Origin of the sequence: Zhongshania aliphaticivorans, from assembly GCF_902705875.1 — a bacterium.
Lineage (GTDB): Bacteria > Pseudomonadota > Gammaproteobacteria > Pseudomonadales > Spongiibacteraceae > Spongiibacter > Spongiibacter aliphaticivorans_A.
The window spans coordinates 1960826-2018496 of the sequence record NZ_CACSIK010000001.1 but is presented as its reverse complement, the minus strand read 5'-3'; the positions used below and the strand labels follow the sequence as shown (position 1 = coordinate 2018496).

The following is a 57671-nucleotide window of genomic DNA, read 5'->3' as shown; positions in this document are numbered from 1 at the left end:
AGAGGTTGATCATTGGGATGACCTACCTGCGGAGTTGGCTACTCACTTGATGAGTGTGTCTCAGTTATTGGCAAAGGGTTTGAAAAAAGTATTTCCCTGTCGTCGAGTGAGCATGATGATTATTGGTTTAGAGGTTCCGCATACGCATATTCATTTGCTACCTATCAACGATATGGCTGATGCAAATATTGCGAATGCGAAACGCGCTGATGATAGTGTACTTGCTGAGACCGCTAGAAAAATACGTGAAGCCCTTGCATAAAGCAGGTGCTTCTTATTGCTCTATTGGCTGAGCCGGTTTTATATTGGGGTGTATTATTCGAACTGTTTGTACCTCGGCTATTTGGTGTTGGAATTCACCTCTTAGCCATGCACCACCGTCAGGATCTTTTAATATAGTCCCTAGGCCGCCAGGACATTTTACCGCCACAGTTTGTCGGTTGCTGGTTTTGAGGTCATCGCTGCTAGGGATGCTTAAACAATCAAGTGCGGTTTTACAACTGATGGCGTCAAAAGAAAATTCGTAGTTAATTTCGCTCGCCTCTCCACAGCGTGGAGAAAGCGCATGATCTATGGCTAATATCTGTTTAGTTGCTGTTATTAACTGGCGATTATTTGTGCGCTTGAGGTGGTTAAGCACGCCTTGTTCGAGATGGGAATAAAGTCGCTCAGGTTCTTGTAAAATGGTTGTGAATAAGGTCGCACGATGCTCGTAGACGGTCATTCTGTCTTGTAAATTGATATCTGGCATGTCGGCTTGATATTCAGCACAAACTATTCTCAGTAGTTCACGAAGCAGCGGTGCGGTCGTTATTTCACTGTGAAGAGCAAGAAATCGAATGGCCAAAGGTATGATGTGGCCGTGCGCAAATAGAATGTGGGCTGTAATTAAGAAATAGCCTTCGATACCCTCATTGCGATCGAAGGTGTGACAGGCGACTACATACTCACCCTTTGCCTTGCCGTAGCCTGCGACGGGAATGGTTTCAATCTGGTATTCATTGCGCTTTTCATAAAATTCAGTACCTGGTAATAGCGTATAGGCAAAAATATTGAGGTTTGGGAAAGTTTTTAGGAGTTCATCTAGGTTACTTTCGAAATCCGCTAGGTTGTCACCGGGAAGCCCCCAAATAAGTTCAGCGGCAATGGGTACGCCTTCAATGGCCATTTGTTGGGCGATAGGGATGTATTTGTTTGCCGCCATGTTTTTACGATTGCTGAGTTCAAGAGCAAGGGGCGTTAGTGTTTGTAGCGCGAGTTGATAATGCGGAAGTAAGCCATTTTTATGCAGAAGCAGCACAATTTCTTGAACTCTAGGGCTGTGCTTTTTTGACCAAGAGGTTGCAAAGCTACTTGGTAATCCGGTTTTTTGTTTTAGCTCACAAATGAGTTGTGCTTTTTCAAGGTCTTCTTTGAGCGCACCAAAATTAGAATCTGCAAGCCATATATCTTTTATGCCAGCATCGACAATACGGTGCCAATCGCTGCGAACCCTAGTCATAGAAAACTGGTACATTTTTGACCCAATTGCCCCAGTTCCCCATTCACAAAATGCGCATTTAAAGGGACAGCCGCGGCTGGTTTCGTAGGATATTGAATCATAGAGTGGTTTGCCGTGGGCGTCTGTTAATTCAATGGCATCCAGTGGCGAGGGGAGTTCATCTAGGCATTTTCTGCGCTGACGCTCCTCCGTTTTTTTGATTGTGCCATTATCAAGGAAAGCGATGCCTTTGATGTGGGACCAGTATTTTCGATCTGGCTGATCTAATATTTCGGTAAAGGTGGATTCACCTTCGCCAAGAATAATAATGTCGATGGGGTCTTCACCAAGATAGTCTTCAGCTTGTTGTACATGAGGGCCACCAGCAATACATAGAACATTCGGGCATTCAGTTTTTATTTGGTGAATGAGGGCAAGAAATTCAGCCGCATTCCATGTGTACATGCTAAAACCGACAATGGCTTGATGGTGTGATTGTGAGGCCTGTCGAATAGCAGGCAAGTGTTTTTCTTGCCACGATTTCTGCCAGTTAACAATGCCCTTGTCATCCTTAAAATGAATGAGCTCAATATTATAGTGTTCAGTGTGCTTGCCGTATTGTTGGTAATACGCTTTTAGACCACCTGTGGTAGTTGGTGCAGCCCAAAATTGATCTGAATCCATGCTAAATAGCAGTACGGGGGTGCCAGTGGAGCCCTTTGTCATGTTGTGACCGCTTACTGAAAGGTTATTTATAATATTGAGTTAATAGCTTGTTACTAAAAGAGGGTAACAGTGTTTCTGGGTGTCGCCAATTAGCGTTTGCCTACATTGCCAAATGTTTAGAAATGGCTAGGCCATTCGGGTGAGGGTAGGACGGAGTATTATCAGGCATGCTGTAAAAAATAAGAGAGGATGCTTGTTATGGTAGAGGTGCATTTAGCACGAGAATTCAATGTGCCAGCCGCAGAGGTATGGGCATTGTTAGCGGATTTTGGCGACATAAATTGGGCGCCGGGTATTGATAAGATTGAGGTGATTGGCGGTGGTATTGGCATGACTCGCCGCTTGCATATTAAAGGTATGGATCCTATTGACGAAGTGTTAACGGCACAAGATCACCAAGCCATGAGTTTTGCTTATGATATTCCTCGTGGTGTTCCTATGCCAGTGAGTAATTATTCGGCGAATGCACAGGTTACTGCGCTGGATGGAAAGCGCTGTCGGGTAGATTGGTATGGCAGAGCTGAGCCAGAAAAGGTGACGGATAGCGATGCCGCGGCAATGATTCAGGGAGCTTATGAAATGTTGTTACAGTGGGTTGATGATTGGCTTACAGCAAGGGCATAACTGTAAGCCAGTGGCTGTCATTAACTACGGCGCCGTGTCATAAGTTCAGGTAGTCCTGGAATACCTAGGGTGTAACGCCTTAATAGGTCTAAGCCTAGCGCGGTTACTAAGGTTTGGAATAGATGGCGTTCGAGGGGGAGGAAAAACTTTTCGACACGAAGGTTTTCCTTGTTGCCCCATGCCATCCACACCGTCCCTACAGGCTTTTCTTCACTACCACCCTCAGGGCCTGCAATGCCGGTCACTGCAATAGCTAAGTTTGCACCTGTCGCTTTTAGAGCCCCTTCAGCCATTTGTCTTGCTACCGTAGCGCTAACCGCGCCGTCGGTAGCCAAGCTTGCCTCGCTAACCGCGAGTAAATTTTGTTTCAATTCATTTGAGTAACTCACTATGCCGCCAGGGAAAACATGAGAAGACCCTGCAACGCTGGTAATTTGCGCTGCGATATTTCCACCTGTACAGGACTCTGCTGTACAAACTGTTTGACCATTTTTATTAAGAGCCGCGATAAGTGCTTGCGCTAAATTAAGCGGCATGTCCCCGAGTAGGTGGTCGCCAATTAATTCGATAATGTGCTGGCGCCAAACGTGTAACTTTTCGCTAGCATCTTTGCCTCTGGTGGTTAACTTGACTTCGAGAACGGGCATGGATGCACGAAAGCCAAGCTCAACATCATTAGGCCAATTGGGGAGCTTTTTATTGACGAGTTCTTGTATCGACGACTCCCCTAGGCCAAATACGGCTAAGCGTTGAGTTTGAATATAGTCTGATGGAAACTGAGACGAAAGTAGTGGGATGATTTCTTCGTTCATCATTGCCCGTAATTCACTTGGCACTCCTGGAGTGGCAAGAATTAGGCAATTGCCGAGTAGCATTTTTATGCCCACCGCACTCCCGCGGGAGTTGGCAATGATTTGGCTGCCTGCAGGGAGCATCGTCTGCTTTAAATTTGATGCGTTTAATTTGAACCCACGGTGGTTGCACCATTGGGTTAAGTGGGCGAGGGCGTCGGGGTGTTCGCAGAGGGTGTTACCGCTGATACCGGCTAGAGCAAGTGAGGTCATATCATCGACAGTAGGGCCCAGGCCACCATTAATAATAAGGACTTCACAGTCATTAGCTAGATGTTGGATTTGCTGTTCAAGTAGTTTGAGGTCGTCACCGACTGTCACCTTCTTATCTATACGCCAGCCATACTCGGTGATTAGCTGCGCAATCATAGATGAATTAGAGTCGATGGTGTCGCCGGCCATAAGTTCGTTGCCGGTAAGAAGTAACTGCAGTTTCATAGTGTGATGAAAATCCTAGAGGCTAAAAGCTTGTGTTTTTTTCGCTGTATATAGTTCGTTTGAGATAAATTGATCTCTGCCATAGCATAGTAAAGATTTTGGGCCTTAAGCCCTAGTTTTTTGTTTGATGACTTTTTGAGGATGAAAAATGAAATCATCAGTAGGCATGTTACTTGCTGTCATCGTGGTGGTCGCCTTATTTGTTTTTGAATATTGGCAGTATAAAGATGAGAAGGCGTATAGAAGGGCGTTGAATACACAATTATTACATTTAACAGAGCGTATCAATGTCATTGATGAGCGTATCCAGGTTGCTAAAAATGAAATGGATACCCTTCAAGAGAAATCTATAGGTGGATTAATTGATAGCGCCAATGACGCCTTAATTCAGGGTTGGTCAGCAATGATTAGCTCTGTAGAGAAGGAATTAGAGCGCGCTAAAGAAGGGCTTAGTGCGCAAAACAAAGCACCATTGCCGAGCGATCCAGCGGCTTCGGCAAATTCTGCGCCCAGAGATGGTGCTTCCCAACATTGAGATGAGATACCCTTAATGCCTGAAATAAAACGTCCAGTTCAAGTGATAGAAGTGAATTATGTCTGTGATAAATGCGGACACGGGATGATGGTCGCTGCTGGTGATATGAACCCAGCAACTGGCGAAGTCCTGCATAAGTGTATGATTTGTAGTCATGAGCAGGTATTTAAATGGGTTTCTTATCCCAAAATTAGCTACATAGGCCTAGACGAGAGTGTAGGCTAGCTAGAAATGTTAGTAGCGCATTCGCGCGTCTAGCTCATCAACTAACTCTGCCCACTCGGCATCTATGTCTATTGACTCCTTCAGGAAGCTGGCTTGAGCTGGCTTCCAAAAGCTAGCTTCATGAATCTGAAGCCCTCTAGGAAGTGGCCGGTGTCTAACAATGAAGCGCTCTATCTCCTTGTCGTCGCTTGGCAAACCAAGTTGTTCAAAGAGTAAGTTCATTGTGTGTATCTCGGTGTCCATGGGTCCTCCGTGTGAGTGATTTTTCGTATAACCTAATATAGAAGAGCTTGAGAGCGCTTTCCAGTGTTTGTTTATACACTCTATATCCTAAGAGCTTGGTAGCATATTAAGCCGCAGCCCCGCTTGCCATCCACCGTCCACAAGAAACTCTGCGCCAGTTGAATAGCTACTTTCATCAGAGGCAAGAAATAAGCTCATGTTTGCAACCTCTAAGGGTAAACCTACTCGTGGAAGAGCGTGATTTTGATAGAACGCATTATCTTGCTCAGACGGCTCAGCATTAGTTTCTGCGCCGTGCATGGCGGTAAAAATGCCGCCAGGATGCACGGTATTTACGCGGATATTGTAGGGGCCGAGTTCAATCGCTGCTGACTTTGTCAGACCCCGTACTGCCCATTTGCTTGATACGTAGGCTGATAAGCCATTTTTGGCTTGGAGGCCGTCAATTGAAGAAATATTTATAATTGACCCGCCGCCAGCCTGCTTCATGGGGGCTATTGCTGCGCGAATGCCAAGGTAGCTGCCGAGTTGGTTAACCTTGATGACGCGCATATAGTCATCTGCATTGGAATCCGCAATGGATGCAGCGTGTAAAATGGCCGCATTGTTGACGAGTGTGGTAAGTGCGCCTAGCTGTGTTGATGCATTAATGAGTTTTGTCCAATCTGCTTCGCATGAGACATCGGCGTGAATGTAATGTGCTTTATGACCAAGTTCATTTGCGAGTTCTTCACCTGCATCGTCAAGTATGTCTGCGATGATGACTGTGGCGCCATGCTCAATAAATAATTTAGCGGTAACGGCACCCATGCCTCTTGCTGCGCCAGTGATTATGGCAACTTTTCCGGCGAGTCTGTTCATATTTGTCCCTTAGATATAGTCAGTTTTTATTCAGTTAATGTATACGCCACTTTTCATCTTCGCTATTGTCCAATTGGACGAGGTGGGTCGTGTCGTTTTGAGAGGGTGAAGCTAAGCATGTTGAAAATTCATTGGCTTATTATTTTTATAGCTTGGGTGTTGGTCTCGTGTGCGGATAAGGTTGACGAAGCTAGCAATAGTGAGAACAAGGTTGAAATAATAAGTACGACTGAAGATACATCTTCAGCTACCGTTGCGTCTGAATCTGTGCAGCCTCCAGCTGAGGCGGCTATACCTGTAAAGACAGCTGAACCAGTCGTTTTAGACCTGAGCTTACCAAAGGATATTCATACCAATGTTGAGGATTGGCAGGAGGATGAAGCGGGCCGTTATGGGGTAGGGGAGTGGTTTGATAAAAGTGACAAAAAGGAGGAGGGGCGCTTAAAAGTAAAGCCTAAACTACGTCTGAAAGAAGGCGCGGAATTTAGCAAAGATAGTAATATCAGTAGCTACGGTGAATCAGTTGATGGGGCTGAAATGGGTTTTGAATATAAAACGCGGTGATAGGTGTGGGTTTGTAGGTGCGATTAGTTTCTTGGAAGGTTAAAAAAGGCCGCTGATTTAGCGGCCTTTGGTTTTTTAACGCTTATCTAATGGTACGAAATCGCGAGTCGCAGGGCCTGTATACAGCTGGCGAGGACGACCGATGCGGTAGCTTCCGCTAATCATTTCGTTCCAGTGGGCGATCCAGCCAGGAGTACGTCCTAGGGCAAAAATTACAGTGAACATGCTAGTTGGAATGCCAATCGCTTTTAAAATGATTCCTGAGTAAAAATCGACGTTTGGATAGAGTTTGCGGTCAATAAAGTATTCATCTTCAAGGGCAATTTGCTCTAAACGTTTTGCGATTTTTAGTAGTGGGTCATCTTCCAAGCCAAGCTCTGCAAGTACTTCATCTGCAGCTTGCTTCATCACTTTGGCGCGCGGGTCGAAGTTCTTATAAACGCGATGTCCAAAGCCCATTAGACGGAATGGGTCATCTTTGTCTTTTGCTTTAGCAACGTATTCATCAATGCGTGATGCGTCGCCAATTTCGTTCAGCATATCGAGTACAGCTTCGTTGGCGCCGCCGTGTGATGGCCCCCAAAGTGCCGCGATACCGGCGGAGATGCAGGCAAACGGGTTTGCTCCGGTAGAGCCAGCTAAACGCACGGTTGACGTTGATGCGTTCTGCTCATGGTCTGCGTGTAATAAAAAGATTTTATCCATAGCCTTGGCTAACACTGGATTTACATTGCTTGGCTCGCAAGGGTTGCCAAACATCATGTGCAGGAAATTCTCTGAGTAACTCAGGTGGTTCTGCGGGTACATGAAAGGCTGGCCAATTGTGTACTTGTAAGTCATGGCTGCCAGTGTTGGCATTTTAGCGATAAGGCGAATAGCCGAAATTTCGCGGTGCTTCTCGTCTGTAATATCAAGTGAGTCGTGATAAAACGCTGATAAGGCGCCTACTACACCGCACATAATTGCCATTGGGTGAGCGTCGCGACGAAAACCTTTGAAAAAAGTACTCATCTGGTCGTTGACCATGGTGTGCATGCGAACTTTGTTAACAAATTTTTCTTTTTCGGCCGCGTTTGGCAATGCACCGTAAAGCAGTAAATAGCATGTTTCTAGATAATCTGAATGTTCTGCAAGTTGTTCGATGGGGTAGCCACCGTGAAGTAATATGCCTTTGTCACCATCAATGTAGGTGATTTTGGATTCGCAGGCTGCGGTGGATACAAATCCTGGGTCATAAGTGAAGTATCCGTTACCCGTCAGGGCGCTAACTTCGATTACGTCCGGTCCGATAGTTCCAGAGTGGACTTTAAGGTCCAGGGTTTTTCCATCGATACTCAGACTTGCTTTCTTGTCGCTCATTGGGACGGGCTCCTGTTACTTTCTTTAGCTAGCTTGTGGCGTTGGCTCCTTGTGTCTAGCATCTGGCAAGGTGTTGCCGTGATGTAACACGAGGAGTTCCGCTTGCGCGGGACTGACAAATATAGAGAGCTGAAATGTTTTGTCAACGGTGAGTGCATTTTAACTTGGTATTGATGAGGATGGAATTCTAAATATTCGGTTCTAAGCAGTTTTTATCATTTACGGGTAATTGAAGGGGCATGTTTCATGATTTTTTAAGCAGTTTGGGGAATTTATATGGCGCCATAATGGTGCGAAATAATACCTTAAGCTATTGATATTGGTGTTCTTTGGCGGGATGAACCGTCAATTGTGGGGGTTTGTAATTGCCTGGGCTTGGCCCTATAATGCGCGGCGTTTCTTAGGGACTTTGCGTGATTTTGACGCTCCCAAAGAAGCGATGCCGAATTGGAGAGTTCGGTATTTGATTGATCCACTCCCTTTAAACCGCTCGTAGTAAATGGGCCAGAAATTAAAAGTGTGGCAAAAACCGTGAACGATAAACGACCTGTAAATCTGGATATCGGGACAATCGCACTGCCGATTACCGCATATACCTCTATTTTACACCGCGTAAGTGGTGTGTTTCTTGTGGCGGGCGTAGCCCTGCTGTTTTGGTTGCTAGGCACAAGCCTAGATGGCCCTGAAGGCTTTGAGCAGGCGAAAGCATGTTTGGCATCTTTTTGGGGGAAGCTGAGTATTTGGGCGGTATTAATCGGTTTGAGCTACCACTCTGCTGCTGGTGTTAAGCATTTGTTTATGGATGCAGGCGTTGGTGAGTCGATGGAAGGTGGCGAAACTGCAGCCAAATTAGTATTAGCTGTTACAGCGGTGTTGGTCCTGCTGACGGGGTTGTGGATATGGTAAATTCAGTAACGAATCTTGGGCGCAACGGATTATCTGACTGGCTGGTGCAGCGAGTTTCCGGTGTGGTACTGCTGGCATATATGTTGGTGGTTGGTTTTTATCTGGTGTGTGGTGGTTCAGAGTTAACCTATGCACAGTGGAGTGGTTATTTTGATAGCACTTTTATGCGTGTCTTTAGCACCGCTGCGGTGTTGTCCATTGTTGCACATGCGTGGATCGGTTTGTGGTCGGTATCTACTGACTATTTAACTGAGCGAATGATGGGTGGCCGAGGCACAGTGTTGCGCTTGGCGTTCCAGGCAGCTTCGGCTGTTGTTTTGTTCACCTACCTCGTTTGGGGCATCCAGATTCTTTGGAGTTAAACAATGGCTAATATTCGTACTATCTCTTTTGACGGTGTAATTGTAGGTGGCGGTGGCGCAGGTATGCGTGCAGCGTTGCAATTGGCGCAGTCTGGTTACAAAACAGCAGTAATTTCAAAAGTATTTCCTACTCGTTCGCATACCGTATCTGCACAGGGCGGTATTACTTGTGCGATCGCGAGCTCTGATCCACAAGATCAGTGGCAGTGGCATATGTATGACACCGTAAAAGGTTCCGATTACATCGGTGATCAAGAAGCGATTGAGTATATGTGTCAGGTCGGCCCAGAAGCAGTTTACGAACTGGATCATATGGGTATGCCTTTTTCACGTACTGAAGAAGGGCGTATTTATCAGCGTCCATTCGGTGGTCAGTCGAAAAATTTTGGTGAAGGTGGTCAGGCTGCGCGGACTTGTGCGGCAGCAGACCGTACTGGTCACGCGCTGTTACACACCTTGTATCAAGGTAATTTGAAGAACAATACTGTGTTCTTCAACGAGTGGTATGCCACTGATTTGGTGAAAAACGAAGACGGCGAAGTCGTTGGTGTTATCGCTATTTGCATCGAAACTGGCGAAGTGGTTTACGTTAAATCTAAAGCCACGGTATTCGCAACAGGCGGTGCTGGTCGTATTTATGCCTCTACTACCAATGCGCATATCAATACTGGTGACGGTGTGGGTATGGCTTTGCGTGCGGGCTTCCCGGTACAAGATATCGAAATGTGGCAGTTTCACCCTACCGGTATCGCTGGTGCAGGTGTTCTTGTAACTGAGGGCTGTCGCGGTGAAGGTGGTTACCTAGTCAATAAAGACGGTGAGCGCTTCATGGAGCGTTATGCACCCAACGCCAAAGACTTGGCGGGTCGTGACGTTGTAGCTCGGTCAATGACCTTAGAGATTCTTGAGGGGCGTGGTTGTGGGCCAAATGGCGATCATGTTTACTTGAAGCTGGATCATCTTGGTGAAGAGGTATTAGAAAGCCGCTTGCCAGGTATTTGTGAGCTTTCACGTACTTTTGCTCACGCTGATCCTGTGAAAGAGCCGGTCCCAGTTGTACCTACTTGTCATTATATGATGGGCGGTATTCCTACCAATGTTAACGGTCAAGCTCTAACGGTTGATGCTGAGGGTAATGACACCGTTATCCCAGGCTTATATGCCTGTGGTGAGGTTGCTTGCGTATCTGTGCATGGTGCTAACCGTTTGGGTGGCAACTCGCTGTTAGATTTGGTGGTGTTTGGTCGTTCTTCTGGCTTGTTCATCGAGAAGAGTTTGCGTGAAGGCATTGAAATGAAAGATGCCACGGAAGCGAATATTGATGCGGCAATGTCACGTTTGAATAAGATCAATAGCACCACTGGTGGTGAAAGTGTTTCAGCTCTGCGTACTGAACTGCAAACTATCATGCAGAATCACTTTGGCGTCTTCCGTCGTGGTGACTTTATGCAAGAGGGTATTAAAAAGCTTGCCGAGCTACGAGTGCGCATAGAAAACGCGCATTTGGAAGACAAGAGCAATGCATACAATACCGCACGTATTGAAGCGCTTGAATTGCACAACTTGTTTGAAGTAGCGGAAGCTACGGCTATTGCCGCCGAGGCTCGCACTGAGAGTCGTGGCGCACATGCTCGTGAAGACTTCACCGAGCGTGATGATGAAAACTGGTTGTGTCACTCCGTTTACTTCCCAAGTGACAAACGTGTGGCTAAGCGGGGCGTTAACTTTACGCCTAAAACGCGTGAAGCTTTTGCACCCAAAATTCGTACGTACTGATTCAGGAGAAAACGGATATGTTGAAAGTTAGTCTCTATCGTTATAATCCTGAAACTGATCAGGAACCGTACATGCAGGAAGTAGAGCTAGATACTGCGGGCAAAGACCTGATGGTATTGGATGTTCTAGAACTGCTAAAAGGCACTGATCCGTCGTTGGCATACCGACGTTCTTGCCGTGAGGGAGTATGTGGCTCTGATGGTATGAATATCAATGGCAAAAACGGTTTAGCGTGTGTTACGCCAATTTCTGAAGCGCTAAAAAACGGCAAAGGCGGGAATAAGTTAGTTTTGCGCCCCTTGCCTGGCTTGCCGGTTATTCGTGACCTCGTTATTGATATGAGTCTTTTTTACAAGCAGTATGAAAAGATTAAGCCGTTCTTATTAAATGACACACCAGCGCCAGCTATCGAACGTCTTCAGTCACCTGAAGAGCGTGAAAAGCTGGATGGTTTGTACGAATGCATTCTCTGTGCATGTTGTTCAACAGCTTGTCCGTCATTTTGGTGGAACCCTGATCGTTTCATTGGTCCAAGTGGTTTGTTACAGGCCTACCGCTTTTTGGCAGATAGTCGCGATACCGCAACCGAAGAGCGCCTAGGTGATCTTGACGATCCTTTTAGTGTTTTCCGTTGTCACGGTATTCAAAACTGCGTCAATGTTTGCCCGAAAGGCTTGAACCCAACCAAGGCAATTGGTCATATTCGGAATATGTTGCTAAGCAGAGCAACCTAAGTATTCCCTCGGCATATGCCGAGCTATAAATTCTGCGAAGAAGTAAGTCCTGTGGCGTTGTTTACGAGCAGCGCCAAAAAATACAACTCGGTGCTTACCGGCACTTTATGAGCGTTAAACGTATACAAGGGAAGGGACGTTCCCTGTGGTACGAGTCGGCTCTGCAGCGTACACTGAATGTTGCAGGGCTACACAGGGTGAGAAGTGCCTTATCGGGCAATTATCATTCAGACTGCCACTTCCCTTATTTTTAGGTGGACAGGAATGCAGAAAAATTCGATGGAGCTTCTATGGAAAAGCTCACATATATCTGGCGGTAATGCGACTTACGTAGAAGAGTTGTATGAAGCCTTCCTCACAGATCCAAACGCCGTATCTGACGAATGGCGTAATTATTTCCAACAATTACCCCGCGTTAGTGAAAGTGCTATTCATGAGATTCCTCATTCGCCAGTGCGTGATCACTTTGCGCAATTGGCGAAAACCCCCATTCGCTATAATGGCCCAGTCAGCAGCGATGTCAGTGTTCACGAGCGCAAGCAAGTTAGAGTTATCCAGCTTGTTAGTGCGTATCGACAGCGTGGTCATCAAGAGGCTGAACTTGACCCTCTAGGGCTATGGCAGCGGTCAAGAGTGCCTGACCTTGAGTTGCAATATCACCAGTTAAGTGAAGCGGACTTCGATACCACCTTCCAAACTGGCAGCCTCTATATTGGTAAAGATCAGGCGACCTTGAGAGATATTTACGATGCGTTGCGCGCTACGTATTGTCGCTCTGTTGGTGCAGAGTTTATGCACATTGTTGATACCCGTGAGAGAACGTGGATTCAACAGCGAATGGAAAGTGTTCGTTCTCAACCACAGTACGGTCTTGAAGCTCGTACACATCTGCTTGAGCGTTTAAGTGCCGCAGAAGGCTTGGAAAAATCATTAGGCTCAAAATACCCCGGAACTAAGCGGTTTGGTCTTGAAGGCGGTGAAAGCTTAATTCCAATGATGGACGCTATTATCCAGCGCGCCGGTTCCTACGGTGCCAAGGAAATGGTTATTGGTATGGCTCACCGAGGCCGCCTTAACTTATTGGTGAACATATTAGGTAAAAACCCCGCTGAATTATTTGATGAATTTGAAGGCAAGGTTAAATATCAAGGTTCTGCAGACGTTAAGTATCATCAGGGCTTTTCATCTAATGTGATGACACCCGGTGGTGAAGTTCATTTAGCCTTGGCATTCAACCCGTCGCACTTGGAAATAGTATCACCCGTCGTTGAGGGTTCAGTTCGTGCTCGTCAAGATCGTCGAAATGACCCTATTGGCGATAAAGTTGTTCCAATCGTATTACATGGTGATGCTGCATTTGCTGGTCAGGGTGTGGTCATGGAGACATTTCAAATGTCTCAAACCCGTGCTTATAAAACGGGTGGTACCGTCCATATCGTTATCAATAACCAAGTTGGTTTTACAACTAGCTTGCAGGAAGATGCGCGCTCGACTGAATACTGTACTGATGTTGCTAAGATGGTTCAGGCGCCGATTTTTCACGTTAATGGTGATGACCCTGAAGCAGTACTATTTGTTAGCCAGTTAGCTGCCGACTTCCGTCAAGAGTTCAAAAAGGATGTTGTCGTTGATCTGATTTGCTACCGCCGTCGTGGGCACAATGAGGCTGATGAGCCCTCAGGTACCCAGCCTTTGATGTATAGCAAAATTAGTAAGCAAAAAACAACGCGTGAACTTTATGTAAACAAGCTCCTTGATGAAGGTGTTATCACCAAAGAGTTAGCGGATAAAATGGCAACCGATTACCGCCAGGCTCTTGAAAATGGTGAGCACGTTGCCAAGAGTTTAGTGATGCAACCCAATAGCGAGCTTTTTGTTGATTGGAGCCCGTATCTTGGTCACGCATGGGATGTTTCCAGCGATACGTCGATAGATACAAAGCTATTTAAGGAAACAGCGGACCTTGTGAATGCGATACCTGAAGGTATTGTTGTACAGCGCCAAGTTGCAAAAATTTATGAAGATCGTCGTAAAATGGCGGCCGGTGCAATGCCCATCAACTGGGGCTTTGCAGAAGTTCTCGCTTACGGCTCTCTGCTAAAGCAAGGCCATAAGGTGCGGTTAACCGGTCAAGATGTAGGGCGCGGCACCTTCTCTCATCGCCATGCTGTTTTACACAGCCAATCTGATGCGCGGCGTTATGTTCCACTCCAGAATATGTCAGAAGATCAACCTGACTTTTCTATTTTTGATTCTCTGCTTTCAGAAGAGGCTGTTCTAGCGTTTGAGTATGGTTATTCGACAACGCAGCCAGATTCGCTTGTCATTTGGGAAGCTCAATTTGGTGATTTTGCGAATGGCGCACAAGTTGTCATTGACCAGTTTATTAGCAGTGGTGAACTAAAGTGGGGCCGTCTATGTGGTCTTACTATGCTGTTGCCGCATGGTTATGAAGGGCAGGGACCAGAGCATTCGTCTGCACGACTGGAGCGTTTCTTGCAGTTATGTGCTGAGCATAATATTCAAGTGTGTGTGCCATCAACCCCAGCACAGGTTTACCACATGCTGCGTCGGCAGGCGATCAGACCCTTGCGTCGCCCGCTAGTGGTTATGTCGCCTAAGAGCTTGCTACGTCATAAAGAGGCGGTGTCTAGCATCGAGGAATTGACTCAAGGTCAATTCCAAAATGTGATTGATGAGACCGATGATATTGATAAATCTAAAGTTACCCGCATGATTTTATGTAGTGGTAAGGTGTATTACGACTTGCGTGCAGCACGCCGAGAGCATGGTAAAGACTCAGTTGCAATCGTTCGCCTTGAACAGGTTTATCCGTTCCCGTATGACGATTTACGTAATGCTATTGCCGGTTATCCAAACCTTAAAAAAGTGGTTTGGTGCCAGGAAGAACCACGAAATCAGGGTGCTTGGTATAACAGCCGTCACCGGATGACGAGAGTGATTCGTAGCTTTAAGCCTGAGAAAAATTTATTGCTTGGTTATGTTGGGCGTGAGCCTTCGGCATCACCAGCGGCAGGCTATATGGCATTGCACCTTGAGCAGCAAGAGAAATTTATTAAACAGGCTTTAAAACTTTAAATAATTAAAGTTTTAATCAAATTATAAAGACTGTCTCGTACAGCGATATTAATTGACAGGAAGAGTGATGAGTACTGAAATCAAAGCGCCAACATTTCCGGAATCAGTCGCAGACGGTTCCATTGCAACATGGCACAAACAAGTCGGTGAAGCTGTGACTCGCGACGAGCCCTTAGTAGATATAGAAACTGATAAAGTTGTTTTAGAGGTGGTTGCTCCTGCAGATGGCGTATTAACCGAAATTATTAAAGCAGAGGGCGATACCGTTCTTAGTGATGAACTTGTTGCTAAGTTTGAAGAAGGCGCTGCTGCGACGGCAACCGAATCTGTAGCTCCAGCTGAACCTGAAGCGGCTCCAGCGCCTGCTGCAGATTTGAAAGTAAGTCCAGCTGCCCGCAAGTTAATAGATGAAAAAGGCCTTGATGCTTCTGCTATTACTGGCACGGGCAAGGGCGGCGTCATTACTAAAGAAGACGTTGTTAATTACAAGCCTGCTTCTGCGGCACCAGCTAAAGCCGCTGCGCCAGCTGCTCCGGCGGTTGAAGTTCCCGCTGGTGAACGCATTGAAAAACGTGTCCCAATGACTCGCTTGCGTAAGCGTATTGCTGAGCGCCTATTAGAGGCGACTCATACAACGGCGATGCTTACGACCTTTAATGAAGTAAATATGAAGCCGGTCATGGATCTGCGTAACCAATACAAGGATTTATTTGAGAAGTCACATAATGGCACTCGCCTTGGCTTCATGGGCTTTTTTGTAAAAGCGGCTTGTGAGTCCTTGAAACGTTTCCCTGCGGTAAACGCTTCAATAGATGGCGATGATGTTGTTTATCACGGCTTTCAAGATGTTGGTGTGGCGGTCTCCACGGAGAAAGGCTTAGTTGTACCAGTGCTTCGCGATGCGGAAAATATGAGTCTCGCCAAGATTGAAGAAAAAGTGCGTGAGTACGGTCTGCGTGCAAAAGACGGTAAGCTAGCAATTGAAGATATGACCGGCGGCACATTTACTATTACTAATGGCGGTGTGTTTGGGTCGTTGTTATCGACGCCAATATTAAATCCACCTCAAACGGCCATCTTGGGCATGCATAAAATCCAAGATCGTCCCATGGCAGTAAATGGCGAAGTTGTTATTCAGCCAATGATGTATCTTGCTTTGTCTTACGATCACCGCCTGGTGGATGGTAAAGATGCGGTTCAATTCCTTGTTGCGATTAAAGACTTAATTGAAGATCCAGCGCGGATATTGTTAGAAGTTTAAGCGTTTAAGTTTGCCGAGCTCAACGTGATGAAGCCGTAAGCTTGGCATGTTTATTATTTAGATGTGATTGATCACATGGTCGGTCACTAACTAAAGAACAGGAAGAGAAAATGTCAAAATATGATGTGGTAGTCATTGGTTCTGGTCCTGCGGGTTACGTCGCCGCTATACGTGCTGCACAACTTGGTTTGAAAACCGCATGTATTGAAAAAGCACGCAATAAAAGTGATAAGTTAGCCTTGGGTGGAACTTGCCTAAATGTGGGTTGTATACCCTCAAAAGCGCTACTCGATAGCAGCTATAAGTATCATGAAGTTAAAGAAAGCTACGCTACGCATGGTATTGGAACTGGTGATGTCACCATAGACGTTCCAGCGATGATAGAGCGTAAAGATGCCGTTATTGCTCAGATGGTTGGCGGGATCGGTGGCTTGTTTCAAGCCAACGGTGTCACTTCTGTAGAGGGCACCGGCAAGGTTTTAGCCGGTAAAAAAGTCGAAGTCACTGCAGCAGATGGCAGTGTAAGTACTTTAGAGGCGGAAAATATTATCATTGCTGCTGGTTCTATTCCTGTAGCAATTCCGCCAGCTCCTGTTGATCAAGATATTATTGTTGATTCTACTGGTGCGCTCGAGTTTCAAAGTATTCCAGGAAAACTGGGTGTGATTGGTGCGGGTGTTATCGGGCTTGAGCTTGGCAGTGTTTGGTCACGCTTGGGTAGTGAGGTCATTGTTTTAGAAGCACTGGAGTCATTCTTGCCTGCGGTAGACGGTCAGATTGCTAAAGAAGCCGCTAAAGTCTTTAAAAAGCAAGGTTTGGATATCCGCTTGGGCGCACGAGTTACTGCGACTAAAACAAGCGATGGCAAAGTTGAAGTTAGTTATACTCATAATGATGAAGAAAAGACCGAAACTTTCGACAAGTTAATTGTTTGTGTTGGCCGTAAGCCAATGAGCAGTGGTTTATTGTCACCAGATTGCGGCGTTAATTTAGATGAGCGTGGCTTTATTTTTGTCGGCGATCATTGTGAGACAGATGCGGCCGGTATTTATGCTGTTGGTGATATCGTGCGGGGTCCTATGCTAGCGCATAAAGGCTCTGAAGAAGGGGTTATGGTTGCAGAGCGGATCGCTGGCCACAAAGCTTCTATGAACTACGACTGTATTCCTTCTGTTATTTATACCCACCCAGAAATTGCTGGCGTCGGTAAAACAGAAGAACAATTAAAGGCTGATGGAATTGCTTATAAGGTGGGAACATTCCCCTTTGCGGCAATTGGTCGAGCAGTTGCTGCAAATGACGCAGTGGGCATGGTGAAAATACTTGCCCATGAAGACACAGATCGTATTCTTGGCTGCCATATTATTGGTGCAAGTGCGGCTGACTTAGTGCAGCAGGTTGTTATTGCCATGGAGTTTGGCTCTTCTGCAGAAGATATTGGTTTGACTGTTTTTGGTCATCCAACACTCTCTGAAGCAGTCCATGAAGCTGCACTCGCAGTAAATGGCAACGCTATCCATATGCCTAATCGCAAGAAGCGTAAATAGATTTGCGGTAGTGCGCGAAATTCGGGAAAATACGCATCCCGAATTCGCGTTGTTACTGCAATGTGCAAAGGGAGCGGGCCAAGTCACTGACAGGATCTAACTCGCTTAACACTTCCACAGACCGAGATGGTAATTCAAACATGAACCTTCACGAGTACCAGGGCAAACAATTGTTTGCTGAATACGGGCTACCTGTTTCTACAGGTTTCGCCTGTGATACCCCGGAAGAGGCTGCAGCTGCAGCTGATAAAATTGGCGGTGACAAATGGGTTGTTAAAGCTCAAGTTCACGCCGGTGGCCGAGGCAAAGCTGGCGGCGTTAAGCTAGTTACCAGCAAAGAAGAGATATCAGCATTTGCTGAGCAGTGGCTAGGCAAAAACCTAGTGACTTATCAGACAGATGAAAATGGCCAACCAGTTTCTAAAATATTGGTTGAGTCATGCACAGATATTGATCAAGAGTTGTACTTAGGTGCAGTTGTCGATCGTTCTTCACGTCGCATTGTTTTCATGGCGTCTACAGAAGGTGGTGTAGAAATCGAGAAAGTTGCAGAAGAGACTCCAGAGAAGATTCTCAAAGCAATTATCGATCCTTTGACTGGTGCACAACCTTATCAAGGGCGTGAATTAGCTTTCCAGTTGGGCTTAAACCCAACTCAAGTTAAGCAATTTGTTAAAATATTCTTGGGCTTGGCTAAATTATTCCAAGACAAAGACTTAGCTTTAATGGAAATTAACCCATTAGTTATTACGAGTGAAGGTAATTTGCACTGCTTAGACGCCAAATTGGTTGTTGATGGCAATGCAATGTATCGTCACCCAGAATTAAAACTCATGCATGATCCTTCGCAGGAAGATGAGCGCGAAGCGCGTGCAGCAGAGTGGGATCTTAACTACGTTGCCTTGACTGGTAATATTGGTTGCATGGTTAACGGTGCTGGCTTGGCAATGGGTACTATGGATATAGTGTCTTTGCACGGCGGTTTCCCTGCGAACTTCCTTGACGTAGGTGGTGGTGCAACAAAAGAGCGTGTTACTGAAGCGTTTAAAATCATCCTCGAAGACAGCAATGTAAAAGCCGTTTTGGTTAACATCTTTGGCGGTATTGTACGTTGTGACCTGATTGCCGAAGGTATTATCGGCGCAGTGAAAGAAGTGGGTGTTAGCGTACCGGTTGTGGTTCGCTTAGAAGGTAACAATGCAGAGCTGGGTTCAAAGCTTTTGTCTGACTCTGGCCTTGATATCATCGCGGCTACCAGTCTAACTGACGCGGCTCAGCAAGCTGTTAAAGCAGCGGGGGGCAAATAATGTCTATTCTAATCGACAAGAACACCAAGGTAATCTGTCAAGGTTTTACTGGTGGTCAAGGTACTTTCCACTCTGAGCAAGCGATTGCTTACGGTACGCAAATGGTTGGTGGTGTAACACCAGGCAAAGGCGGAACCGAGCATCTTGGTTTACCTGTTTTTAACACGGTTCAAGAAGCGGTTGACGCCACTGGCGCGGATGCTTCTGTGATCTATGTTCCAGCTGCTTTTTGTAAGGATTCTATCCTTGAAGCTGCTAACTCAGGTATCAAGCTTATCGTATGTATCACTGAGCACATTCCAGTAATGGATATGCTTGAGTGTAAAGTTAAATGTGACGAAATGGGCGTTCGCTTAGTTGGCCCTAACTGCCCAGGTGTTATTACACCGGGTGAATGTAAGATAGGTATCATGCCTGGTCACATTCACTTGCCAGGTAAGGTCGGTATCGTTTCACGCTCTGGTACATTGACCTACGAAGCGGTTAAGCAAACTACTGACTTCGGTTTTGGCCAGTCTACTTGTGTTGGTATTGGTGGTGACCCAATTCCAGGTTCTAACTTCATCGACATTCTCGCTTTGTTCGAGAAAGACCCAGCGACTGAAGCCATCGTAATGATTGGTGAGATCGGTGGTTCTGCTGAAGAAGAAGCGGCTGCTTACATTAAAGAAAACGTTTCTAAGCCTGTTGTGTCTTATATTGCGGGTGTTACTGCGCCGGCAGGTAAACGTATGGGTCATGCTGGCGCGATCATCTCTGGTGGTAAAGGTACTGCAGATGAGAAGTTTGCTGCATTGCAAGATGCTGGTGTTAAAACGGTTCGCTCTTTAGCGGACATCGGTGTAGCGCTAAAAGAAATTACCGGTTGGTAAGATCTAAGCGTTATGTTGAAAAGGCGGCTTCGGCCGCCTTTTTTCGTTTTAGACTTGCGGTAAGTATGTGCATCGTATTATTCTCCACCAACAAGTGAATCTTGATTCACTTGTTGGTGGTTTTGTGGAGTTTTTATGGCTTATCGTGAAACGTCTTTGGTTAAACAGCGCAAAGCCACGCAAAAATCAGCTCTGCTTTATGCTGCAGAGACTCTAGTAAGGGAGGGAGGCTTTGGCGCGCTTACGATTCAGGCGCTTGCAAAAAGTGCGGGCGTTGGGGTTGGTACTGTCTATCGGTATTTTAGTAATAAAGATGAGTTAAGCACTGAGGTATTTCGGCGAGCAACTGCCAGAGAAGTTGAGTCGGTAAAGCTAACACTGGCAATTGATGAGTCGGTACCTAATAGGGTCGTTGCGGCATCTCAGGTTTTCGCGCAGCGTGCTTTTGCGGCGCCAAAGCTTGCTTGGGCTTTAATTGCAGAACCTGTTGATCCTGCGGTTGATTTAGCACGTTTAGAATATCGAAAGACCTATTCTGCGCTCTTTGAAGCAGTCATACAGGAAGGGGTGGATAGTGGGGTTTTGGTTGCCCAAAATCCAGCGTTGTCAGCGTCAGCTTTAGTGGGTGCGATGGCTGAAAGTCTCTTGGGTCCACTAGGTCATGCAGCGTGCAATGAATTAACGACAAAAGCCTTGGGTGAGTTTTGTTTGCGGGCGATCGGTGTTGTTGAATTTTCAGAGAATAAATAATTGAGGTGTCATGATGTCATTATATGAAAATAGTGAAATAGAGGAAGGTAGTGATGCGGAGACGCATCAAGTCTTTAATCAATCTGATTCTCTCGCCAACTATAATATGTATGACACCGATGCACCTCTGCAAGGACTGCTCAAGTATTTTGGTTTATCAAATAATGCAGGCCTAAGTGAATATGGCGCGCGCTGTGGTAGTGAGGAAGTGATTTCTTGGGGCTTTGATGCCAATGAAAATAAGCCGCAATTCGAAACCCATGACCGTTTTGGGCATAGGGTTGATCTTGTTAAATTTCACCCTGCCTACCATCAGTTAATGGATATGGCCTTAAGCAATGGCCTGCACTCAGGGCCGTGGCAGGCTAAAGTGGATAATGCCAATGTGAGGCGTGCCACTCTGAGTTATATGCAGTCACAAATTGAGGCAGGCCACGGTTGCCCATTAACGATGACCTTTGCCTCTGTTCCCACCATCAAATTAAATCCAAAATTAGCTAAAATTTGGCTACCTAAAATACTTAATAATAGCTATGAGCCTGACAATATCCCTTATTTTGAAAAAAGTGCGGTCACTATTGGGATGGGGATGACCGAAAAGCAAGGTGGTTCAGATGTCCGAGCTAATACCACAACAGCACAACTCATCGGCGATTCTGAGTGCGGCTTAAAATATGACATAAATGGTCATAAATGGTTTTTGTCGGCGCCGATGTGTGATGCATTTTTAATGTTAGCAAAAACAACTGTGGGGTTGAGCTGTTTCTTGGTACCCCGCTGGCGAGAAAATGGCGATAAGAACGGTTTATATGTTCAACGCTTAAAAAATAAGATGGGTAATGTATCCAATGCTTCCTCTGAAGTGGAGCTACGACACGCCCATGGTTGGTTAGTGGGTGAGGAGGGGCGTGGCGTTTCTGCAATCATTGAAATGGTCTCGTTGACTCGCTTTGATTGTATGGTTGGCTCTACCGCAGGACAGCGACAGGCCGTGGTACAGGCAGTGAATCATGCTCGGCAACGGTCTGCTTTTGGTGAGCGTTTAATCGATCAGCCGCTAATGAAAAATGTATTGGCCGATTTGCAGCTAGAAGTTGAAGGATCCTTGGCGCTCACCATGCGAATGGCAAAAGCCTTAGATAGTGCCGACGACCCAGCTGAGCAGTTGTTAATGCGTCTTGGTACGGCGGTTGGGAAGTTTTGGATATGTAAGCGTACTCCCGGTCACGCTTATGAAGCGATGGAGTGTTTGGGGGGGAATGGAGTGATTGAAAACTGTATTATGCCCCGCTTGTACCGAGAGGCTCCTATTAATGCCATCTGGGAGGGATCAGGGAATATCCAAGCTTTAGATGTGTTGCGCGCACTGCAGAAAACACCGGCTGTATTAGAGCGGTGGTTTACTGAAATGGCAAAAAGTGCTGGGCAATATAGCTTGCTTGATCAAGCGATTGAAAATATCAAATCGATATTTGTTGCCGATGATGCCCTCGAATTTAGAGCACGTCATATTATTGAACAGCTTGCCTTAACAATGCAGGCATCATTACTGGTGAGCATTGCCCCTGCTGTGGTCGCGGAGGCGTTTATCCGTTCACGACTTGCTGGCGGGCAAGCTGTTTATGGCTGTTTGCCGCAAGGTCTTGACGTTGACGCTATATTGTCCCGTGTGCTGCCATAGATTCATCGATTTATGCCTTGAAATTAAGTGCGCTGCCCCCATCTTATAAGCACTGGCCGCATAGGGTGCGGGCGCGATTAATTTTTTAAAGAAAGGTAAAGAAAATGTCGACAGCAGAAAAAGAAACTCTGGGTTTTCAAACTGAAGCAAAGCAAATGCTCCAGTTAATGATTCACTCAATGTATAGCAATAAAGAAATATTTCTTAGAGAGCTGGTTTCAAATGCATCAGATGCGGCTGACAAATTGCGCTATGAAGCGCTGTCAAATGGTGAGCTATATGAAGATGATGCCGATTTAAGGGTTAGGGTCACGCTAGACAAAGAAAATAACACCCTCAGTATTAGTGATAACGGTATTGGTATGTCACGGGATGAGGTTATCGCTAATCTGGGGACTATTGCTAGATCGGGCACGGCAGAATTTCTTAAGAACTTAAGTGGCGATGGCAAGAAAGATTCTCAGCTGATTGGTCAATTTGGTGTTGGTTTTTACTCCGCGTTTATTGTTGCTGAGCGCGTTGAAGTATTCACGCGTCGGGCAGGAGATGCACCTTCTTCGGCAACGCACTGGGAATCATCTGGCGAAGCTGATTTTTCTGTCGAGGATTGTGAAAAAACTGATCGCGGCACCACCGTGGTGTTGCATTTGCGAGCGGATGACACAGAGTTTGCAGATGATTGGCGTGTTCGCTCAATTATTAAAAAATACTCAGATCACATTAGCATCCCAGTTCAAATGTTGAATACTCCTCCTGAGCCAAAAGAAGGAGAAGAAAAGGAAGAGCCTACATTTGAAGCGGTAAATAGTGCAACGGCGCTTTGGACTCGGCCTCGTAGTGAGGTAACTGACGATGAGTATCAGGCTTTCTATAAGCATGTAAGTCACGACTTTAGCCCTGCATTGAACTGGAGTCACAACAAGGTCGAAGGCAAATTAGAGTACACCAGTTTGTTGTATTTGCCTGGTCAAGCACCAATGGATTTGTGGAATCGAGATGCGGCTCGTGGTTTGAAATTATACGTCCAGCGTACCTTTATCATGGATGATGCTGAGCAATTTTTGCCACTGTATTTGCGCTTTGTAAAAGGTGTTATTGATTCTAATGATTTATCGTTAAATGTGTCTCGCGAAATTTTACAGCAAGATCCTGCGGTAGATGCAATGAAGAGTGCAGTTACTAAGCGCGTATTAGATATGCTTAGTAAGCTTGCCAAAAATGATGTCGACAAATATCAGCAATTCTGGAAAGCCTTTGGCCAAGTGTTGAAAGAAGGGCCAGCGGAAGACTTTGGCAATAAAGAAAAAATCGCCAAATTACTACGGTTTGCCACCACACATGACAATAAAGCTGAGCAGACGCACTCGCTAGAAGACTATGTGGCTCGAATGAAAGAAGGGCAAACTAAAATTTACTATGTTGCTGGTGAAAGCCACAAAACGGCATCAAGTAGCCCACATTTAGAGGTTTTCCGTAAGAAGGGCATTGAAGTATTACTGTTATCTGAGCGTGTGGATGACTGGTTGATGAATCATCTTGCCGATTTTGATGGAAAATCGTTTTTAGATGTTGGTCGCGGCGAGCTCGATCTAGGTGACTTAGAAGACGAAGAAGAGAAAAAAGCACAAGAAGTCTTGGCTGAAGAACATAAAGACTTGGTTGAGCGTGTAAATACTATCTTAACGGAGAAGGTGGAGAGTGTTCGCGTTACTAGCCGACTGACTGAATCTCCCGCGTGTTTGGTTGTTACTGAGGATGATATGGGGGCTCAGATGCGGCGCATGATGGAAGCCGCTGGGCAGGCGCTTCCACCAAGTAAACCTATTTTTGAGTTAAACCCTGGCCACCCGCTGGTGGTTAAATTAGACCAAGAAAGTGATGAAGACCGCTTTGCGGACCTTGTTGCAGTGCTATTTGATCAAGCCCATTTGGCTGAGGGTGCACAGCTTGAGGACCCAGCCAGTTATGTTCATAAGTTAAATAAGCTGCTCTTAGAGCTAAGTGCTTAAATAAAGATTAAAAGGCGGCGAGAGCCGCCTTTTTTGTATAAGTAATAGATAGCAATGATAAACTCCCATTAAATAAGACAGGAGTTAAGGGCGGTATGGCAAAACAATATAAGGTTGCGATTATTGGTGGTGGTAGTTTTGGTACCGCAATTGCAAATATCATGGCTGACAATGGTCATGATACCTGTCAATGGATGAGAACCGCTGAGCGGGTTAAGGAAGTCAATGAGCGACACTCTAATGAAGTTTACCTCCCTGGTATTAAATTAAACCCGTCACTGCGTGCTAGTTGTGATTTAAAAGAAACCGTTTCTGGTTGTGATGCGGTTTTCTTTTCAATACCGAGTAAATCAAGCCGAGATGTGGCCAAGCAACTTGCTGATCATCTCGCGCCCGGTACGATACTAGTTAGTACAACGAAGGGGATTGAGTTCGAAACCAATACCCTGATGAGTCAAGTGTTGCGGGAAGAGCTTCCTCAGGTGCGTTTGGGAGTGATGAGCGGCCCTAACCTTGCGAAAGAGTTAGCGGCAAGAATGATTACGGGGACCGTAATTGCGAGTGAAGACCCTGACGTAAATGCCGTTGTTCAAGAAATACTGCAATGTTCATATTTCAGGGTGTACGCTGGCAGCGATATGTATGGGGTAGAGCTCGCTGGTGCCTTAAAGAATGTTTACGCCATTACGGCGGGCATGGCGGCAGCATTAGACTGTGGTCATAACACAATTAGTATGTTGGTGACACGCAGCTTAGCGGAAATGAGCCGTTATGCAGTTATAAAGGGAGCGGACCCTTTGACGTTTATGGGCTTGGCGGGCGTAGGTGATTTATTTGTAACTTGCACATCACCTTTAAGCCGTAACTACCGAGTTGGTTATGAGCTGGGTAAGGGAAGAGACCTCAATGAGGTTGTTGCCAGCTTAGGGCAAGTTGCAGAAGGTGTTAACACCCTCAGGTTAATGAAAGAGCAATCTGAGGCATTAGATATTTATATGCCCCTAGTGAGTGGCCTTTACGATATTATTTATAATGGCAGTAAAGTCAGTGATGTTATCGGGTCTATGATGTGCGCAGAACAGAGCCGCGATGTTGAATTTGTTCTTAAATAAGTTATAGGTCTTATGGAAATATTGTTAATACGACATGGCACGGCATCTTGGGATACCAAAACAGATATTGAGCGCGAGTTAACTGAACGCGGCCGGGAGGAGGTGCAGGCTGCCTCGGAATGGATAAAAAGTACTGAGTGGCAGCCGGATGAGCTATGGGTTAGCCCCTATCGGCGAGCGGTGCAAACCGCTGAAATCCTTAATATTGATTGGCAGCTTAGGCCGCGATTGAAGTCATCCTTAACGCCAGATACGCCTTTGTCAGAGTTGGAGCCGATGCTCGCAACATTTTCAGGTGAGCGTTTATTGTTGGTTTCACATAACCCCTTGCTCAGTAATGCAATAGCCTATTGGCACAGTGGTGCTAACCAAAGTTATTGGGGGATGCAGCCGGCAAGTATGGCTTTGGTTTCTGCTGAAGTGATTGCCCAAGGCTGTGGCAATTTGGAGTGGCTCCGTCATTACCCTAATTACGATCATAACGGAAAATGACCCAGCGAGTGCTGGATAAGTGGTTTCATGTTGCCGGCTTAAATATTGCTGCAAAGTTGTGGGGTGAGCAGGGAGGTTTACCCGTTATCGCTTTGCATGGCTGGTTAGACAATGCCGCAAGTTTTGATGCCCTTGCTGAACAGCTTCCTCACTACCATATTTTGGCTATTGATTTACCGGGGCATGGTTTAAGTGATCACAAGCCGCCGTCGGGTGATTATGCTATTTGGGGTGATTTGCGCTGTATTCTTTTGGTGGCCGATCAGATGGGGTGGCAGAACTTTACCCTGATTGGCCATTCAAGAGGAGCAATTATTGCCACATTGCTTAGTGCGGCGCGTCCAGAACGAGTTGATCATCTTGTGTGTTTGGATGGCTTAATACCTCCACCCGAAGATGAAGCCAATTTTCCGCGGCAGTTAGGTCAGTATTTACACGAATACAATAAGCCTCCTTCAAAGGCGGGTGACCGAGGACATCCTGATTTTGAGGCGGCCGTGACAGCGCGATTGAAAGTGACCCCAATGACTGAGAAGGCCGCAGCGTTGATAGTCGAAAGGGGAACCTTTAAAGCTGAAAATAACTGCTATTATTGGCGTAGTGATAAACGCTTAAAGCTGGCATCTCCAATCAAATTAAGTTGTGCTCAGCTTCAGGCGAGTATTAATGCGATATCAGCGTCAGCTATGTTGGTAGCGGCCGATAAAGGTATGGGTAAATGGTTGTCGACACTACCTATAAATATCGAAAATCGTTTTGAAGTACACAATATTGAAGGTGAGCATCATTGCCATATGGAGGCTCAAGCAAGTCAAATTGCGCAATGGATTAAGGGCTTTATAAGCCCTTAATTGCAAGAGTTAGCGGCTAAAGCGTTAGACTCTATGATGATGGGTCTTAATCAGGTGGGTTACATGCTGATTAGTGATAAAAATTCGGTGCGAGTAGCCTGATTGTCTTTAAAAGCACCCAGCATGGCGCTGGTGCGCATCACTGAATTTTGCTTTTCTACGCCACGCATCATCATGCACATATGGCGTGCTTCAATAATAACGCCAACGCCGTCGGCACCCGTCACGTCCATCATAGTATTGGCGATCTGGGTTGTTAGGCCTTCTTGAATTTGTAAACGTCTCGCATACAAGTCAACGATACGGGCGACTTTAGACAGTCCCAATACTTTTCCTTGTGGAATATACGCGACATGGCACTTGCCAATAAATGGGAGAAGGTGGTGTTCACAAAGTGAATACAGTTCGATGTCAGAGACAACCACCATTTCATTGCAATCAGAGTCAAACAACGCGTCATTAACTACGTCATTTACATCACGGTGATAACCTTCAGTTAAAAATTCAAACGCTTTAGCTGCACGAGCGGGAGTATCTAAAAGCCCATCTCTATTAGGATCTTCACCGATTTTTTTTATGATATCTGCAAACGCTTTTTCCACTGGGTATCCTTGGTGCGCTACTGGGGAGCGAATGGTAGCAAAACCGTGGATACTTTCCAAACGATCTTGCTTTGCTCTACGAGTAGCGGCAATAGCTTTAAAGTCTTGGTTTACGGTAAAACGGCATTATTGGTTCAGGTCGTGTAAAATCACGGTTTTGAATCCTTGGGAAATGTTGTGAATCAAACGTCTAATATCAGCCATGAACTCTTTACTGTGCGCGACTATCTGCGCTGGGGAATCAGCGAATTTGGACGTGCAGGCCTATTTTTTGGGCATGGCACCGATAACGCTTATGATGAGGCTCGGGTGTTAGTGGCTCATGCTCTCAATCTCCCTTTTGATTTTACCGCAGAGCTATTAGATGCGCGTTTAACCGTAGCAGAGCGAGAGCAAATATTGTCCTTATTAGCTCAGCGTGTAAATGAACGCCTCCCAGCGGCATATTTAACCAAGGAAGCTTGGTTTGCGGGTTTGTCGTTTTACGTTGATGAGCGAGTGTTGGTGCCTCGCTCACCCATGGCTGAGTTAATTGAGCAAGGTTTCCAGCCTTGGTTATCTGGTGCTTCTCCAACTCGTATTCTTGATTTGTGCACAGGTAGTGGTTGTATCGGCATCGCCTGCGCCTATCTTTTTGAAGAAGCCAGTGTTGATCTCGCTGATATTTCCATCGATGCACTCAATGTTGCCGATATCAATATTGCTCGCCATGAACTGTCTCACAGAGTGAGAGCCGTGCAGTCAGATGTCTTCGATTTATTGGATGGTGAACGCTACGACCTCATTGTGAGTAATCCACCCTATGTGGATGCCGAAGATATTGCCGACATGCCAGCAGAATACCACCGCGAGCCCGCGCTGGGCTTGGCTTCTGGCTTGGATGGCTTAGATATCACCAGAAAAATATTACGTCACGCTGCCTCTCATCTTAATGTGGGGGGAGTTTTAGTGGTAGAAGTAGGGAATAGCTGTGTGGCACTTGATGAGGCTTTTCCTCAAATTCCGTTTATGTGGTTGGAATTTGAACGCGGTGGACACGGTGTTTTTGTCATAACACGTGAGCAATTGCTTGAATACCAAGATAGTTTTGTGTGAGATTCTGACGGCTTTAACAGATTGTCGTATAATCTGGCCCCAGTTTTTAGTCTTGTTAATCCCGCTCAGGAAAATTCATGTCAGGTAACAGTATCGGTAAATTGTTTTCAGTAACCACCTTCGGTGAGAGCCATGGTCTCGCTTTAGGCGCGATTGTCGATGGCTGTCCGCCCGGCTTAGACATTTCAGAAAGTGATTTGCAGCATGATTTAGATCGTCGTAAACCCGGTACCTCTCGCTATACCACTCAGCGCAGAGAAGACGACGTTGTGAAAATTTTATCGGGTGTATTCGAAGGGAAAACCACGGGTACCTCGATTGGTTTGTTGATAGAAAATACCGATCAACGCTCTAAAGATTACGGTAAAATCAAAGATCGTTTTCGCCCCATGCATGCCGATTATACCTACCAGCAAAAATACGGGTCACGAGATTATCGTGGTGGCGGGCGATCCTCCGCGCGTGAAACGGCCATGCGGGTTGCAGCCGGAGCCATTGCAAAAAAATATTTACAAGTTTACTGCGGCATTGAGGTGCGGGGTTATTTATCGCAACTTGGGCCTATTGCCATAGATAAAGTCGATTGGAGTGTCGTTGAGTCTAATCCTTTTTTCTGCCCAGATGCGGATAAAGTCGCCGATATGGAAGTGTTTATGCAAAAGCTGCGTAAATCAGGTGACTCTGTTGGTGCTAAATTAACTGTGGTTGCCACAGGCATGCCTGTGGGCTTGGGGGAGCCGGTATTTGACCGTCTAGATGCAGATATTGCTCATGCTCTAATGGGGATTAATGCGGTTAAAGGGGTTGAAATAGGTGCCGGCTTTGATTGCGTTGACGCCCTGGGCAGTGCTCATCGCGATGAGTTAACACCCGAAGGTTTTACGTCAAATAATGCGGGTGGTGTACTTGGCGGAATTTCCAGTGGTCAAGATTTAATCGCTCATCTAGCATTAAAGCCGACCTCTAGTATTTTAGTGCCGGGAAACACGGTTGATATAGAGGGTAATCCAGTCGAAGTGATTACCACAGGCCGTCATGACCCCTGTGTTGGAATACGAGCTGTGCCGATTGCCGAGGCGATGGTGGCCATTGTACTGATGGATCATTTTCTGAGGAACCGTGGTCAGAATGGCAATGTGCAGTCAACGACTCCCATTATCCCCGCTGAAAAACCGTAGCAGGTGCTGCTAGTGCCGTATTGGCGCTTATCAGGTTTCTATTTCTGCTACTTTGCGTTACTTGGAACTTGGATTCCTTACTGGGCACTTTATTTAAAGTCGCTTGGGTTTAGTTCGGAAGAAATTGGCTTCCTTTCGGCATTAGTCATGGCAACCAAGATTGTTGCGCCGAGTTTATGGGGATGGTTGGCGGACACATACGGCCACCGCAGCAAAATTATTCGCTACGGCGCTTTTTTCGCGGTGGCTATTTTTTGTGGCGTGTATTTCCGTTCGGATTTTTGGTGGCTAGCTGCGGTAGTTGTTGGCTATAGTTTCTTTTGGAATGCCGTCTTAGCGCAGTTTGATGTTGTTACTCTATCGCACTTGGTTGGACGCTATGGCCATTACAGCCGTATTCGAGTATGGGGATCGATAGGGTTTGTCGTCGCGGTATTGGGCGTCGGCTGGTGGTTAAATGATCATCCCATTGTCCATTTGTTGTATCTTATTACCGCCTTACTTTCTGGTATCTGGCTTACTAGCTTACTCGTTGCTGAAAAAGGCGAGGGCAGTGTTGTTGCCCGTAAGCCTACGTCGTTGCTAAGTATTCTTCGCCAGCCAGCGGTTATCGCTTTTTTTGCAATAAGCTTTTTCTTACAGTTATCTCATGGCCCTTATTACACGTTCTTTAGTATTTATCTTGAAGGGCTCTCTTATTCAACCTTCAGTATTGGCATTTTCTGGTCGCTTGGGGTTGTTGCCGAAGTGTTATTGTTTATCTGGATGCATCGAATACTGGCTAAGTACAGTTTAAGAAATATTGTGCTATGGAGTTTGGGTTTATCCTGCCTGCGCTGGTTACTTATTGCCTTCTTTGTTCAATCCCCCAGTGTGTTATTCATTGCCCAGTGCTTGCATGCTGCGAGTTTTGGCAGTTATCACGCTGCCGGAATAGAAATCATTCGGCAGTGGTTTTCGGGACATCATGGTCAAGGCATGGCTTTGTACAGTGGTTTGAGTTTTGGCTTGGGCGGCGCTGCGGGTGCAGTGTTGAGTGGCTGGGCTTGGGATTTTGGTGGCGTTTATTGTTTTGTGGTGGCCGCGATGGCCGCCGCTGTGGCTTTTGTTATTGCTTGGCGCTATTTATATCTGCCCTCTGATGATAATGGCCTTTCATAAGGCAGGAATATTACTGGCTGTTGCCTGATAGCTTTTGTAGACTCCAGATAACGCACAAATTTAGGTATAACTATGGCTCAGGAATCGGTGGTTTACGGTTGTATTACCGATATGTTGTTCGCTCGTGAAAAAGGGGATGTCGACGAACGACGGGACAATAACCAGCTGGTAACGGCGTCATTACCGTCTGCAGAGGATTGGCCTTTACTTTGTCGGGAAATGTTTTCTGCGCCTAGGCCTGCGATTGATTTTGGTGACTGTCAGACTGATGTAATTCATTTTGGTAGCTCATATAAGGCCATTGAACATGAGTGGGATGAATGGTTAAAGCATTTTGAGAAGATCCTTCATAAAATGTATTGGGTGACAGCAACTGTCCATTTGCAAACCGCCTACAATGGCACGCATACCTTTGTTTGGCAGGCGGATGACGGTGATCATATTCCTGGCCAAGGTGCCGGGTCGCTGCGCTGCGAGTGGGTGCGGGAAGATGCGCTAGGGTGATTTTTGTACTTTATAAAATGGTAATGCTACGTGGTTAAACAGTTTATTAAGGCTTATAAGCGCTATAGAACACCTGTGCTGGCAGTGCTGGCGACCGTGATGTTGGTGTGCTCTGCGGTGTGGAGTTTTGATGTGCCGTGGCAGGATATTGCGGAATATCTATTGCTTTGTGTGGTGGGTGTTGGGTTTATTGCGCTACTAGCAGCAGCGCTGGTTTTTGTTATTCATAAGCTTAAAGCCTAGGCGTGTTATTAACTTAAAATAATATCCACGCTGAGCTGCTCTGCGATGGCGTCTAGACTGCTTTCTAGTTCGTCAAAATCGCAATCAACAGGGATCTCTGACCTGACGTGGGCTTCAAATAATGGATCTCCACTCATTGCTGCGCTGGTGATATTAGAGTTGAACTCCAGTACATTTATTTGTTGTTGTTTAAGTGCGCGACTTACTTCTCGAACAATGCCTGGGCGATCATTTCCTAATATGTGTAATTTACATATTTTGGGGGTGGGGCTGGCAGTGACAGCTTGACCAGCTTGGATTGTAATTGTTAGCCCTTCAATATTAAGGCACTGAAGTGCGTTGGTTAACTCTTCTAGCTCGCTTTCAGGAACTGAGACACGGGCAATACCAGCAAACTGCCCAGCTAATTGGGTCATACGGCTTTCAAGCCAATTGCCTTGGTGATCTGCAACAATATCGGCTAGCCTTTCAACAAGCCCGGGGCGGTCTAAGCCAATGAAGGTAAAGACGAGGGAATGATTCACGGTGCTGTCCTTTTCATGCATCAAATTGTTAGATTATAGTCATAGAATACTACGAGTGTGGCATTGCAGACAGGGCTAGAGGTGCTGAATGAAAGTGATTGTAGATTTTTGTATTACCCCGTTAAATGTTGGTGCATCGCTGACACCCTATATTGCGGAATGTCAGAAAATTATTGCCGAGATGGGCTTGTCGTATCAATTGCATGCTTATGGTACGAATATAGAGGGCAAGTGGGAGGTGGTGATGGAATCAATCAAGCGCTGCCATATACGGTTACATGAAATGGGCGCGCCTAGGCTCTCGACTCAGCTTAAAATCGGTACACGGTCAGATAGAGAACAAACAATGACTGACAAGGTCGAACACGTTCAACGTTATATTGCCGAACAATCATAATGACACTTTTGGAGAGAATGAAAATGAGAGTAAAAACCCTGTCGATGTGTCTATTAGCGCTGTGTTGTGGCTCTGTATTTGCAGCTCCCGCGGTCACAGACCTTAAGTGGGCTGAGATTCTGGATGCTGAGCATAGAAGTGAAAAAAACCGGGCACGGGATATTTATCGGCACCCACTTCAAACGCTTATTTTCTTGGGTGTTCAACCCTGTGATTCGGTTGTCGAACTTTGGCCTGGTGGGGGCTGGTATACAGAAGTACTTGCTCCCATAGTCAGTGATTGCGGTAAGCTTTATACAGCTCAGTTCCCTAAGGACAGCAGTGTTTCTTTTTACACGCGAGCTCGCTCAGCTTTTGAAGCGAAGTTAGCCGAAACTCCTGAGGTGTATCAAAATGTGGAGGTAACAACACTTTATCCACCAAAAGACCTAGAAATAGCGCCAGCCAATAGTGTGGACAAGGTGCTGACTTTTAGGAATGTTCATAACTGGTTAAAATCCGGTGTTGCCGAAGACGTTTTTTCTGCAGCCTACGCGGCCTTAAAACCTGGCGGGATTTTGGGAGTGGTTGAGCATAGAGCCGATGCAGGTGCATCATTGCAAGAAATGATTGATAGCGGGTACGTATCAGAGAAAAAAGTTATCGCCTTAGCTGAATCAGCAGGATTTTTGCTTTTGGATAGCAGTGAAGTGAATGCCAATAGTAAAGATAAGCACCATCACCCTAAGGGGGTTTGGACTTTGCCACCGAGTTTGCGGCTAGGGGATAAAGATCGAGAAAAATATACTGCTATCGGTGAGAGTGATCGTATGACCCTTAAATTTGGTAAGCCTGTCCATGAGTGAGTTTGTTGAAATACCTTGGCAAAAATTGAGTGACGACGCTTTACAGGGAATGTTAGAAGAGTTGGTAACTCGTGACGGTACTGACTACGGTGAAAATGAGCTTACGGTCGACGCTAAAATTCGTCAGCTTCGTCATGCTTTAGAAACAAAGAAGGCAGTTATTGTTTTCAGTCCTGAGACCGAAAGCTGGAATGTATCCGCCAAGGAATAGGCAGAAAGAGTGAGTGGCGGGGCAGGATGGGAACATTATTGCTCCGTTAAGATAATGTATTATTTTGGAGCAGTAAGTTTGGCAATAATGGCAGATCATACGCTAGATACCAGTGGGTTATTTTGCCCAGAACCGGTAATGATGCTACATAACAAGATCCGCGATATCTCAACTGGGGATGTCCTAATGATCATTGCAACCGACCCCGCTACCACCCGCGATATCCCTAAATTCTGTACTTTCTTGGGGCACACGTTAATGGCCCAAGAAGAGCAGGATGGTTTGTACCATTACTATCTTAAAAAAGCATAATCCCCTTTAAATCGCCGCGTCTCAGGTGAGTAATTGGCTTATTGCGCGTGTAGCAATTTGGCCGCCAGCTTTAATTTGATTTGCGATATGGTATTGAAAGAAATAACGGAAATTTGTTTCTTGTTGAACTGGATATAGGCATTCGTCTTGCGCTAAAACAGGGGTGTGCTGGGCTAGGTTTACGTCGGCAACCAGTGCCTCTAACTTCCCGTTAGCTAGTAATCGCCAGCTGATAACAGGTTCTAGGATAAATTCTTGTTTGTCACCGAGTAGTGCGGCATGACTGCCAATAAGATCGGGGATTTCTTGAATAATATGTGACTCGATGTCATGAGGGTACTGACACATGGCGTCGAGTGCGGCAATGTGCTGTGGCGGTGTTTCGCTGAAATGTCGTGTATTACGTGGGTCGTAATAGCCTTGAGCCAACCCTGTGTCAGGGTCGTTTAAATCTATGCATCGGGAAATACCGCTGAGCCAGGGTAAGATGGCTACATTTTGGCCATTGGCCAGGCGAGCCCAAGCTAGTATCTTCACTGCGTAAAGTTTGTCGCGACTCAATGCGTGGTGCGAATATAAAAGGCAGAGCCCCTCATACTCAGGAGAGATCCTAACAATCTTATGTTGCTCAACCCTTGTTGACCGCGAAGGGAAGGGGATTATCTTCGCGGACGAAGGCTTACCGTTGTTACGTGGAGCCATAGATCATTCCTCACGTAGCGGGCGGTACACGACCAGCGGGTTTTGTTTTAACAAAACCTTTCAGGGAAAATCTTTCTGAAACCTGAGTACTTAAACTCAGTCGCGGCGATGTCCCTTTCTGTTAAAATTACTCTCTGTTTATCGATTTGCCAAGTGTTAGATTATGACTTCTTGTTATTTTGCCTATGGCTCCAACATGAATCCGGCCAGAATGCGTGCGCGGGGCCTGCATTTTACAGATGCTGAACCCGCTATCTTGCCGGGGTTTCGCCTAGTGTTTAATAAACAATCCCATTGTCGGCCAAGTGTTGCCTACGCCAATGTAGAACAGGCAAGCCATGGCGAGGTTGAAGGGGTTCTTTATACATTGGCTGGGGTTGATGATTTATTATTAATGGATCAATTTGAAGGTACCCCCGTGCGTTACAGTCGCGATATATTTTCTGTTATGACGGCAAGTGGTAGCCGGTCTACATGGATCTATGTGGCGAATCCTGCTTTCCTTAATCATAATTTGTTGCCCGAAAGTGGCTATCTTGCCCATCTTTTGGCCGGGCGTGAATTTTTATCCGCCAAGTATCTCGACATACTTTCAAGTCAAGAATATGTCGTTTCTGAACCTATTCACGGCAAAGACGGTTTGTTACGCAATGCCTAGTGCTGCGATGCTCAAGATACCAGCTGCGAATGCAGAGCAATTGTGCAGGGTGTTTGATGCTTGTTTTGCTAACTCCACGGGAACGCGCTTAGTCGGCGGTGGCAACGAGCCGCTGTATTTACCTGGAGCAGACAATGATGGTCATCAGGTAATTTTTCGAGCAGATTACGCTGCGAGTGCATTACACGAGGCGCACACAACTCTTTAAATGTTGACATGCTAGGGGCCTCATGTTTGGATTGTGTACATATTCCAATGGGTTTCTCCTTGATGAAAACCACACTTAATGATCTTTTCATTTCTTCCGCGCGTGTAATACATTTGGGTTATTTCCACAAAGGTAGCTTGATGTGGCAACGATCTAACAGCCCGGAAGGATATGAATATTCTTTCTATCATTCAGAGCAGCTGGGATATTTTCCTAAAATGCCTGTCATTATTCAGTCGAATGGTTTGCCTTGGGATATAGGGAATGCTTATCTGTTAGGCCAATTAGAAAAGCCGAGCCTTTCCAATATGCGAACTCTGACAGCTCGAGCAACTCATCTAAAGTATTATCTTCAGTATTTAGACGACACTGAGCAACATTTCCTTGACCTGCCAAAGTTGTATCACGAACGTGCTCCGCAGAAATTCCGTGTTTTTATGAGTAGGGTTCTTGATAAGCATGATTTTAGTGCGGAGCATATTAATAATGTCTTATCGACGGTTGCACATTTCTACACAAATATCCGTTATGAGTCATTGGTTCCAGAAGAGAGCCTGGGGAATAAGCCGTTTACCCATATAAAAAAGTCGATTTTGACCACGAATCGAGTGGGACTAGTGCGTAATATTGAGGTTACATCGAGTGATCTAAAAATAAAAAGTAGTCGTCGTCATAGTCCTTCGCTGGGGCAATTAAGAGATGATGGTACTCTTCGCCCGCTTTCTTTTGAAGAGCAGAAAATTATTTTTGAGGCATTTAGAAATGAATACGCTTCGATTGAACTTGAATTGATGATGAAAATCGCACTTGAAACAGGAGCTAGACAACAGACAGTATGTACATTGAGTATCAGCTGTGTGAGAGCAGCATATGAGAAACTAGAAAATGACGCCGAACTGGATGTTGCTGTAATCACTGCGGGTCGAAGGTACAAAGGGGATACCAAGGGAGGTAAATTAAATAGGTTGTTTTTTAGCCGAAAGTTAATTGAATCACTAATGGTATACATCCAATCTGAGAGGGCAGAGCATCGTAGGCTGCATATCAATAGCTTTTACGGGGATACTAACGAAAATTATGTATTTTTAACGCGCAGTGGGAATCCATATTATACAGCTCAACGTGAAATTACTGATCGACAAGATCTAAAGAGTGCACTCCATATCTCAGTGCCAATAATAGTTCCCAAAAGTGGTCAAGCTCTTAGAAATGAATTGGGGCGCTTTATTTCAAGGATTCAAAAAGGAAATAAGAGTTTCAAGAAATTCTCGTTTCATGATCTTAGGGCAACGATGGGGATGAATATCGTGAGGTCATTTCGAATTAGAGGTTATCCAGATTCTAAGATATTTGACTATGTTAGGCAGCGACTTAGTCATAATAATATTAGAACAACCGAAAGCTATTTGAATTTTGATTCTGATCTATCAGAGTTTAATGAAATTCAGAATGAATTTGGCACCATTTTTTTTGAAGGTGCTAGCGATGATTAAAAAAACTAAAGACCGATCAATTATATATTTGAACCTGCAGGAGACAAACAAAGTCTTCGCGGCCGAGTCAGTGGTAATTCAAGGGAGACTTGCTGATGATTCTGTTTTTTTTGTAGATGTCGGTAGGTTGTGTTACTTAGAACGTTCTAGAGTGCCAGTTTATCAATCAAGAGGAAAACCATTTACTCCTTCGGAAGTGAGTGCTGAGACGCTTTCTAAAGTGAGAGTGAAGTGGTTTAAGAGTTATTTGAATATTATTTTACATAAGGGTTGGCGTGATGAAACAGTGCGAGGTCGAATTTACTACCTTAGGTATTTCTTTGATTTTTGCGATTTTGATGGAGGTATAAAGCCAACTTCTCTAGACGGTTTATTAAGCGAATACCGACGTTTTCAAAATCAGCTGTATCAGCTAGGAAGGTTAAGTACTAAGGCATCACTGGGCTCAACTGCAATAATGGGTAGGCTGCAAACAGCCAGAATGTTTATTCAATGGGCTTTCAATTTTTCAGATTCTGAAATGGTTTCTTATATACCAATCCCTAGAAATTCTAGATATACAATGGACGCGGATTGTAGAAATGTTAACTCCCTTGATGCGCAGAAATTTATACAAACTTGTGCGATGTGCTTTTATCAATTATCAACAGCTATTTTAGACAAGAAGTTTCCAATTAACGTAACTGTACAAGGCAGTAAAAGTAAGGATTTTTATTGGTATGCAGCTTCAAAAGCGCCAATAAAAATTCTTAACTACAATGATGGGGATGAAGATTTTCTTAGTTTAAAGGGATTTAAGAAAAATATTGATACGGAAATAGTAGGTGCTAATAAAAATGTAGAGACTGTTTACAATAATATAATTATACGAAGAAGAGAGTGGAGGGAAGAGGGCTTAACTACTAACAAGACTTATGTCTTTAATTTGTGCACTTATTGTTTTTATCATTTATTTCTATCTTTTACGGGGGGAAATGTTCAGCCAGTGCTTGATCTTAAGGTGTCTGAAATTGATATTGATAAAATTGGCGTGGGAGAATTCGCGTTTGCACACAAATATAGAGCGGGAAGAAAGGTGGGCTTTACGGCGCCACGCCAGTTAATGAAGGAGTCTAAGACGTATCTAAAACTTAGGGAGTGGGCTTTTGGATTTGGATTTCATGAGGCGTGTGAAGATTTCTTATTTGTTAAATTTGGTATGGATGGAAAGCTAATGAGGCAGCAGAGATCTGCTGCTAATGGTCTTGTTAAGAAATCACCATTTTTTAGAGGTGTTAAAATAATTTCTCCTAAATTACATAGGCAAATAGCAAGCGATTTTTTTGTTAGAAAGTCTTCGGGGAAGATTTCGTTAGTTGCGAGGAAGTTAAATAACTCAATAGCAACTGTTGCTAGATCCTACACAGGCATGGATGTGGAAAGTCAGGCGATGGAGATGAATCACTTTTATGGTGAATTAGCTGAAAGAATAAATAGTTTTAATCGATCAACTGATGAATTGATTCCAGTAGAAATAGCAAAAGAAGGCGAATCTCAAAGAACAGCTGTTGGGTCTTGCAATAATTTGAATGGTTCCCCGCCTTTGAGGGCCAAAGGATTTAATGATAAAGCTCCTGAACCTAAATGTGGCACATTTGAAACGTGTCTGTTCTGTGAACACTTTGCAGTTCATACGGATTTAGAAGATATGCACAAGCTACTAAGTCTTCGAAAAGCCCTTAGTATCACTTCCGATATTCGTAACGACTTAGAGCATTATGAAGAAGTCGTTCAACCAATGCTTTACAGAATTGATGAAATAGTAAATACAGTTTTCCAGAGCGAAAATGGTAGATCTACAGCTTGTGAGGAGGCTCGAGATAATGTGGAAATGGGTTACTACAATGAACACTGGGCTAGGTTAATCCAGAGCCTATTAAGTCAGTCGTTAGCCACGGGAGGTACGGTATAATTATGACAAGGCTAGTGATGCGGAACTCATTAGTAGAAGAAGCTACTCCCCTCTCAGGAGTGTTAGGTAATACCCTACCTAGTGACTTGCCTGTTACTTTTAGTAAAAATGGAAGCACTCTGTCAATATTTTCAGATGATATTTGGGATTATAGCGCCATAAGTAGAGCTAATAGGGTCCTGGATTTTAGGCGTAAACTTGACCTAATTAAACCTATTAATACGGAGTATAAGCTAAGTGATGAAAGTATGAATAATGCCGTTCTATTTCTCAAAACGCTTACGCTTCATTGGATTAACGCGGTTGGTGGCTGTTCGATGTCAAAGCTCAATGGAGACATAAGGGCGGTTTCGTATTTGGTTCGATATTGTCTTGATACAAATACTCCATTTAAAAATATCCTTTCTGTGCCCGATGCAATTGATTTCCTCGTGCTTAGAGGTTCTACAGATAAGCAAGTAGGGCTTATGCTGGGGAAAATTCAGCGGTTATTGGAAGCTGCATCTACTCTTTTAGGTACAGTTTTCTGGAGTGAGTTAAATCGATCAAAGGCATTCTCTGAAAGATTAAGACGATTAAGGAGGCAGTTTCCTGAAACTACCGATACCGTTCAGACACTACTTATACCATCGGAGATATATCAGGGCATTTTGCGGAATACACTTGAAAATTTAGACCTTTTTATACAGCATGAGGATTCGATAAAAACATTGTTTCGCTCTCGTGAAATTGCGAGGGATATGGTTGTTCGAGGCCCTCTGCCAGAATTACCTGCGTACTTGTCAAGAAGACAGCAACGCTTGCTTAAATACTATTGGGACAAGGAAGTTGGGGAGAAATGGCAGGTTTCTTTAGCTTTAAAGGAACTGGCAGAGTCTGGTATTTCAAAAAGCGAAAATTGGGGTGGTTTGGCCAGTAACCTACATCGCTGGCAGATGCGTTGTGCAATTTTAATTTCGGCATTCACTGGTATGCGGGTTAGTGAACTTAAAGCAATACCCCTTAACGGGTTGAGATATATTTCAACAGAAAGTGGGGAAATCCCTGTAGTCTGGTCAACAACGTCTAAGCTGGAGCCAAATGGTGTTCCTCGATTTACCAAATGGGTAACAGGAGATGTTGTCGAGAAAGCTTTCAACGTTTGTCGAATCATCGCTGAGGGTGTGCTAGCGTGGTCAATGGATCGAAAAATTGTTGATGTAAACCAAGATGATATCCCATTATTTATCTCTGCGGAAAATGCTATTAAGGGGAAGCCTCATCCCCATTTTAGTTATACAACAAATGCACTAAGTTCTAAGAATGTTAATTCGAGTATATGTGCTAAGGAGCTTGAAATATCAAGCTTTGATTTAGATGAGATTAGTTGGTTTTTATATGGAGAAGATATTCCAAAGGATTTAAGGGTCGGTGGTTCTTGGCCTTTACAGTTTCACCAATTCAGACGTTCAATGGCGGTATATGCGGCAGCGAGTGGTATGGTTTCGTATCCCGTTTTAAAAGCTCAACTAAAACATATGAGTATGGTTATGACGGTTTACTATTCAGACTCAAATTCGCGGGCAAAAAATTTACTTGGGGATGATACATCGGCATTGGCTATGCGTGCTGAATGGGATGAAGCAAAAGCTCATTTTGAATCAGATGAAATACACCAGTTACTTGAAAGTAATCTACCTTTAACTGGGAGCGCAGGTAAAAAGTTAAAGATACTGCAAGCTAGGAACCAATTACCAACTTTTTTTGAGAGTCGTCAAGCGACAAAGCTGGCTGTAAAAAAAGGGAAAATACGTTATCGAACAACTATGGTTGGCGGCTGTATGTCGTTAAAACCATGTAACAAAGGTGCGGGAGTGCTTGCTTCCGCCTGTGTTAGTTGTGAGAACGCAGTATTTCTTCCTGGCTCAAGGGTTGCACTTGAGCAGACCAAAGAGTTTTATCAAGTGGAGCTCGCTAAAGGTGGCCCCTTGCGTGCACGACTGGAGTATCAGGAAAATATCAGAAATATTGAAGTTTTCCTTCAAAATCTTGTTGAAATACAGGATACCTATAATGAAAGTCAGTAATATCGAGAAGGAATACTGGGATGCACTTGAACGTCTAAAGAGTGGAAAATCCAAAATAGTTGATACGAGGTCTACACGATTTAAGTTTACGAAGGATGCAGTGGGGCGGGAGGCTGGCCGGGGTAAAGGCTATGTTCGCCATCAACGTTACCCTGAGCTTTGTCTTGCAATTTCGGATGCGGAAACCTGTCGCCAACAAAATAGTCCAGCCACTCCGTCCGCCACAGCCAAGATTGAGCAACAGAAAGCTTTAAAAAATAAGGCGAGAGATGATTATAGTCGTCTCAAGGATGAGTACGATCTATTGATGATTGAGTATCTTAATGTTGTAAGACGCAACTTTGAGTTAGAAACTGGATTGGTGGATAGTACGAATGTGAATCTGATACGGTTACCAAACGCCCGTTAATATTTATAGAATGTTGGAGAACATGTTTTTTCTATTTGATTGCGGTATATAGTTGAGATGCTGAATGAACACTGATTTTATAGACGATCAATACTGTAAGTGTTTGATCGATGCGTTTTTCTATGTGTTTCCTGATCTTACAATCTCTGGTGGTGCTGACGAGCCTTATTACAGAGCCCCGAAAGATGGTGTTAATGCTACTATTTTTTTTAAGGAAAATTATCCAAGAAGCCTTTTACATGAAATTTCTCATTTTTGTCTCGCGGGTGATCGAAGGCGAGGTGTTGATGATTTTGGTTTCTGGTATTCTCCATGTGGACGATCAGAGGAAGAACAGCAGAAATTTGAAGCTGTCGAAGCTAGGCCGCAGGGTTTGGAAAAGCTATTTTGCGAAATTGTTGGTCTGAAATTTTCGCCAAGTCTAGATGATTTTTCTGGTAAGCCACTTTCTAAAAGCTTTTTGGTTGGCTTAAATGCCGCGTATAAGGAGATGCTTGAGAATCCACCCTTAACTGCTAGTAGAGCTTTGTCTGGATTACGGGAATTCATGGCGATTCATAGAATGGATTTTGACCGTCGCTAGTTAAGCTCTTTGACTATATTTTGGAGAGTATCTATGTATGTCGATTACGATAATTTTTTTGATGTTGTGTCGCGAAATAGTGATGAGTCGAAAGACTTAGAAAGACGTGCGAGTCTCATAATTTACCTTCGTAATCAATTAGTTGAGCTGGATATTACGACAGAAGACGCAGCCGAAAAAATTCAAACACAGTCTATTTGTATAGAGGCTATTTTAGAGGGTGATATTAATAATTTGCCACTTTCGCTCTTAGAGCATATTTACAAGTTTTTTGAGGCTGATATTAGGTAATATGCTGCGGGTTTTAATCTAATTTAGTCCGGCAAGCCAACCCATGATTCGGTAAGTAGGTCATGCATTCCGTTTAAATACTCTATTAAATTTTCTTTCAATCCCTCACCAGTACGCTCCCAGTAGGGGACGTGAGTATCTACCCAATTCAAACCTCCTTCAAAAAGGGTGTATCGAAACTCCTGCTGATACGCGCCAAGAAAAAATTTAGCCCGCTTTTTTGAATACGCTATTTTTTTATGCTCTACCGTTAAGTCATAGATATTTTGGTGTGTAAGATCTCGAACAAAGATCAGAGCCGTTTCTCTGTCAAATGGTTGTCTTTCCATATTCGTTCACCTACGTGCTTAAAATGGGTATTATATGCCGTGGTTGTTCAGGCCGCAATTAGTGATAGTTCTTACCTTTAGGGTCTGGGCTAAATACTATGGCAGACAAGCGCCTGAAAGAGCTTGGTGGCAGGATTAGATTAGAGCGAAAGAAGCGTGGAATTTCGCAAGAAGCGCTGGCGAATAAAGCTCAGCTTGATCGAAGCTATATGGGGCGTATAGAGCGTGGTGAAAAAAACATCACTGTACTGAAATTGCTTCAAATTTGTGATGCTATGGATATAGCCCCCTCACTTCTATTTGTGAGCTGAATAATATAAAAAAACAAAGTGTTAATACGGCTAGGTTAGATGTCGCTAAGGTTTTATAGGTTGCGCCTGGCATTCACGAGACATACGTCAACCTAGGGGCATGTAATATGAATCTATGGTAAATATTCGAAAGATTGTCATTTGTGATAGGAAGTCTGGAGCTTAAATTGGATGTACCGGCCGCTAAGTTATTGATAGTGTTGCTGAAAAAAGGATAGCCAAAATAAAGAATTCGTCATCGGCTTGCTGAATTACGGTTGGTGAGTTGCAATTGCCGGAATTAGAACAGAATGTGGTCGCTGAAGCTGCCTTCAATGCAAACTTTGGCCAAATCCCACACCCTAAGGAGATGAGGCCGGGATGCCAATAACCGATTACCACGCCAATTACTATGCTCATGAATTGAGTAAACGCTGTTCTTCAGACAGTATTGAAAAGTTTGCCGGTACTCTGATGGATGCTCAGGTAGATTTGAACCCCCATCAAGTAGAGGCAGCTCTATTCGCTTTTAAATCCCCATTGTCTAATGGTGCAATCTTGGCCGATGAAGTCGGTTTGGGAAAGACTATCGAGGCGGGATTAGTGCTTTCGCAGAAGTGGGCTGAAGGAAAGCGGCGTATGATGATCATCGTACCTGCCAGCTTGAGAAAGCAGTGGAGTCAGGAGTTGTCGGACAAGTTTTTTTTGCCATCCCGAATTCTTGAAGCCAAGTCGTATAAAGATGCCATAAAATCAGGTAACTCCAGCCCGTTTCTCCACAGCGAGATTTTGATCTGTTCCTATCCCTTTGCAGCTCGGCACGCTGAAGAGTTGATGTTAGTGGCATGGGATTTGGTCGTCCTAGATGAAGCCCACCGCTTGCGCAATGTATACAAGACTCAGAACAAAACCGCTCGTGCATTACGCACAGCACTCACCAATGTACCTAAAGTACTGCTCACAGCTACACCATTGCAAAATAGTCTCATGGAGCTTTATGGACTTGTCAGTTTCATAGATGAATATGCGTTCGGCGACGAGAAAAGCTTCAAACAACAATATTCCCGTATTAGCTCAGATGTTCAGTTTAAATCGCTAAAGAACCGTTTGAAACCGTTGTGTCATCGCACACTACGCAGACAGGTTCTGGAGTATGTTAAGTACACCAATCGGCAGCCAATCACCCAAGAGTTCTGGCCATCGCAAGAGGAACAAGACCTTTACGATATGGTCTCTGACTATCTTCAGCGTCCTGAGTTGTGTGCGCTACCCAATGCGCAGCGAAAGTTGATGACATTGGTAATGCGGAAACTGTTAGCATCTTCTACGTTCGCTATCGCTGGTGCCTTGGACTCTCTAGTAAGTAAGCTGTATCGGCAGATACGGGAAAATCAGAAGCTAGTGCAGAAATTGGAGTCGATAGAAGAAGACTTTGAACTATTGGAAGAGTACGAAGACGAATATGGTGTTGAAGATGAGCAAGAGCCATTAACTGAAGATGATATAGCGGCGATGGAGAAAGAGATTGACGATCTAACTGTCTTTCGTGACCTCGCCGTGTCTATTTCAGAAAATGCCAAGGGTTTGGCTTTGATAGAGGCATTGCAGGCGGGCTTTACCAAAGCGAAGGATTTGGGGGCAGAGCGCAAAGCGATTATATTTACGGAGTCTCGTCGTACCCAAAACTATCTCGTGGATTTACTATCGAAGAAAGGCTATGGCGACAAGCTAGTGCTTTTTAATGGTAGCAACAATGATGAACAATCGAAGCAGATTTACCGGAGCTGGGTAGAAACCTATCGGGACGGTGATCGTGTCACTGGTTCTCGTACATCCGATATGCGGGCGGCTTTGGTTGATTACTTTAAGAACGATGCAGAAATTATGATAGCGACTGAGGCCGCTGCCGAAGGTATCAACTTGCAGTTCTGTTCGCTATTGGTGAACTACGACCTACCGTGGAATCCGCAACGCATCGAGCAGCGTATTGGCCGCTGTCATCGCTATGGTCAAAAATACGATGTAGTAGTCATTAACTTTCTTAATAAAGCCAATGCGGCCGATCAACGAGTATACGAACTGCTGGATGAGAAATTCAACTTGTTCAATGGTGTCTTTGGTGCAAGTGATGAAGTGCTCGGTGCTATAGAGTCAGGTATCGACTTCGAGAACAGGATTGTCGAAATCTATCAAACTTGCCGGGAGCCACAGCAGATCGATTTGCAGTTTGAAGCACTTCAAGTCGAGCTAGATGAGCAAATCAACGAGGCAATGGACTCAACACGCCAAAAGCTGTTGGAAAACTTCGATGCGGAAGTCCATGACAAACTCAAATTCAATTTAGAGGAAAGTAAAGGCTACCTGGATAAGTATGGCCAGCTATTATGGAAGCTATCCCAGCATGGTTTAAAAAACTATGCTGATTTTTCCCTGTCCGGTGACGGCTACAACCGTTTTCGCTTGAAACAATTGCCAAAAGGTGCGACATCTTCAATTCCTTTAGGGCTATACGAGATTGGTAAAGGTCTCGAAGATACCCATATATACCGTGTAGGTCACCCTCTTGCCCAGTACCTTATTGGTCATGTAGTGAGCCAAACGTTGGTCACTGCCCAATTGGCCTTTGACTACAGCAACAGCCTTCAGAAATCTTACAGCTTAGAGCCACTGATCGGTCAGAGGGGTGATTTGGCGTTATACAAGCTTATTATTAATGGCGCAGACAGCGAGGATCACCTTGTGTTCGTCGGCCACACTGAGACAGGTGAGGCCTTGAGCCAGGAACAAATGCAGCGGTTGTTTAGTCTAGAAGCTCAAATAGAACAGAGGGAAATTCCCACTCAGGATTTTGACGAAGTCTACCAGTCCAGAAAGACAGAGTTGTTGGGTGATGTAGAAGGGAGATATGCTGAACTCTTCGAGCAGGAAATGGATAAGCTCGACAACTGGGCAGACGACAAACGTAAAGCCCTGAAAGGCAACCTTAAGGACTATGATGGGCAAATTAAGGATCTCAAAAAACTGATCCGTGGTTCCAAGAATCTGCCGGAAAAGCTTGCCCACCAGCGTCGATCTCAAAAGCTGGAAAAAAAACGAGATGAAGCGTGGCGTGAATATGATCAGCAGGCGAAAGAGATAGAAACTCGGAAAGATGGGCTGTTAGACAGTATTGAGTCCAAACTAAAGATGGATGTTCAGGATCAAAGGCTGTTCTCAATAAAATGGAAGCTTGTATAAATAACAGGGAAATACAGATCGCATGAAAGCAACAGAAGCAAAGCTGCTTGAGTTTCTGAAAAAGTCGCCACAGTTCGTTATACCCATTTACCAACGCACATATTCATGGCGTGAAAAAGAGTGTCAGCAGCTATGGGATGACATTCTTCGCAGTGGCGGCAACGACCAGATTGCAGCTCACTTTATGGGGTCAGTGGTATATGTCGAAAAAGGGCTTTACTCGGTGTCTTCTCAGACCCCGCTATTAGTGATTGATGGGCAGCAACGCCTTACAACAATTACCTTGCTAATAGCGGCACTGACCGAAGTAATGGGTGATCAAGAACCCATTGAAGATTTTAGTCAAAACAAGTTGAAAGGTTATTACCTCACCAATCCACTGGAATCTGGGGACAAGTTTTTCAAGCTGGTTCTGTCACAAACAGATGACAAATCGTTGAAAGCGATTATCAAGGGGCATGAGCAGCCTGATGACAAGTCGATTCGAGTTGTGGAGAACTACGACTATTTTAAGGCCAAACTGGGAAAACTGAATGACCTGAAGCCGATATGCAGGGGTTTAGCAAAGTTGATGGTAGTTGATATATCGCTGAACCGAGAGCAGGACAATCCGCAGTTGATTTTTGAAAGTATGAACTCCACGGGTAAGGAGCTGAGTCAGGCAGACCTTATCCGCAACTATATATTGATGGGATTGGAGCCGGGCCTGCAAACCCAGCTGTATGAACAATACTGGCGGCCTATGGAGCTGGCCTTCGGCCAGCAAGCCTACAGCGATTATTTCGATAGCTTTATGCGGCACTTCCTGACGGTTAAGACCCGAGAAATCCCAAAGATTGGTGATGTGTACGAAGTCTTTAAAGAGTATTCCCGGCTGCCCGGTGTGGCACAGGGCGGAGTGGAGAATCTGGTCAAAGACATTAGGAATTATGCTGTTTACTTCTGCGCGTTTGCTTTGGGTAAAGAGCAGGACGACAAGTTGAAGCTAGCCTTCAAAGATGTACGTGAGCTAAAAGTCGAGGTGGCATATCCGCTCCTGTTGGAGCTGTATTCTGATTACGCTAATCAGCTGTTGAGTCAATCTGAATTCCTTGCAGCCGTCAGGATGATCGAGAGCTACGTCTTCAGGCGGGCTATCTGCGAAATACCTACTAACTCAATGAACAAGACGTTTTCGCGAATGAGCATTGGCCTGAAGAAAGATCGCTATCTGGAAAGTCTAAAGGCTTCATTTTTACTTCTGCCGTCTTATCGTCGATTTCCCAGTGACGAAGAGTTTCAGCGAAAAATTCAATCAAAAGATATCTACAACTTCCGCAGCAAAAGCTACTGGCTTCGGCGTATGGAAAATTTCGAGCGTAAAGAACGTATTTTGGTTGACGAATACACCATCGAGCATATCATGCCCCAAGCCGATAATAAGGCGGAAAAATTACCAGATGTTTGGCGCACCGAGCTAGGAGAGGAGTGGGAGCGAGTATGGGAAACGCACCGCCATACTCTCGGTAACCTGACGCTAACGGGCTATAACTCTGAATACAGTAACAATGCCTTTCAGGCCAAATGTGAACACGAATACGGTTTCAGATATAGCCCACTAAAAATGAATGAAGGCATCGCGGCAGAACCAAAGTGGAATGAGAACGCAATTAAAAATAGGGCGCAGCAACTTGCTGATAAGGCGACGAAAGTATGGCCAGTAATTCAGTTGCCGAAAGATATTGTTGAAGCCTATAAGCCGGAAAAAGAACAAGCCGCTGAGTATACAATTGATGATCACACACATTTGCAAAAGGGGAGTATGGCAGAGATTTTCCAAGTATTTCGTAAACAAGTATTGGAGATCGACCCTTGCGTTTCCGAAGAGTTCAAGAAATTGTATGTGGCATTCAAAGCTGAAACCAATTTTGTCGATGTAGTGCCCCAAACTAAGAGGTTGCGCCTATCCCTCAATATGCCATTTGCCGAAATAGACGACCCTCGGGGTTTGTGCAAAGACGTTACCAGTCTAGGGCGCTGGGGAAATGGAGATGTCGAGGTCGGATTAGACTGTCAAGAAGATATACCGCATGTCATGGCGCTTGTTATACAAGCCTTTGAGCGTCAAATGGACAGCGACCAAAACTAACTTCAGAACAAGCTGAAAAGAACAGAGAACCAAACCAATGACCGATAAACCCGAAGTAATGAGCGGAGAAACAATGGATATTGCTGAGCAGCGTAGAACAGAGCTGAAGCAGATGTTTCCCGGCGTTTTTACTGAAACAACTGATGCTAACGGAAAAGTTGTCGAGACTGTTGATTTTGAACGACTGAAAGCGGAGCTTGGAACGTTTAGCGATGTATATGAAGGTCGTCGAGAGCGCTATGGCATGGACTGGCCGGGTAAGCGTGACTGTATGAAATTGATACAGGAGCCGACACGGGCAACGCTGAAACCGTGTCGGGAAGAATCTGTCGATTTTGATAGCACCAAGAACCTGTTTATCGAAGGTGACAACCTGGAAGTGTTGAAACTCTTGCAGAAAAGCTATTACGGCAAGGTGAAAATGATATATATCGATCCGCCATATAACACTGGTAAGGAATTTATATATCCAGATAATTTTAGGGAGGGGCTAAATACATACCTAGCTTACTCTGGATTAAGCGACAGCGACGGGAATAAATTTTCGACAAACACAGTTTCAGAAGGAAGATTCCATACAAAATGGTTGAATATGATGTATCCAAGGTTGTACCTTGCTGCAAATCTGCTTAAAAACGATGGTGTTATTTTTATATCGATTGATGATAATGAAGTAGAAAATACTCGCCGAATGTGTAATGAAATATTTGGTGAGGAAAATTTTATAGCTTCCGTTGTGTGGCAAAAAAGAACTTCACCTGATTCGAGAGCACATCTTAGTGCGGGTCATGATTATGTATTGATTTATGCTAAGTCGGCTGAGGAAGCGAGACGTTCTTTAAATAAGCTGCCATTAAAGGAAACAAGAAAGGCGGCTTATAAAAATCCAGATAGAGATCCTCGTGGACCTTGGTCTTCGGAAAATTTAACCGGGCAAACTGGACACGCTACTCCTAGTCAGTTTTATAAAGTTAAAACGCCAACGGGTGTTACGTATTCTCCGCCTGACGGACGATGTTGGGCTATTTCTGAAGCGACTTTTATCAAGTTATTAGAAGACGACAGAATATGGTTTGGCGAACATGGGAATAACAGGCCTCGGCTCAAAAGATTTTTGTCTGAATCTGATGGAATGATGGCTTGGAGTTGGTGGCCAAATGATGAGGTTGGGCATAACCAGGAAGGGACAAAGGAAATAAAAGAGTTGTTTGGTTCTGGAGATATATTTAGTAATCCTAAACCGACGAGACTTATTGAGAGAATGTTAAGTCTGGCTACCAGTGATGGTGACGTTATTTTAGACTTTTTTTCTGGCTCAAGTTCTACTGCCCACGCAGTTATGAAAATGAATCACGCGGAAGAGGCGAAGCGAAGATTTATTCTTGTGCAGCTACCAGAGCCTTGTGCAGACGATTCGGAAGCATGTAAATCTGGATATCGAACCATCGCCGATTTAGGAAAAGAAAGAATTAGGAGAGTGGCAGAGTTTCTTTCTAAAGATACGCGCCAACTGTCATTTCAAGAAGTACCTGAAGATTTAGGGTTTAAGGTTTATAAGCTAGATGCTTCTAATTTTTCCGTCTGGGATAAGCTTTCGAATGATGTAGTCGAGTCTTTGAATGAGCAGCTTCAAATGTATGTCAATAATATTGATGATGCTGCTACTCAGGAAGAAATACTATACGAATTGTTGTTGAAGGCAGGGTTTGAACTTACGGATCAGGTTGACGAAATAGTTCTAGGCGGAAGGCGAGTTTTTTCAGTTGCGGGAGGCGCGTTGTTGATTTGTCTAGAGGATAACTTGACGGCTGATCTAATCGACGCGGTAGCAAGTGCTGAGCCAATGCAATTCATCTGTCTCGATAAAGCCTTCAATGGTAATGATCAGCTTAAGGCTAATGCAGTCTATACTTTCAAGGCGAAGTCCCAGAACTCTGAATCCGAATTAGTGTTCAAGGTGGTCTGAGTATGTCAGTATTGAAACTCAAGTTCGATGCAGGTTTGGACTACCAGCGTGAAGCAATCCAATCGGTTATCCGTCTGTTTGAAGAGCAGCCACTAGCACAGGAGACCTATTCCGTTTCAGTCGGCCAGCAGGTTGGCGGCAGTCAGTTAAACCAATCTGAGATGGTTGGTAGTAGCTTCAGTAGTATTCCCGCAGTAGCGAATCAGCTATTGCTCTCAGAGCTTCAGTTACTCGAAAACGTTAAAAAAGTGCAGGTGGGTAATAATTTGCCTGAGCAAGCGGAGCTGGAGAGCACCAGTTTTAGCTTTGAGGGCAGCGATATGCCTTGCAAGGTACCGCATTTTTCAGTGGAGATGGAAACAGGTACGGGGAAAACTTATGTCTACCTGCGTACCATATTCGAGCTGAACAAGGCTTATGGCTTTACTAAGTTTATAATCGTAGTGCCCAGTGTCCCTATCCGAGAGGGTACGACGAAAAGCATTCAGATCATGCGTGAACATTTCAAAGAGCTGTATGATCAGGTGCCCTTTGATGCCTTCGTTTACGACTCAAAGAAGCTCGGCCAAGTTCGTCAGTTTGCCAGTAGCAACAAAATTCAAATCATGGTGGTGAATATCCAGGCTTTCGATAAAGAGCTGGCTATCATGAACCGTGAGAATGACCGGCTGAGTGGCAACAAGCCGATTGACTTTATTCGTGCCACTAATCCCTTTGTGATTATTGATGAGCCTCAATCTGTAGAAGGGGATACCAGTAAGGTGCAAACGAAGCGCTCTGAGGCGTTGCATAATCTGAATCCACTTTGCACGTTGCGCTATTCGGCCACTCATAAGAACCCCTATAACTTGCTGTACAGCCTTGGGCCAATTGAAGCCTATGACCTCCGCTTGGTTAAGCGGATTGAGGTCGCCAGTCTATTAGAAGATCAAAGTTTTAACTCGACCTTTGTCGGGTTGAAAAAGGTCGATAACAAGAAGGGGATAAAAGCCAGCTTGCAAATCAACATGCAGGAAAAGGCTGGCCCTGCCAAAAAGAATGTAACCGTAAAGCAAGGTGATGATCTGTTTCTAAAGTCCAAAGAGCGGCAGGAATATGAAAACGGCTGGATGGTTGCCAATATCAGCTGCGAGCCCGGTTTGGAGCATGTGGAATTTGCTAATGGGCAAGTCGTCAAGCTGGGTGAAGAGCTAGGTGGCTTGGGTGATGAGCTAATGCGGGCTCAGGTATATGAGACTGTAGAGCAGCACCTCAAGAAAGAACTGGCTGTTAAGGGTAAAGGCATTAAGGTGCTATCCCTTTTCTTTATCGACAAGGTGGCTAACTACCGCGTCTATGGCGATGACGGCTCAACCAGTCTCGGCAAGATTGGTCAATGGTTTGACGCAGCGTACCAAGAGTTAACCCAAAAGCCCATGTACAAAGGGGTATTGGAATTTCCGGTAGAGCAGGTCCACGATGGCTATTTTTCTCAGGATAGGAAAGGTAATGCGAAGGATACAACGGGAAAGACCAAGGATGATGAGGATGCCTACGCCAAAATTATGCGAAACAAAGAGCAGCTGCTTTCCGAGGAAGAGCCGTTGCGCTTTATCTTTTCCCATACGGCATTGAGAGAAGGTTGGGACAACCCCAATGTTTTTCAGATATGCACCCTTAACGAAACGAAATCTCAGGACAAAAAACGGCAGGAGATTGGCCGAGGCCTGCGCTTACCTGTAAATCAGCATGGAGATAGGGTGCATGATAGTTCCGTGAACCGGCTGACTGTCATTGCCAATGAATCCTACGATGATTTTGCCAATCAGCTGCAGACCGAATACGAGGATGATTACGGTATCAGCTTCGGTCAGGTTGATAAAACCGCATTTGCCTTGTTGATTAACACCGAGGCGCATCAGCATACTGCCTTGGGGCAGGAGGCATCCCAGTCGATTGTCGATAGCCTTAAGGAAAATGGTTACCTGAGTGATGATGGGCGAGTAACGGACAAGTTTGATCCGAAGGATCCCGGTTTCGTGCTTGAGCTGCCAGAGGAATTCGTTCACATGCGGGCTCAAGTCGTAGATGAGCTGAATAAGTATGTATTTAAAAACCGTGTGGTGAACGCAAAGAAAGACCCTCGTACCCTGAAGTTGAGAAAGAACGTCACACTCGACCCTGTTTTCCGCGAGCTGTGGGACAAAATCAGCCAGCGTACCCGCTACCGTGTACAATTCGATACTAATGAGCTGATTGCTGAAACAGCCAAGGCTATTGCAGATATGCCCGTCATTAAGCGGACGCGAATCACCACAGCCCTGTATCGCCAGGAAGTGTCCAAGGCCGGTATTGAGGGGGAGCAGATTTCAGGTGGTGTACGTGAAATCAGTCAAGCACCGGCATTACCTGACCTATTGGCCTATTTGCAAAACAATACCGAACTGACTCGCTCCACCTTGGTTGAGATACTCAAGACGTCAGGCCGCCTGAAAGACTTTATCGAAAATCCTCAGGTATTCATCAATCAAGTGACCGAGTGTATTCAGCAGAAATTACACCATGTCACGGTGAAGGGCATTGAGTATGAGAAAATTGGTGGCCTCTGTTACGAGATGCATCAAATAGAGACAGAAGCAGAGAAGGGAATAACTCGGTACATCCACAACCTGTACGAAGTGGATAACATCGACAAAACACTTTACGACTATGTGGAGTATGATTCGGAAGTCGAAAAGGAATTCGCCAAAGCTTGCGACAATGACCAGCGGATTAAATTCTACTGCAAGCTCCCACCGCAATTTAAAGTTGATACTCCTGTCGGCCCCTATAACCCAGACTGGGCGTTGGTGACTGACGGTGATGAAAAGCTTTACCTAGTGCGTGAGACCAAGAGTACCCGCAACAAGGTCGAGCTGAGAGAGTCAGAACAAGACAAAATCGCCTGTGGTGAAAAGCACTTCAAAGCGCTTGGCGTTGATTACGATGTTGTGACCAACCTTAATGAGGCACTGAATGGTTGATGCAATCAAGGCAGAAGATAACTTGGGCGAATATGTCCGTGGTGTGAAGTTAGAAACTTGCCGAGACGCAAATGTAAGCAGGTCATGAGTAAGAGCTGTAAGCCATTTCGATATAGTCATTCGGGTTGAGTTTCCACATAAACTTCGAATACTGTTTCCAGTTGGCACTTAGTACTATGCGACAGTCAAACTTTGTCTGAAGCATACTTCTGACGGCACCCAAAGGGGCTGCCTTATCCGCGGGCTACTGATATTGGTTTAATCTCGGAGAGTTTTCTAAACAAGGGCTTATTGGCCCAAGTCTAAGCAAATAGTGTCAGCGGTTTGGCTTACCAAGACACCTTTGAAACGTACTAGCATATCTGGAGAGTATTTAGATGGTAAAGGAATACAGGGAAGGGGCTGAATGGAGGCGATGGGATCTTCACATCCATACACCGGGTACAAACAAGAATGATCAGTTTGCTGGTGCAAATATCGATGAAAAATGGGATAAATACTGCGATGCGATAAACAGCTACGAGACGGATATAGCTGTAGTTGGGGTTACAGATTACTGGTCAATCGAAAATTATTTTCTGTTTAAAGGGTTGGTTGATTCTGGTCGTATCACTAAGATTTTTGAAATGGTATTGCCTAACGTTGAATTGCGAATAACACCTGTCACGGGTAATGGTAAGCCGGTTAATATCCATTGTATTTTTAATCCAGTGTTTGATTCAGAAATCGAGCAGCGTTTTTTTCAAAATATAAGGGTTAAGGGTGATCGTGAATATTCTGCTACCCGCAATGATTTGTGTGCATATGGGAGGGACTTAAAGGGTGATAGCTCGATCAGTGATGAGGAAGCATATAAATATGGAGTTGAACACTTCGTTGTTAGCTGGGCTGATTTGAGGCTGTTGTTTGAGAAAGATCCTGTACTTAGGAAAAACACGTTAGTAGTTGTTTCGAATAAAACTAGTGATGGCGCCTCTGGAGTAGGTCAACACAAGGATTATTTCGATAGTTCAAATCAGTCTCAGTTAGAACCCCACCGTCGTGAAATCTACAAAATGTCTGACGCAATATTTTCATCGCGACCGGGGGATATCGAGTTTTTTTACGGTGAGAAAATAGACGATTACGAGCTGAAGTGCGGCAAGCCAAAACCTTGCTTTCATGGTTGTGATGCGCACTCCTTAGAAAAAATATTTGAGCCGGCGGAATCAAGATATTGCTGGGTAAAGGCAGATCCAAATTTTAATGGATTAATGCAAACTCTAAATGAGCCAGAGGACAGGGTGTATATTGGCGAATCTCCTGAGGCATTACAGGTCTTTAAGGAGAATAAAACCAAATACATAAAAGCGATAACGATTGATTCAGTTGATAGCTATAACCATGAGCATGGTGTGTGGTTCGATGGATTGCGGCTGTCGTTTAATAAGCAACTTGTAGCAATCATTGGCAATAAAGGATCGGGGAAAAGTGCATTAGCAGACATACTGGCGTTATGTGGTGAAACTTCAACGCAGTTGGAGTTTTTGTCGGCAAAGAAATTCAAGAAAAGCGGTCTTGCATCAAAATTCAATGCCACCATGTACTGGCATGATGGTACCGAAAGGTCTAGATCTTTGGGTGAGGATATTGACCGTTCAGTTGAAGAGCGTGTTAAGTATCTATCACAAAATAATTTCGAGTCGCTTTGTTCTGAAATTGATCAGGTTGAGGGGTTCCGGCGTGAGCTGGAGCAAGTCGTTTTTTCACATATACCGACTGCAAAGCGTTATGGCTGTAACACGTTTGATGAGCTAGTAGAAAGATTGAAAGGCGATAGCGCTACGGAGGTGTCGGCCATCCAAGGAAGCTTGAAAGATCTTAATGCGAAAATTTCTTCTTTAGAGGCAAAGCGAAATGAGAAATATATTTCTCGACTCAAGAGCAAGCTAGAGATCAAGCAAGGAGAGCTAGATGCACATGACGTAATAGCACCCGATGAAGTTGAAAACCCGAATGCCGGAGAGAAGAGTGAAGCCCAGTCTGAAAAGAGCAAGCAATTAGACCAGCTGCAAAATCAGATTGATGCTATCCAGCTCGAAATAGACAGCAGGGAAGCGGAATTAATCAAAGTTTCAACTCAGTTAGAAAAGCTGAAGCAGGTTAGATCAAAAATTTCAGCGCTTGAAAGTGCAGTAGGGATGGAAAAAAATTCCATATTGACTGGATTGGCGGAGCATGATTTATCTTTCGATATAATTGTCAATTTTAGTGTCAACTATAAAGCTATAGATGAAAAGTCCAGCGCCTACTCTGATAGGATAAATACGGTATCGGTTTTACTGGATGGTGATGGAACTGATGAGAATAAAGGATATCGTGATCAGCTGAATCAATTGATTGCGGAGAGAGCCAAAGTCCTGAGCGAACTTGGAGCACCCGAGAAACGATATCAAAAATACCTTGCCGACTTAGCAGATTGGCGAACAAAGCGCGAAGCCATTATAGGGTCGAAAGAGGATCCAGGAGCACTTGTTGGTTTGCAAGAAAGCCTTAGTTATATCCGCAATGGATTACAGCTGGAAATAGATAGGCTTAGAGTTATACGTTCAGATCTTGTTGGTCAAATTTTTGCCGTGAAATCGAGGCTGGTAGATGTATATCGATTGATAAAAGAGTCTATCGATGAAGCCCTGAGGGAAAACCATGATTTACTAGGTAAATACGATGTGGCCATCAAATCCTGTTTTGAAATAAACGACAATTTCTCTAGGCGATTTTTGTCATTTGTAAACCAAAAACTCAAAGGGAGTTTTTCGGGAAAAGAGCAGGGGCAGATGATGGTGAAATCGCTGGTTGATTCAGCAGAGTTATCGAATCCCGACGGTATTATTAAATTCGTTGGCTCGCTTGTTGATCATCTGGAGGTCGATTACCGCAATATAAACAAGAAAGAGTCGATGCATATTGATGATCAGGTTCAGGACTTGAGCGGTATGTATGACTACCTGTTTTCACTGGACTACTTAGATGAAGCTTATAGTCTTGAAATGGGTGGAAAGCAGCTGCAGCAACTTTCTCCAGGTGAGAAAGGAGCGTTACTATTGATTTTTTATCTGTTGCTGGATAAGGATAATAAGCCACTTATTATCGATCAGCCTGAGGATAATCTCGATAATCAAAGCGTCTCTAGAATTTTGGTTCCGTTTATTAAAAAGGCTAAGCTAAGGCGACAAATATTCATGGTAACTCATAACCCTAATCTTGCTGTTGTCGCAGATGCGGAGCAGGTCATCCATGTAAATATAGCAAAAGATAAAGACCACCGAGTATCGGCCAATCCGGGTTCAATTGAGAGCGCGATAGTCAATAAGGCTATAGTTGAAATACTCGAAGGCACTATGCCGGCGTTTAGGAAACGAGATCGAAAATATTTGGAAGCTTGAAATCGGGGAAGTTTGCCATCGGCTCCGTTCAAAAAGGGGCGAATGCGGCTGTTTTTATAGTACTCCAGTACGTGAAGGCGTGCTTACAATTACTCAAGGTGTACAAATGACAACTATTTATCGCAATTTTGTACATTTTTTTGTAAAGAGGGGGGGAATTATGGTTTTTGAGTTACCTTATATTAAACAATAGATTAGGTATGTACATTCAAGATTATGAGATTCGTAGAATTCGCTCATTGGTGTATTGCCGGTGAACGTCGTCGGCAGCAAGTAGACTATGGTTATTGGTANGAACCTGATGGCCGAAGCCTTGAACAACAACGTATTTTTGAATCGGTAGAGGCAAAGCCACAGGCGTTGGAATGGATGTTTAGTGTCGCTGCGGGCCTGCCATTTCGCGTCAGTATAGATAATTTGACTGGCAGCGAAATAGACCCATTCCCCTTTCAGTTGGCGGTGTGGCAATCACTCAATTATTTCTTGGCTAATGAAATGCCACCTAGAGCAGCTCTCTTTTTGCAGGCACTACGAATGCATTTTGGAACAGCAGAGTTTGTGGCTTCCCATTCATACAAATTGGGTGATATATCCTGATATATTAGTATGTTATGTTGTTTTGTTAATTAATGGCATTAAGTTTTAATACTGGAGTGACGTTGTCTTTGAAAATTCTGGTTGATGAGAATATCCCCGCTGCTGTTTCTTGCTTTTCACAGTTTGGTGAGGTGCGGCGAGTAAATGGTAGGCAGTTGTCAAAAACTGATATTGCCGATGCTGAGGTACTGATTGTGCGCTCGGTTACCAAGGTATGTAAGCATCTTCTTGACGGCACGGGAGTACGTTTTGTTGGTTCTACCACCATAGGCACTGACCACTTAGATCTGAATTATTTAGCCGAAAGCGGTATTAAGACCTGTAACGCACCAGGTTCTAATGCCGAATCTGTGGTGGATTATGTAATTAGCGCGATTTGTCAGACAGATGACTTACTCGAGCGTCTCTTATCGGGTGAGCCCGTGGGGATTATTGGCTTTGGTAATGTTGGCAAGCGGTTAGCGCGCCGTTTAGAGGCGTTGGGAATAGCATGGCGTGCCTATGATCCCTTGTTAAATAAGGACGAATTTCCTCATTTGGGTGGTTTGGATGATGTTTTACGCTGCAGCTTGCTTTGTTTGCATGCGCCGTTAACGCGA

Annotated in this window: 53 protein-coding genes (2 of these 53 running past the window's edge); 44 read left to right on the top strand and 9 right to left on the bottom strand. The window is 44.8% G+C overall.

Features of this window, described 5'->3' with window-relative positions; genetic code table 11:
• A protein-coding gene (locus tag AELLOGFF_RS09200; protein WP_159268465.1) for an HIT family protein crosses the window boundary here: on the top strand, window positions 1-262 show its 3' portion. It extends 131 nt beyond the left edge of the window; 262 of the gene's 393 nt are visible here — the last part of the coding sequence; the start codon falls outside the window, past its left edge; it ends in the stop codon at window positions 260-262.
• Between the two features lie 12 nt (window positions 263-274).
• Here the strand turns inward: AELLOGFF_RS09200 and AELLOGFF_RS09195 are convergent, their stop codons facing one another.
• On the bottom strand, window positions 275-2206 hold the full coding sequence (locus tag AELLOGFF_RS09195; RefSeq protein WP_159268464.1) for a B12-binding domain-containing radical SAM protein: 1932 nt from the start codon (window positions 2204-2206) through the stop codon (window positions 275-277).
• 198 nt (window positions 2207-2404) lie between these two features.
• Here AELLOGFF_RS09195 and AELLOGFF_RS09190 point away from each other — a divergent pair, with 198 nt between their 5' ends.
• Window positions 2405-2830 carry an SRPBCC family protein gene (locus AELLOGFF_RS09190; protein WP_159268463.1) on the top strand — a complete coding sequence of 142 codons (426 nt, stop codon included), beginning with the start codon at window positions 2405-2407 and terminating at the stop codon, window positions 2828-2830.
• Between the two features lie 20 nt (window positions 2831-2850).
• Here AELLOGFF_RS09190 and AELLOGFF_RS09185 read toward each other — a convergent pair whose 3' ends face one another.
• Window positions 2851-4119 (bottom strand): CinA family nicotinamide mononucleotide deamidase-related protein, encoded by a 1269-nt coding sequence (locus AELLOGFF_RS09185; protein ID WP_159268462.1) that lies wholly within the window; start codon window positions 4117-4119, stop codon window positions 2851-2853.
• A 148-nt stretch (window positions 4120-4267) separates the two neighbouring features.
• Between AELLOGFF_RS09185 and AELLOGFF_RS09180 the strand changes: the two genes are divergently transcribed.
• Window positions 4268-4654: a hypothetical protein gene (locus AELLOGFF_RS09180; RefSeq protein WP_159268461.1), complete on the top strand. Its 387-nt coding sequence runs from the start codon at window positions 4268-4270 to the stop codon at window positions 4652-4654.
• Between the two features lie 234 nt (window positions 4655-4888).
• On the opposite strand, the gene AELLOGFF_RS09175 is transcribed toward AELLOGFF_RS09180, so the two are convergent.
• Together AELLOGFF_RS09175 and AELLOGFF_RS09170 are read right to left on the bottom strand one after the other, a co-directional pair.
• Window positions 4889-5122 carry a DUF2789 domain-containing protein gene (locus tag AELLOGFF_RS09175; RefSeq protein ID WP_159268460.1) on the bottom strand — a complete coding sequence of 78 codons (234 nt, stop codon included), beginning with the start codon at window positions 5120-5122 and terminating at the stop codon, window positions 4889-4891.
• An 87-nt stretch (window positions 5123-5209) separates the two neighbouring features.
• Window positions 5210-5983 carry a glucose 1-dehydrogenase gene (locus AELLOGFF_RS09170; RefSeq protein WP_159268459.1) on the bottom strand — a complete coding sequence of 258 codons (774 nt, stop codon included), beginning with the start codon at window positions 5981-5983 and terminating at the stop codon, window positions 5210-5212.
• Between the two features lie 117 nt (window positions 5984-6100).
• On the opposite strand from AELLOGFF_RS09170, the gene AELLOGFF_RS09165 reads away from it, so the two are divergent.
• Window positions 6101-6547 (top strand): hypothetical protein, encoded by a 447-nt coding sequence (locus AELLOGFF_RS09165; RefSeq protein ID WP_159268458.1) that lies wholly within the window; start codon window positions 6101-6103, stop codon window positions 6545-6547.
• A 75-nt stretch (window positions 6548-6622) separates the two neighbouring features.
• Here AELLOGFF_RS09165 and gltA read toward each other — a convergent pair whose 3' ends face one another.
• Window positions 6623-7906 (bottom strand): citrate synthase, encoded by a 1284-nt coding sequence (gene gltA / locus AELLOGFF_RS09160; RefSeq protein ID WP_159268457.1) that lies wholly within the window; start codon window positions 7904-7906, stop codon window positions 6623-6625.
• 531 nt (window positions 7907-8437) lie between these two features.
• Between gltA and sdhC the strand changes: the two genes are divergently transcribed.
• The 15 genes from sdhC to AELLOGFF_RS09085 all read left to right on the top strand — a co-directional run bounded on the left by sdhC (window position 8438) and on the right by AELLOGFF_RS09085 (window position 26665).
• The gene (gene sdhC, locus AELLOGFF_RS09155; protein WP_159268456.1) at window positions 8438-8812 is read left to right on the top strand and encodes a succinate dehydrogenase, cytochrome b556 subunit; all 375 of its coding nucleotides are present in this window, start codon (window positions 8438-8440) and stop codon (window positions 8810-8812) included.
• Window positions 8806-9174 carry a succinate dehydrogenase, hydrophobic membrane anchor protein gene (gene sdhD / locus AELLOGFF_RS09150; protein WP_159268455.1) on the top strand — a complete coding sequence of 123 codons (369 nt, stop codon included), beginning with the start codon at window positions 8806-8808 and terminating at the stop codon, window positions 9172-9174. The genes sdhC and sdhD overlap by 7 nt, the downstream gene beginning before the upstream one ends.
• A 3-nt stretch (window positions 9175-9177) precedes the next feature.
• Window positions 9178-10950 (top strand): succinate dehydrogenase flavoprotein subunit, encoded by a 1773-nt coding sequence (gene sdhA / locus AELLOGFF_RS09145; RefSeq protein ID WP_200842630.1) that lies wholly within the window; start codon window positions 9178-9180, stop codon window positions 10948-10950.
• 17 nt (window positions 10951-10967) lie between these two features.
• Window positions 10968-11684, top strand: a complete 717-nt coding sequence (locus AELLOGFF_RS09140; RefSeq protein WP_159268454.1) for a succinate dehydrogenase iron-sulfur subunit — start codon at window positions 10968-10970, stop codon at window positions 11682-11684.
• A 264-nt stretch (window positions 11685-11948) separates the two neighbouring features.
• The gene (locus AELLOGFF_RS09135; protein WP_159268453.1) at window positions 11949-14783 is read left to right on the top strand and encodes a 2-oxoglutarate dehydrogenase E1 component; all 2835 of its coding nucleotides are present in this window, start codon (window positions 11949-11951) and stop codon (window positions 14781-14783) included.
• Between the two features lie 67 nt (window positions 14784-14850).
• The gene (gene odhB / locus AELLOGFF_RS09130; protein ID WP_159268452.1) at window positions 14851-16044 is read left to right on the top strand and encodes a 2-oxoglutarate dehydrogenase complex dihydrolipoyllysine-residue succinyltransferase; all 1194 of its coding nucleotides are present in this window, start codon (window positions 14851-14853) and stop codon (window positions 16042-16044) included.
• A gap of 110 nt (window positions 16045-16154) precedes the next feature.
• The gene (gene lpdA, locus AELLOGFF_RS09125) at window positions 16155-17591 is read left to right on the top strand and encodes a dihydrolipoyl dehydrogenase (protein WP_159268451.1); all 1437 of its coding nucleotides are present in this window, start codon (window positions 16155-16157) and stop codon (window positions 17589-17591) included.
• A 140-nt stretch (window positions 17592-17731) separates the two neighbouring features.
• Complete coding sequence (gene sucC, locus AELLOGFF_RS09120; protein WP_159268450.1) at window positions 17732-18898, top strand: ADP-forming succinate--CoA ligase subunit beta; 1167 nt, start codon at window positions 17732-17734, stop codon at window positions 18896-18898.
• Window positions 18898-19770 (top strand): succinate--CoA ligase subunit alpha, encoded by an 873-nt coding sequence (sucD, locus tag AELLOGFF_RS09115; protein ID WP_159268449.1) that lies wholly within the window; start codon window positions 18898-18900, stop codon window positions 19768-19770. The genes sucC and sucD overlap by 1 nt, the downstream gene beginning before the upstream one ends.
• A 135-nt stretch (window positions 19771-19905) precedes the next feature.
• Entirely contained in the window at window positions 19906-20520 is a 615-nt protein-coding gene (locus AELLOGFF_RS09110; RefSeq protein WP_159268448.1) for a TetR/AcrR family transcriptional regulator, read from the top strand.
• A 10-nt stretch (window positions 20521-20530) separates the two neighbouring features.
• Window positions 20531-22201: an acyl-CoA dehydrogenase family protein gene (locus tag AELLOGFF_RS09105; RefSeq protein ID WP_159268447.1), complete on the top strand. Its 1671-nt coding sequence runs from the start codon at window positions 20531-20533 to the stop codon at window positions 22199-22201.
• Window positions 22202-22305: 104 nt separating this feature from the next.
• Window positions 22306-24210: a molecular chaperone HtpG gene (htpG, locus tag AELLOGFF_RS09100; protein WP_159268446.1), complete on the top strand. Its 1905-nt coding sequence runs from the start codon at window positions 22306-22308 to the stop codon at window positions 24208-24210.
• 95 nt (window positions 24211-24305) lie between these two features.
• On the top strand, window positions 24306-25322 hold the full coding sequence (locus AELLOGFF_RS09095; RefSeq protein WP_159268445.1) for an NAD(P)H-dependent glycerol-3-phosphate dehydrogenase: 1017 nt from the start codon (window positions 24306-24308) through the stop codon (window positions 25320-25322).
• A 12-nt stretch (window positions 25323-25334) separates the two neighbouring features.
• Entirely contained in the window at window positions 25335-25814 is a 480-nt protein-coding gene (sixA, locus tag AELLOGFF_RS09090; RefSeq protein ID WP_159268444.1) for a phosphohistidine phosphatase SixA, read from the top strand.
• A gap of 8 nt (window positions 25815-25822) precedes the next feature.
• A complete protein-coding gene (locus tag AELLOGFF_RS09085; RefSeq protein WP_159268443.1) occupies window positions 25823-26665 on the top strand; it encodes an alpha/beta fold hydrolase in 843 nt (280 codons plus the stop codon).
• Window positions 26666-26724: 59 nt separating this feature from the next.
• Here AELLOGFF_RS09085 and folE read toward each other — a convergent pair whose 3' ends face one another.
• On the bottom strand, window positions 26725-27267 hold the full coding sequence (gene folE / locus AELLOGFF_RS09080; RefSeq protein WP_159268442.1) for a GTP cyclohydrolase I FolE: 543 nt from the start codon (window positions 27265-27267) through the stop codon (window positions 26725-26727).
• Between the two features lie 177 nt (window positions 27268-27444).
• Here folE and prmB point away from each other — a divergent pair, with 177 nt between their 5' ends.
• From prmB to AELLOGFF_RS09055, 5 genes are all read left to right on the top strand, one after another.
• Window positions 27445-28362, top strand: coding sequence for a 50S ribosomal protein L3 N(5)-glutamine methyltransferase (gene prmB, locus AELLOGFF_RS09075; protein WP_159268441.1), 918 nt, complete (start codon window positions 27445-27447; stop codon window positions 28360-28362).
• 77 nt (window positions 28363-28439) lie between these two features.
• Window positions 28440-29540 (top strand): chorismate synthase, encoded by a 1101-nt coding sequence (aroC, locus tag AELLOGFF_RS09070; protein WP_159268440.1) that lies wholly within the window; start codon window positions 28440-28442, stop codon window positions 29538-29540.
• A 12-nt stretch (window positions 29541-29552) separates the two neighbouring features.
• Entirely contained in the window at window positions 29553-30701 is a 1149-nt protein-coding gene (locus AELLOGFF_RS09065; RefSeq protein WP_235035645.1) for an MFS transporter, read from the top strand.
• A 72-nt stretch (window positions 30702-30773) separates the two neighbouring features.
• Complete coding sequence (locus tag AELLOGFF_RS09060; RefSeq protein WP_159268438.1) at window positions 30774-31205, top strand: hypothetical protein; 432 nt, start codon at window positions 30774-30776, stop codon at window positions 31203-31205.
• 30 nt (window positions 31206-31235) lie between these two features.
• Entirely contained in the window at window positions 31236-31448 is a 213-nt protein-coding gene (locus AELLOGFF_RS09055) for a hypothetical protein (protein ID WP_159268437.1), read from the top strand.
• 8 nt (window positions 31449-31456) lie between these two features.
• Here AELLOGFF_RS09055 and AELLOGFF_RS09050 read toward each other — a convergent pair whose 3' ends face one another.
• A complete protein-coding gene (locus AELLOGFF_RS09050; protein WP_159268436.1) occupies window positions 31457-31972 on the bottom strand; it encodes a glycine cleavage system protein R in 516 nt (171 codons plus the stop codon).
• Between the two features lie 88 nt (window positions 31973-32060).
• Between AELLOGFF_RS09050 and AELLOGFF_RS09045 the strand changes: the two genes are divergently transcribed.
• The 4 genes from AELLOGFF_RS09045 to tusA all read left to right on the top strand — a co-directional run bounded on the left by AELLOGFF_RS09045 (window position 32061) and on the right by tusA (window position 33737).
• Window positions 32061-32369, top strand: a complete 309-nt coding sequence (locus AELLOGFF_RS09045) for an MTH1187 family thiamine-binding protein (protein WP_159268435.1) — start codon at window positions 32061-32063, stop codon at window positions 32367-32369.
• Window positions 32370-32392: 23 nt separating this feature from the next.
• Window positions 32393-33214, top strand: coding sequence for a class I SAM-dependent methyltransferase (locus tag AELLOGFF_RS09040; RefSeq protein ID WP_235035644.1), 822 nt, complete (start codon window positions 32393-32395; stop codon window positions 33212-33214).
• Window positions 33207-33425: a YheU family protein gene (locus AELLOGFF_RS09035; protein WP_235035642.1), complete on the top strand. Its 219-nt coding sequence runs from the start codon at window positions 33207-33209 to the stop codon at window positions 33423-33425. The genes AELLOGFF_RS09040 and AELLOGFF_RS09035 overlap by 8 nt, the downstream gene beginning before the upstream one ends.
• 87 nt (window positions 33426-33512) lie before the next feature.
• A complete protein-coding gene (tusA, locus tag AELLOGFF_RS09030; protein WP_159268434.1) occupies window positions 33513-33737 on the top strand; it encodes a sulfurtransferase TusA in 225 nt (74 codons plus the stop codon).
• A 21-nt stretch (window positions 33738-33758) separates the two neighbouring features.
• On the opposite strand, the gene AELLOGFF_RS09025 is transcribed toward tusA, so the two are convergent.
• On the bottom strand, window positions 33759-34439 hold the full coding sequence (locus AELLOGFF_RS09025) for a hypothetical protein (RefSeq protein ID WP_159268433.1): 681 nt from the start codon (window positions 34437-34439) through the stop codon (window positions 33759-33761).
• Between the two features lie 163 nt (window positions 34440-34602).
• Here AELLOGFF_RS09025 and AELLOGFF_RS09020 point away from each other — a divergent pair, with 163 nt between their 5' ends.
• From AELLOGFF_RS09020 to AELLOGFF_RS08985, 8 genes are all read left to right on the top strand, one after another.
• The gene (locus AELLOGFF_RS09020) at window positions 34603-35097 is read left to right on the top strand and encodes a gamma-glutamylcyclotransferase family protein (RefSeq protein WP_159268432.1); all 495 of its coding nucleotides are present in this window, start codon (window positions 34603-34605) and stop codon (window positions 35095-35097) included.
• Entirely contained in the window at window positions 35090-35305 is a 216-nt protein-coding gene (locus AELLOGFF_RS09015) for an elongation factor P hydroxylase (protein ID WP_235035640.1), read from the top strand. The genes AELLOGFF_RS09020 and AELLOGFF_RS09015 overlap by 8 nt, the downstream gene beginning before the upstream one ends.
• Window positions 35306-35367: 62 nt before the next feature.
• Window positions 35368-36798: a site-specific integrase gene (locus tag AELLOGFF_RS09010; protein ID WP_159268431.1), complete on the top strand. Its 1431-nt coding sequence runs from the start codon at window positions 35368-35370 to the stop codon at window positions 36796-36798.
• Window positions 36791-38749: a hypothetical protein gene (locus tag AELLOGFF_RS09005; RefSeq protein WP_159268430.1), complete on the top strand. Its 1959-nt coding sequence runs from the start codon at window positions 36791-36793 to the stop codon at window positions 38747-38749. Before AELLOGFF_RS09010 ends, AELLOGFF_RS09005 begins: the two co-directional genes overlap by 8 nt.
• Window positions 38750-38751: 2 nt before the next feature.
• Window positions 38752-40815: a hypothetical protein gene (locus tag AELLOGFF_RS09000; protein WP_159268429.1), complete on the top strand. Its 2064-nt coding sequence runs from the start codon at window positions 38752-38754 to the stop codon at window positions 40813-40815.
• On the top strand, window positions 40802-41224 hold the full coding sequence (locus AELLOGFF_RS08995; RefSeq protein WP_159268428.1) for a hypothetical protein: 423 nt from the start codon (window positions 40802-40804) through the stop codon (window positions 41222-41224). The genes AELLOGFF_RS09000 and AELLOGFF_RS08995 overlap by 14 nt, the downstream gene beginning before the upstream one ends.
• 64 nt (window positions 41225-41288) lie before the next feature.
• Window positions 41289-41807 (top strand): elongation factor P hydroxylase, encoded by a 519-nt coding sequence (locus AELLOGFF_RS08990; RefSeq protein ID WP_159268427.1) that lies wholly within the window; start codon window positions 41289-41291, stop codon window positions 41805-41807.
• A gap of 33 nt (window positions 41808-41840) precedes the next feature.
• Entirely contained in the window at window positions 41841-42098 is a 258-nt protein-coding gene (locus AELLOGFF_RS08985) for a hypothetical protein (protein ID WP_159268426.1), read from the top strand.
• 23 nt (window positions 42099-42121) lie between these two features.
• Here AELLOGFF_RS08985 and AELLOGFF_RS08980 read toward each other — a convergent pair whose 3' ends face one another.
• Window positions 42122-42427, bottom strand: coding sequence for a hypothetical protein (locus AELLOGFF_RS08980; RefSeq protein ID WP_159268425.1), 306 nt, complete (start codon window positions 42425-42427; stop codon window positions 42122-42124).
• Between the two features lie 98 nt (window positions 42428-42525).
• Here AELLOGFF_RS08980 and AELLOGFF_RS08975 point away from each other — a divergent pair, with 98 nt between their 5' ends.
• From AELLOGFF_RS08975 to AELLOGFF_RS08940, 8 genes are all read left to right on the top strand, one after another.
• Window positions 42526-42738: a helix-turn-helix domain-containing protein gene (locus AELLOGFF_RS08975; protein WP_159268424.1), complete on the top strand. Its 213-nt coding sequence runs from the start codon at window positions 42526-42528 to the stop codon at window positions 42736-42738.
• Between the two features lie 360 nt (window positions 42739-43098).
• Entirely contained in the window at window positions 43099-45954 is a 2856-nt protein-coding gene (locus AELLOGFF_RS08970; RefSeq protein ID WP_159268423.1) for an SNF2-related protein, read from the top strand.
• A gap of 22 nt (window positions 45955-45976) precedes the next feature.
• Window positions 45977-48082 carry a DUF262 and DUF1524 domain-containing protein gene (locus AELLOGFF_RS08965; protein ID WP_159268422.1) on the top strand — a complete coding sequence of 702 codons (2106 nt, stop codon included), beginning with the start codon at window positions 45977-45979 and terminating at the stop codon, window positions 48080-48082.
• Window positions 48083-48119: 37 nt separating this feature from the next.
• Entirely contained in the window at window positions 48120-50048 is a 1929-nt protein-coding gene (locus AELLOGFF_RS08960) for a site-specific DNA-methyltransferase (protein ID WP_159268421.1), read from the top strand.
• Between the two features lie 2 nt (window positions 50049-50050).
• Window positions 50051-53050: a DEAD/DEAH box helicase family protein gene (locus AELLOGFF_RS08955; protein WP_200842629.1), complete on the top strand. Its 3000-nt coding sequence runs from the start codon at window positions 50051-50053 to the stop codon at window positions 53048-53050.
• Between the two features lie 377 nt (window positions 53051-53427).
• Window positions 53428-56475, top strand: a complete 3048-nt coding sequence (locus tag AELLOGFF_RS08950) for a TrlF family AAA-like ATPase (RefSeq protein ID WP_159268420.1) — start codon at window positions 53428-53430, stop codon at window positions 56473-56475.
• Window positions 56476-56691: 216 nt separating this feature from the next.
• Entirely contained in the window at window positions 56692-57072 is a 381-nt protein-coding gene (locus tag AELLOGFF_RS08945; protein WP_159268419.1) for an elongation factor P hydroxylase, read from the top strand.
• A 62-nt stretch (window positions 57073-57134) separates the two neighbouring features.
• Window positions 57135-57671, top strand: the 5' portion of a protein-coding gene (locus tag AELLOGFF_RS08940; RefSeq protein WP_159268418.1) for a 4-phosphoerythronate dehydrogenase. Its footprint extends 588 nt past the window's final position; the window shows 537 of its 1125 coding nt (coding positions 1-537); it begins with the start codon at window positions 57135-57137; the stop codon falls past the right edge of the window.

What these genes read in the sequence shown, in the direction of transcription:
- AELLOGFF_RS09045 (WP_159268435.1), top strand. Translation starts at nt 32,061, where the DNA reads ATGAAAGTGATTGTAGATTTTTGTATTACCCCGTTAAATGTTGGTGCA.
- gltA (WP_159268457.1), bottom strand. Translation starts at nt 7,906, where the DNA reads ATGAGCGACAAGAAAGCAAGTCTGAGTATCGATGGAAAAACCCTGGAC.
- AELLOGFF_RS08970 (WP_159268423.1), top strand. Translation starts at nt 43,099, where the DNA reads ATGCCAATAACCGATTACCACGCCAATTACTATGCTCATGAATTGAGT.
- odhB (WP_159268452.1), top strand. Translation starts at nt 14,851, where the DNA reads ATGAGTACTGAAATCAAAGCGCCAACATTTCCGGAATCAGTCGCAGAC.
- AELLOGFF_RS09035 (WP_235035642.1), top strand. Translation starts at nt 33,207, where the DNA reads ATGAGTGAGTTTGTTGAAATACCTTGGCAAAAATTGAGTGACGACGCT.
- AELLOGFF_RS09180 (WP_159268461.1), top strand. Translation starts at nt 4,268, where the DNA reads ATGAAATCATCAGTAGGCATGTTACTTGCTGTCATCGTGGTGGTCGCC.
- AELLOGFF_RS08960 (WP_159268421.1), top strand. Translation starts at nt 48,120, where the DNA reads ATGACCGATAAACCCGAAGTAATGAGCGGAGAAACAATGGATATTGCT.
- AELLOGFF_RS09170 (WP_159268459.1), bottom strand. Translation starts at nt 5,983, where the DNA reads ATGAACAGACTCGCCGGAAAAGTTGCCATAATCACTGGCGCAGCAAGA.
- lpdA (WP_159268451.1), top strand. Translation starts at nt 16,155, where the DNA reads ATGTCAAAATATGATGTGGTAGTCATTGGTTCTGGTCCTGCGGGTTAC.
- AELLOGFF_RS09135 (WP_159268453.1), top strand. Translation starts at nt 11,949, where the DNA reads ATGCAGAAAAATTCGATGGAGCTTCTATGGAAAAGCTCACATATATCT.
- aroC (WP_159268440.1), top strand. Translation starts at nt 28,440, where the DNA reads ATGTCAGGTAACAGTATCGGTAAATTGTTTTCAGTAACCACCTTCGGT.
- sdhA (WP_200842630.1), top strand. Translation starts at nt 9,178, where the DNA reads ATGGCTAATATTCGTACTATCTCTTTTGACGGTGTAATTGTAGGTGGC.
- AELLOGFF_RS09195 (WP_159268464.1), bottom strand. Translation starts at nt 2,206, where the DNA reads ATGACAAAGGGCTCCACTGGCACCCCCGTACTGCTATTTAGCATGGAT.
- AELLOGFF_RS09190 (WP_159268463.1), top strand. Translation starts at nt 2,405, where the DNA reads ATGGTAGAGGTGCATTTAGCACGAGAATTCAATGTGCCAGCCGCAGAG.
- AELLOGFF_RS08985 (WP_159268426.1), top strand. Translation starts at nt 41,841, where the DNA reads ATGTATGTCGATTACGATAATTTTTTTGATGTTGTGTCGCGAAATAGT.
- AELLOGFF_RS09105 (WP_159268447.1), top strand. Translation starts at nt 20,531, where the DNA reads ATGATGTCATTATATGAAAATAGTGAAATAGAGGAAGGTAGTGATGCG.
- sdhD (WP_159268455.1), top strand. Translation starts at nt 8,806, where the DNA reads ATGGTAAATTCAGTAACGAATCTTGGGCGCAACGGATTATCTGACTGG.
- AELLOGFF_RS09060 (WP_159268438.1), top strand. Translation starts at nt 30,774, where the DNA reads ATGGCTCAGGAATCGGTGGTTTACGGTTGTATTACCGATATGTTGTTC.
- AELLOGFF_RS09140 (WP_159268454.1), top strand. Translation starts at nt 10,968, where the DNA reads ATGTTGAAAGTTAGTCTCTATCGTTATAATCCTGAAACTGATCAGGAA.
- AELLOGFF_RS09025 (WP_159268433.1), bottom strand. Translation starts at nt 34,439, where the DNA reads ATGGCTCCACGTAACAACGGTAAGCCTTCGTCCGCGAAGATAATCCCC.
- AELLOGFF_RS08950 (WP_159268420.1), top strand. Translation starts at nt 53,428, where the DNA reads ATGGTAAAGGAATACAGGGAAGGGGCTGAATGGAGGCGATGGGATCTT.
- AELLOGFF_RS08955 (WP_200842629.1), top strand. Translation starts at nt 50,051, where the DNA reads ATGTCAGTATTGAAACTCAAGTTCGATGCAGGTTTGGACTACCAGCGT.
- AELLOGFF_RS09165 (WP_159268458.1), top strand. Translation starts at nt 6,101, where the DNA reads ATGTTGAAAATTCATTGGCTTATTATTTTTATAGCTTGGGTGTTGGTC.
- sucD (WP_159268449.1), top strand. Translation starts at nt 18,898, where the DNA reads ATGTCTATTCTAATCGACAAGAACACCAAGGTAATCTGTCAAGGTTTT.
- AELLOGFF_RS09185 (WP_159268462.1), bottom strand. Translation starts at nt 4,119, where the DNA reads ATGAAACTGCAGTTACTTCTTACCGGCAACGAACTTATGGCCGGCGAC.
- AELLOGFF_RS09175 (WP_159268460.1), bottom strand. Translation starts at nt 5,122, where the DNA reads ATGGACACCGAGATACACACAATGAACTTACTCTTTGAACAACTTGGT.
- AELLOGFF_RS08990 (WP_159268427.1), top strand. Translation starts at nt 41,289, where the DNA reads ATGAACACTGATTTTATAGACGATCAATACTGTAAGTGTTTGATCGAT.
- AELLOGFF_RS08995 (WP_159268428.1), top strand. Translation starts at nt 40,802, where the DNA reads ATGAAAGTCAGTAATATCGAGAAGGAATACTGGGATGCACTTGAACGT.
- AELLOGFF_RS09095 (WP_159268445.1), top strand. Translation starts at nt 24,306, where the DNA reads ATGGCAAAACAATATAAGGTTGCGATTATTGGTGGTGGTAGTTTTGGT.
- htpG (WP_159268446.1), top strand. Translation starts at nt 22,306, where the DNA reads ATGTCGACAGCAGAAAAAGAAACTCTGGGTTTTCAAACTGAAGCAAAG.
- AELLOGFF_RS09010 (WP_159268431.1), top strand. Translation starts at nt 35,368, where the DNA reads ATGAAAACCACACTTAATGATCTTTTCATTTCTTCCGCGCGTGTAATA.
- sucC (WP_159268450.1), top strand. Translation starts at nt 17,732, where the DNA reads ATGAACCTTCACGAGTACCAGGGCAAACAATTGTTTGCTGAATACGGG.
- AELLOGFF_RS09110 (WP_159268448.1), top strand. Translation starts at nt 19,906, where the DNA reads ATGGCTTATCGTGAAACGTCTTTGGTTAAACAGCGCAAAGCCACGCAA.
- AELLOGFF_RS08965 (WP_159268422.1), top strand. Translation starts at nt 45,977, where the DNA reads ATGAAAGCAACAGAAGCAAAGCTGCTTGAGTTTCTGAAAAAGTCGCCA.
- AELLOGFF_RS09000 (WP_159268429.1), top strand. Translation starts at nt 38,752, where the DNA reads ATGACAAGGCTAGTGATGCGGAACTCATTAGTAGAAGAAGCTACTCCC.
- AELLOGFF_RS09020 (WP_159268432.1), top strand. Translation starts at nt 34,603, where the DNA reads ATGACTTCTTGTTATTTTGCCTATGGCTCCAACATGAATCCGGCCAGA.
- AELLOGFF_RS08975 (WP_159268424.1), top strand. Translation starts at nt 42,526, where the DNA reads ATGGCAGACAAGCGCCTGAAAGAGCTTGGTGGCAGGATTAGATTAGAG.
- sixA (WP_159268444.1), top strand. Translation starts at nt 25,335, where the DNA reads ATGGAAATATTGTTAATACGACATGGCACGGCATCTTGGGATACCAAA.
- AELLOGFF_RS09015 (WP_235035640.1), top strand. Translation starts at nt 35,090, where the DNA reads ATGCCTAGTGCTGCGATGCTCAAGATACCAGCTGCGAATGCAGAGCAA.
- AELLOGFF_RS09005 (WP_159268430.1), top strand. Translation starts at nt 36,791, where the DNA reads ATGATTAAAAAAACTAAAGACCGATCAATTATATATTTGAACCTGCAG.
- AELLOGFF_RS09040 (WP_235035644.1), top strand. Translation starts at nt 32,393, where the DNA reads ATGAGAGTAAAAACCCTGTCGATGTGTCTATTAGCGCTGTGTTGTGGC.
- AELLOGFF_RS08980 (WP_159268425.1), bottom strand. Translation starts at nt 42,427, where the DNA reads ATGGAAAGACAACCATTTGACAGAGAAACGGCTCTGATCTTTGTTCGA.
- tusA (WP_159268434.1), top strand. Translation starts at nt 33,513, where the DNA reads ATGGCAGATCATACGCTAGATACCAGTGGGTTATTTTGCCCAGAACCG.